Here is a 57,671-nt window from a genome sequence, read left to right on the forward strand (position 1 = left end):
GGAAATATCCATATCTTCTGCGGGATCTGGTCATCAATCGGCCTGACCAGGTCTGGTGTTCCGATATCACATATATTCCCATGAAACGGGGATTTCTCTATCTCGTGGCGATAATGGACTGGTTCACGCGCAAGGTCCTGTCCTGGCGTCTGTCGAACACGATGGACGTGGAGTTCTGTATCGAGGCGCTACAGGATGCCCTCATGCGCTATGGCGCCCCGGACATTTTCAATACTGACCAGGGGTCGCAATTTACGACACCCCGTTTCACCGGGATACTGGAAGAGCGTCAGATCCGCATCAGTATGGACGGGCGTGGGCGATGGCTGGATAACGTGTTCATCGAGCGTCTGTGGCGGTCGCTGAAATATGAATGCGTCTACCTGCACGCGTTCGAGACCGGATCGGAGCTGAGGGCCGGGCTTGGCAGATGGATCGCCCACTATAACGAAAGGCGTCCGCATACGGCGCTGGCTGGACGTACGCCCGATGAGGCGTATCATGACGTGCCGACGCCATCTGGTCCGGGGTTAACCCCGGACCAGATAGCCAACAGCAACGCCGTCAGAAGGGCGGCATAACAACAACCGGGTATAGCTTATCAAGCCCACAAAGCTGTCCGAACGGACGGGACCACCTCAAGGTGCTGCCACACGTGGAGCCTCGACCATCGGATAAACAATTGTGCGGCGGTTAACCAGGGACCCAACAGTAGCTGGCAGGGCACTCCACTTTGCGCCGTTTGTATGCCATCAGAAGGTCACGGAAATCTTCCGCCGAAGGTTCTTCGGCGGGGTCTTGCCCCTCGGATGGACTTTCTCGATTAAAGAGATCCAGACAGACTGCATCATGCTAATAATAAACAGCTGTACGTTTCATTCCGAAGTTAAAGTACTAAATGGTTGTATCATAATATAATTAAATTAAAAATCTTCAACCATTAGTTGCTATCAAGGGGGGTGATTTTCATATGCCTGAATTCTGTCATGCCGTTTTCGGAAAAGGCTATGACACGATCAGCCCTGGCAGGTGGGAAGATAAGGTCTGTTATGACGACAGAACCGTTTCGGGAAAGAATTTCAATAGAATTGCGGTCAACAATAACATGTAAAGAAATGTCCCCTGTCTGCGAAGGCATATTGACGATATGTTCATGACTGAATTTTGGTGAGAAATCAGTCAGGCCCGAACGTGACCGGTCGACGGTCAACACATGCTTTTTCATATCGTAAGCAATATTTGTGCCGGTATGGCCATCGGGTGTGGCCCGCACGACTATTCCGGCACGATCCGCGTTTTGTATGTGCATGCTCATGTCAATATCCAGAACCTGACCATGCACACGGTCAGGTAGCAGATGGCGTCCCGAGAATACCTGCAACCCGTCGAAAGATAGCGTCGGTCGGGCCGCGACCAACGCAGTGTAATGGCTTTCGGGGGTCAGGCAAAGCTGGGGGGTGCCATCAATTGTTCGCAGGGCCATGGTCATGGGGAGAGTCATCTGACCTTTCCATGGCGATGTCGGTACCTGGGAGGCATAGTCCCAGTTATTCATCCAGCCGATGGTAACAGGTGTGTTTTCAGGCAGGCCAGCAAACGGGATTGCGGCATAATGGTCCGCCCCGTGATCGAGCCAGTCATATGCTGCCGGGTCTGATCCATCGGGCGGCAGTCTGTCCGGGTGGAATGCCGTGCCATCGAAGGACCCAACGAAATAGATGCTGCCCGATCCGCCCGCGATGCTCCATGGATTGATCCCCAGCATCAGGACCCATTTCTGCTGTGCCGGATTCCCGTCCAGGGGCAGGGGAAATAGCGATGGCATTTCCCATAACATTCCCGGGCGAATAAAGCCGGCCGGACCGAAATCGCTGAGGAATGTCCAGTCCGTCAGGTTGACCGATTTGTATAGTTTGACGACCGGTGCATTTGCAACGACCGTTGCCATGATCCAGTAACCACCGGGCGCGTACCAGAACACGCCGGGGTCACGAAAGTGAAGTGAATCCGGTGATAACGTCAGGACAGGGTCCTTCTGGTAGGGTTTCCATGTCTGGCCATTGTCAAGACTGTATGCAAGGGACTGCGCCTGCACGCCGGGTTCTCTGGACGCGTTTTTCTTGAAAACACTGGTGTACAGTGCCACCAGCGGCGGATTGTTTGTCGTGCCCAGCCCGGATGTATTGTGGGTGTCCGCCACGACTGTTCCGGAAAAAATGTCTTTTGTCTCATTGGACGGAAGGGCGACATCATGTTCATGCCAATGCAGCAGGTCCGTGCTGGTCGCATATCCCCAGGACATATTCCCCCATTCGGAGGCTACAGGATTGTACTGATAGAAAAGATGATAGACTCCCTTGTAAAAAAATGGGCCATTGGGATCATTCATCCAGTTACGTTGGGGCGTATAATGCAACAGCGGGCGCCACTGTGGGGTGGCGCCCTGTAATGGCGCGGTCTGTTGCATGTCGGCTGCCTGCGCTGTCACCAGCGCAGGCAGGTTGGTCGATAATGCCATCAATACAGTCCACCGTATCATTTCTGCCCGCATGTTATTGATGGCTCCCCCTCAGGAATGTGGGCATCATATGAACAACTGCCGCATTATTGCTGCTGTACGAACGAGGCAAGTGATATACTGGCATTGGGCGATCTTCCGGACTGCAGCAGGTCACGCACAAACCCCTGCCAGTCCAGATCATACCGGTTTGCCGGGATATTGCCATATCCACCCAGCCCGTTCTGACCATATGACAGGTCGATCTGGGTCGTTGCATCACTGATCTGGATCTTCACGGTGGGCGCCAGTGCCCCGCCCCGCCGGCCTTCTACCGTGTCGATAAACGATTCAACCAGACCATTGGGCATCACATAATGCGAATACGCCTGAAAGGCACGTGGGTTCTGCTGTGGATCGGGATCAAAATCCGAACCCGCTGCGGTATTGAGGTCGGTGGGGTTGCCCAGCGCCAGACCGCTGCCCCAGTTCAGCGGTTCGAAATCGCTTCTCAGGCCATTGCCGACAAAACCATAAACCCCATCTGGTCCATCAATGCCTGCTGCGAAGGTTGAGCGATGACTGATGGTGAACAGATAGTATTTCCCATCCTTGATATAGACCTGAGGCCGTTCCGTCTGGTCGTTGACACAGTTCGCGGAAATAAGGGGCGGCAGGAAACGCCATTGCGTCAGTGAACTGTCGGTGGATACCGCCAGGCCGATATTGGCTTTCTGGTATGTCGCTCCCGAATTCTGTACGGTATCCAGATCTTCGGCATTGGGGTCACCCGCCTGATAACCCAGGTCGGCTGCCGTGCAGTCCTTTGCGCCGCGTTCGCCCGCCGTGTTGCCTTCGAATACCATGAATGTCTGCCCGGGGTTCTGCGGATCCTCGAACGTGAAGGGATCACGGAAAGAGTAGAATTCATTCTGCTGCCCGGTCTGGTAATAGGTTCCATCAGGCTGCAGCAGCCCGGTATGGTTATTGAACCCGGTAAACCAGACATGGTTCAGGTCTGCATGGATCCTGCCGTTCGTCTTGGAAATGATCGCAACGGGGGGCGCGATGTTCGCCCCCTCCGCCGTGCGGTTGAAGCCAAGTGCGGTATAAAACACCGCTACTTCGTTTCCGTCCGTTTTCAGCAGGCGCGTCGATCCTGACCATTCGGCATTGTTGGTCAGCGGGGTGGAACCGAACACCTTGACGCTGGCCCCATCGGGGAACAGGTGACCGCCATATATCCACCCCCCGTTACGTGGCCGCGCCGAAGCGGGGATGCCCGCACGACGGTAGAAATAACTGATACGCGCATGCACGTGCCGGTCATCAAAGGTATATCCGGCATTGGGATCAGCCGTCAGCGCGAAAATGACTTCCCATCCATTATAGCTGAACTGGTTGGCGTGGGCATCGATCAATGTCCATGTATCCCATAGCCATACATCCGGGTTCGTCTGGGGAAAGTCGGCAGGAATATCGGGCATTGTCACGCTGGTCGGCATGGAATTCGCCCCTACGGCAACATTCGGGTCGGATCGGGCCTTGATCTGCCGTGCATCCGCACGTGTCCATCGGGAGGTGAACGTGTCGAACGGGCTATAGACCTGTTGTGTATGGGTGGTAGGCGCCGGAAAACCGGGCACCGGGGTGACTGCGGTCTGCGCGTGCGCCGTGACAAGGGGGACACTGCCCGTAATGGCACAGGCAAGGACCAGTCTGATGGCGGTTCCATACACTTTTCGGCCAGAATGACCGTTGCCGATTATTCTGGAGACATCCTGATTGGAAATTTCCATTTCTACGTACTCCGGCATAGGATGATCCCGCACTTCAGACGCCGTGCCGAAGTATACGGGTTATGGACTCGACGTCATTACTTGTTCCGTATCGTTGTCGCTGTCTGTTTCAGGGCATAAACACACGATCATGACTGTCGCGTCTATTTTCGTTGTATTTGAGAATCATGTCGTCATATTTTGATAAATACAGGCATGACATCTCGTGTCTCGAACGGCAGGCTCATGAACAGGTTGCCCGGACAGGAAAATATTTTAACGCATTTTTAATACAGGCCATAAGAACAGCCATACGTTTTTATTTTTCTTCGGGAATGTCCCATTCCAGTACCCGGACGGGGGCTGCAGCGTTATCCGCAGGCGCCTTCATGATGATCGCATGACGGAAGGCACGTGCGCCAGACCCGTCCTGCGCGGCGGATTCAATACTGACCACCTGCTCGGCCCGGGCCATTCCCCCAGTGGGGAAAGTGTGTCCGGCGTTTATCACGACCTGACGCACCACCGGGTCAGCGTGTTCCACGATCGGCCCGTCATCCCAGTATATGCTCAGATGTGGGATGAGCTGGGCCGCGATCACGGGCGTCATGCCCAGCACCAGGCGCAGTTCCCCCACACTCTGGAACGGTGCGCCCGGTGGTCCGTAGGGCAGGCCGGCTGCGGCATAGGCGGCCGGTCCGCCGGGTAGTACGATGCTGTCCGATGATGCAGGGAAGCGCCATGCACGGATATTGAGGGTCAGCGCCTGTGCTTCGTGCATGTCCAACCCTGTTGCCCGTAACAGCGCCAGCAGTAGCCCGGTTGAGGCAATGTTGGGATTGATCTTTCCCGCTTCACTGGTGATCCGTAGATCCAGCCGCGTGTTCCCGTGCCGGATCAGGTGGTCGGTTCCATCCGCCCCCCAGTGCCCGGCCGAGGTATCAAGCAGGTGGAACGCCGCTTCCCATATCCCTCCGTCAGCTTCCTGCTGCAGGCGGGCATGAAGACGCAGCAGATCGGTCGTACGCATTTGCCCCCGCCCTGCGGATGCGATGGCAAATGCCAGGAATGACAGCAGGACCACTGCCCACAATACGATCAGCAGTGCGAAGCCACCATCGGTCGTGGTTCGTATACGTGGTGGCGGTGTCTTCACGGCCCCAGCCCGACGCCACGGCGGATACGGGCCTGCGGGTCGGCACTGCCGGTGGACCGCATGTTCGTCAGTTCATCAGGCACGCCGGCCGCATTGGGCAATGTATCGCGCAGGTCAGCGGTCAGCGCCTGTGCGTCCCGCTGATCATGTATGACGTGGGGGGTAATGAGAACCAGCAGTTCCGTGCGCTGGCGGTTATTGCTCTGGTCGCCTGCCAGTATGCCCAGCACCGGGATATCCTTCAGCCATGGAATGCCGCTGTTGTTGCGCGAAGATGTATCGGTGATCAATCCGGCCAGCCCCAGTGTCTGCCCGTCCTGTATCACTACGCGGGACGTGACGGAGCGGTCATTGAAGGTCGGGTTGACCGTGCTGGATGATGTGGAACTGACCGAGCTGACTTCCTGCGAGATGTCCAGCGTCACCAGTCCGCCGTTATTGACCCGTGGCGTCACCTGCATGATGACCCCGGTGGGCTGGTACGTGAACTGGTTGTAGATCGAGGTCCCGATCGTGCTGGACTGTGATCCCGTCTGGATCGGAACAAGCTGCCCCACCTGCAGGCGCGCAGGCTGGTTGTCCAGAACCATGATCTGGGGCGAGGACAGGACATGCACCTTCGTCACATTCTGCAGCGCATCCAGGGCGATGGGCGCCCCGCCGCTGCCACTTGCGCTGCCGATGATGAAACCGGGCAGGGTATGACTGAACGCGGCGGAAGCCAGCTTGCCGGTGGTAATGGTCTGGCTGTTGCTGCTCAGCACGCCGTTGATGCCACCTGACTTGAAAAAGAACTGTGTGCCGTAGCGCAGGGCGTCATTCAGTTGCACTTCGGCAATCACGGCATCGATGCGTACCTGCACGGGAAGGATGTCCACCTTGCGCAGCATGTCTTCAATCGTGTCGTTTTCCTGATCGGTGGCATAGATCAGCAGCGCGTTATGCTGGGGGCTGGGGATGATCCGCATGCCCCGGGCCCGACCGTTTCCCCCGGCGGTATTGTCAAGACCGCCCAGCAACGGATTGGCGTTCGCAGGCTGCGTGCCGCCTGCCGCACCGACCTGTGTTCCGGGCTGCGTGATACCAGACATCATGCCCGTGCCGCCGGCCAGTCCGGTCCCGCCTCCCAGCGTACTGCCGGACTGCATGCCCCCCAGTCCGGACAGGCCCCCACCACCCGTCATGCCTGTGGTGGCCTGCTGGCCCGCACCGGGAATATTTGCCTGTGGTGGCTGGGTGGGCTGGGCCGTCACGTCATCAGGGGTGAAGGCCTGCTGCAGGATATAGGCCGCGTCATTGGCATTGGTATTCTGGATATAATAGACGTGCCACGTACGCATTGTCGTCCGCCGGGTGCGTTCCAGCAGATCGAATAGCCGGCGCGTATCGGCAATGTACCGGGCGGAACTGGCGACAACCAGCACGGCATCCACGCGCGACATCGCAATGACCCGAACCACCTGCGCCAGTGCGCCGCCATGTCCGCGCAGGGCTTCCTGCAACGCCGTGGCCATGTCGCGCGCTGCCCCGGAAGAGACGGGCAGAAGGGCATAGGACTGCCCCGCCAGCATATCGACATCGAAGGCATGGATCAGATCCACGATCGTATTGCGCGTGACGGGATCACCGGCGACAAGCAGCGCATTCGCCCCGCTGGCCGCGGTGACATGGCCGCTGCCCTGCACGAAGGGCTGCAGCGCCTTGGCAAGGTCTTCCGCCCCGGCATAGCGCAGTGGCACCATGATGCTGCCCGCCATTGCCGGATCTTCCGCCAGCCCCACCGGGCTGCCGCCTGCGGCACCCGCACCGGCAGCCGTGCCCGCAGGCCTGGCGGCACCGGGCGTTACCCGGTACAGATCGCCCACCCGGTCCAGGGTCGCCCCCACTTCCGACAGGAGCATCTGCAGGACAGGCAGCATTTCCCTGCTCAGCAGCGGTGTTGCGGTATGAAGTGTCACCGTGCCTGTTACCGCTGGATCGATCGTGTAATTGACGTGCAGCACATTGCCCAATATCTGCGCCACGACATCACGGATATCCGTATCGGCAAAATCCAGCGTCACGGTTCCTGATGGAGTTGTCTGCACCCCGTGGCCCAGATGGGGAACGGTATCACGGCCATAGCTGACCTGTGCGGTCATGGGGTGATCGGTCGATCCGACCGGCCCGTTTACCGGGGGCTCGGCCCCGCCATGCAGCAACTGGGGACCGGGCAATGGCGATACCCTGGGTGGCGCGCCCGTATCGCATCCTGTCATGGACATGCACGCCAGCAGGGCGGCACACCACCTGGACAGGGTGGCGAAGCGGGCAGGGGTAACGGAAAATGGATTCATGGATGCGACCGGGCCGGAGGGGGCGGGGGAACGGGAAAGCGTGCTTCAGGGATTGTAATGGCATCATCCGGACCGGCAGACGCATCGTCGCCCTGCTGGCTGCCCGGTGGGGCGCGTTTGCCGCCACCCCGTTCCCGATCGGGGCGCAGTTCCGTCATGCCGTTACTGCCGTCCACCCCCACGGTTTCTGGTCCGATCCGGCGTATGTGCCATGGTCCGATCACGTCCCCCTCGCGCGCCAGTATGCCGCGACTGCCTGCAACCCGGGGGCTGCCGGGGGCGTGCAGGATGCCCGGTGGCAGCGCGCCGCGGGGCAGGGAAAAGATGGCGGTCCTGATGCCGCCCGGTCCGATCACGATGCCACTCAACCGCATGCCCGCCGTGGCCGTGGTGCCGTCATTCGCCGCACGACGGGAGGGGACGAACAGGGGACGCTGGAGGATGGGCGGCAGCCCGCCTTCCAGCCGGTCCGTCCCATTCTGCGCAGTTTGCTGCGCCGTGGGCAGTCCCCTGAGGATATCAGGTTGCGCGGGTGGATGGGGGGCGGGGCTGTGGCATTCTTCAACCACAATGCCCGCCAGCACCACACCACAGCAGACCAGCGCCAGCAGTCCGGCCGGAACCGGCAGCCGGGGTGGCAGGGAAAGGCGGATCATCGCGCCCCCTTGCGCGGCGTGTCGCCTTCCGGCCTGTAGGCAATGACGGTCATGGCCGTATCCAGCATGGGATTGTCACGCCGCGCCCCCGCGGCAAGGTGCAGTTGCAGTTCATCAACCACCATTGCCGGTGTTGCCCGTGCGATGGCATCCAGCAGCCGGACATCCGTTTCAAAGGAAACCGTGGTGGCAATCCGCACGCTGATGCGGTGATAGGCCCCGGACTGCACGACGGGCAGGGTTTCCACACTCGACAGCGTGGCTCCCAGCGCTGTTGCCATGGCCTGCACCCGGTCCTGCAACGCGGCGGCAGTGACCGTGTCGTTGGCCCCGTTGAGGAAAAACGACGGGCCGGGCCGGGATGTCGCAGCCCGCTGGCGCAGGGCAGGCAGGGCGGCCGCCAGTTCGGTCATGCGCGCAGTCATTGCGGCACGCATGTTTAGTGCTTCGGCCCGTTGATGGTACCAGCCCATCAGTGGCAGCGCGATGCCATTCCACATTACCAGAACGACAATCCCCGCCATGGCGCATGCCAGTATCCTGCCAGACCGCCCTTCGGGCAGGATGCCCTGTGTCATGGTGGGAGGGGGCTGGGACACCATCAGCGCTTTCCCACCGTGGCCTGTATGGAAAACTGGCTGTAGCCCCGGTCACTGGACCGGGTGACGGGGGCTGCGAAGGAAGGCGCCATAAAAACCGGGTCGGCGTTCATCGCCTGTATGACCGCAGTCGTTGCATGTGACTGGCCGCTTATCAGCAGTCGCCCCTGCTGCAGGGACAGGTCGGTCAGGTAGGTATCATCGGACAGCGCAGTGGTCAGGGCGCCAAGTATGACAAGGGGATTGCCCAGTCGCTGCTGTTCGGTGCGTATAAGGTTTCGTCCCGCAGCCTCGCCCTGTATGTCCTGTCTGATCCGGGTTGCGGCCAGTGCGGGGGCACGCACACTGGCCATGCGGCGGTCCAGCCGCGCGTAAGCCACGGACTGCAATGCAAAGGGCAGGACCAGGGCCACGACCGCCAGCCCCCCGCATATCGCTGCCACCCCGGTAAGCAGGTGCCGGGCACGACGCTGCGCCATTGACCTCCGCTGTGTCAGTGAAAGGTGCAGCGGGCCTGGCCCGGGCCGGAGAATTTCCAGCGCCAGTGGCTCCATGCCGGCACTGCGCAGGACAGGCAGCAGCCCGCCCAGTGCTGCGGTCGGCACAAGGGAAAGACATACATGCAGCCGTCCCGCCGCCATGTCCCGCCGCATGATCCGCGCACCGAAGACAACATCCGCAGCGGCAAAGGGCGTCAGGCGGTCCATTTCGTAAACCAGAACGTGGTCAAGTGAGTGTTCCGCGGCTGTCGGCAGGATTACTTCACGTTCCAGCAGCATTGTGGGATTGGGCCGCAGGATGACTTCCCTGCGGCCATAGGTGGCCACGATCGCCGTCAGCGCGTCGTGCAGGGTGAACTGATCGGCCGCAGGTATGCCCCCGCCATCCACCTGCGGCGCAGGGCCAGGCAGGGACACGGCCGTTCCATCCGGCAGGCGCAGCATGACCCCATCGGGCAGGTAGTCGATCATGTAGCCATCGAATGCACGGCTTTCACGTATAAACCACGCAGGAAGCAGATCGTGCATCTGTCGTAACCACCAGTCCCGGACGTCGCGTATTTTCATGGTCAGGGAAACTCTCGCATCCATGGTGTGTTCCGGGTGTCGGGGAACGTATCGGCCAGTATGGCGAGGACGTTTCATCGCCCCGTCTGTGCCGCGGCAAACAGGCGGGCTGCCGATTGCATGACCTGCAACTGATAGGCCCGGTTCAGGTCGGGAGTATGGGAATGGTAATTGCCGACAGCCCGAAGCAGACCGTCATGCGTGGCATCCATCTGGGTGCGCATGATCGCCCCCGCCGCCGCAATGTTGTAGCAGGCGTCATCACGCAACCGGCGATAGACCGTGGCCATGGGTGTGCCGGTATAACGGACCAGTGGACCAAGCCACGCCGTATTGACCTGCATGACCCCCAGATCACGGGTGCCGTTGGTATTGGGGTGTTCCAGACCGGGATAACCGCCCTCCACCGCCTGGATTGCGGGCAGTACGCGCGGCGGAAGATGATAGAGCGATGCGACAAGCGCCATGCAGGCCAGATACGGAATTCCCATCGTTCTCCCACACCTTCTGACCGTGGCGCCGTGCCATGCGGCGGGACAGCCCCGCGCGATCATTTGCAAAACGCAAGAAAAGAACGGCGGTTTATTTCAGGGAAAAGAAAAAAATCTGCCCGTTTCATAGGGTTCCACAAAAAACGCGACGAAAAAGGATTCACGTTAATCGAACTGCTGGTCGTTATCGCAATCCTTGGCCTGCTGATCGGACTGGTCGCCCCGGCGGCCCTGCGCCAGCTGGGTGGGGCGCGTACCTCCGTCGCCCGGCAGTCAATCGAACGGATGGGGCAGATCCTTGACCTGTATAAACTTGATGTCGGATCCTATCCCTCCACCGATGAAGGGCTGCAGGCCCTTGTGACCCGCCCCGCTGATGCCGAGACGTGGAATGGTCCCTATGTAAAGGACAGTCACCCGTTACTCGATCCGTGGAACCATCCCTATATCTATCGCAATCCTTCCGATCGTCCCGACCATGATTATGATCTGTGCTCGGCCGGACCGGCTGGCCATGGGGATGATTCCGCCCACCAGATATGCAACCCCTAGAAGGGAAATGCGCGGATGGATGGAACGCTTCTCATCGCGCTGCTGGCCGCCCCTTTTGCGGGATCATTCCTTGGTGTCCTGATCCGGCGCCTGCCGGTCGGTCAGCCGGTTGTATTGTCCCGCTCCGCCTGTGAGCACTGCGGATCGCGGCTGATGGCCCGCGATCTGGTGCCGTTACTGAGTTATGCCGGGACACGTGGGCGGTGCCGGTACTGCCGTGCGGCCATCGGCCGGTTCCATCCCCTTGTCGAACTGCTGGCGCTGGGGGCGGCTGTTATCGTGGCCTGTGCTGGATACATGCGTTTTTCCACACCGGACCCGGTATGGATATGGAGCGGATGCGCGCTGGGCTGGACCCTTCTTGCGCTGGGCTGGATTGACCTGAAAACCCAGCGTCTGCCCGATGCGTTGACCCTGCCGTTGCTGCTGGGGGGATTGCTGTCGTGTCGCCTGCTGTCGCCTGCGGCCGTGCCCGAACATACGGTTGCAGCGGCAGCGGGGTACGGCGGTTTTCGTCTGATCGCGCTGACTTACCGCCGCCTGCGTGGGTATGAGGGGCTGGGCATGGGGGATGCAAAGCTGCTGGCGGCGGCCGGGGCGTGGACGGGTCTGGGCTCCCTGCCTTTCGTTGTCACGGGGGCCGCCATCGTGACGTTGGTTGCAACGGGTGTGGCATATACCGGCCTGTCCCTGCGCAGGCAGATGGAGGTTGCGCCAGCGCACAGCGAACGCGGGCATGTAACAGCCATCCGCATCCCGTTCGGGCCGGGACTGGGTCTGATGATGTGGCTTGTGTTCCTTTCGGGTGTGGGGGGCGGCGCGTCATGATGATGGAACCGCACGGGGATGCCGGTCCCGCACCGGTGATGGTGACGGAGGGGCCACCTGCACCCGGGACAGTGGACGCACGCCTGCTGCAGCTTCTGGTCCGGACGGGGCGGTGTGATTCGCGCACGCTCGATCGCGCACGCCGGGCGGCGGCGGATATGGGGGGGCGGGTTGATATCGCGCTTCTGCGGCTTGGGCTGATTTCGGAACGGGGGCTGGCGGAAGCCTATGCCGAACTGCTGGGAATACCCGTTGTCGGCCCTGACCGGTTTCCTGCTGAACCCATCCTGGCCGACAGGTTGCAGCCTCGTTTCCTGCGTGATGTCCACGCGCTGCCGATCGCCCGCACGGAGCATACGCTTGTCGTTGCGCTGACTGATCCGCTGGACCATTTTGCCGCGGCCGCCATCACCGCCGCCACGGGGCTTGCGGTGACACCCGCCATTGCAATTCCTGTCGAGATCGAGGCGGCCTTCGAACGTCTCTATCCCCCGTCCGATGCGGCGGAGGGGGAAGAAAAATCAGATACGCCGTTTGAGGAAGATACGGAACGCCTGCGCGACATGGCATCCGAAGCGCCGGTTATCCGGCTTGTCAACCAGATCATCTTCCGCGCGGTCGAAAACCGGGCATCCGATATTCATATCGAACCCTTCGAGGATCGCCTGCGCATACGCTATCGCTATGTTGGCATATTGCATGAAGTCGAAAGCCCGCCAGTGTCACTGACCGCGGCTGTCATCTCACGTATCAAGATCATGGCGCGGCTGGATATTGCCGAACGCCGCCTGCCGCAGGACGGCCGCATCCGGCTGCCCATCCGGGGGCATGAGGTCGATTTCCGTGTCTCCACCATTCCTTCCCTGCATGGTGAGACGGTGGTGCTCCGCGTTCTGGACCGCTCGGCTGTCACTTTTGATTATGCTGCCCTGGGCATTGCGCCCGCCGTCGTCGCCTGCCTGACCCGGACGCTGACGCTGCCCAATGGCATGGTGCTGGTGACGGGGCCGACCGGATCGGGAAAAACCACGACCCTTTATTCCGGTCTGCTGACCCTGAATACGGTTGATCGCAATGTGGTCACCGTCGAAGACCCGATTGAATTCCAGTTGCCCGGCATCAGCCAGATTCAGGTCAAGCCACAGATCGGCCTGAATTTTGCGACATTGCTGCGTGCCATCCTGCGACAGGATCCGGATGTGGTGATGGTGGGTGAAATCCGGGACGTGGAAACTGCCCAGATTGCGGTTCAGGCCGCCTTGACCGGACATCTGGTCCTGTCCACGCTGCATACGAACTCTGCTGCTGCCGCCATTGTGCGCCTGCGCGACATGGGGGTGGAAGATTATCTGCTGACAGCCGTGCTGCGTGGGGTCATGGCGCAACGGCTGGTGCGGCGGCTGTGCGGGGCATGCCGCCAGCCCCGGCCGGCATCGTCCGAACTGATTGCCCGTTTCGGACTGGCGGAACGCAGCGGCGGGCAGGCCGTCACCCTGTTTCAACCCGTGGGCTGCCCCCGTTGCCGTCACACCGGGTACGCCGGGCGTCTGGCCATTACGGAATTCCTGATGCCTGATGAGGCGGTTACGCATCTGGTCTTCACCGGTGGCGACCACGCAGCCATTGAACGTGCGGCGATTGCGGGCGGCATGGTGCCAATGTTCGAAGCGGGGCTGAACGCCGCCCTTGCAGGCCAGACCACAATCGAGGAAGTCACCCGCAGCATACGGGCGGAACAGCCATGAGCCAGCCTTCACCCGCCAGCCATACATTCCGCTTTTCGGCCCTTACGCCCGATGGGCAGACCATACGGGGCATGGTCAGTGCCGGTAGCGAGGCCGAAGCCGTCGCATGGATACGACGGCAGGGCAATCTCCCGCTTCGGGCTGAACCGGGGGGTATGGGGATAACCCGGTTTCTGCTGGGGTGGCTACCGTCGGGAAAACTCCGTTTTGCCGGTCGCCGTCATGGCCTGCGGCGGGCGGAGGTCACGCACATGACGCGGGAGCTTTCCGTCATGCTGGCGGCTGGACAGGATCTGGACCGGGCGATGCGGTTTCTGGTCGAAACGGCGGGCGGGTCACGTATGCGCGCGGTGCTGGAGCGTATCCGCGTTGCGCTGCGTGACGGGCGCAGCCTGCATGTGGCGCTGGCTTCATGCCCCGACAGCTTTCCGCCGCTGTATGTCGGGCTGGTGCGTGCGGCCGAAGCGGGGGGCAGCCTGCCTGCCACGCTTGAACATCTGGCGGGCATGATGGAGCGTGAACGCGCGCTGGTTGCAACCATCCAGTCCGCCATGATCTATCCCGCCCTGCTGTCGGTCGCAGCCGTTGGGTCCGTCGTTCTGCTTCTGACGCAGGTGCTGCCGCAGTTCGTGCCGTTATTCATGGAAAACGGGGCGACACTGCCGCCTTCCACCCGTCTGTTGATCGGGGCGGGTCACTGGCTGGGGCAATACGGGATCATCATGCTGTTCGGCCTGTTTCTGATCGGCATGGGGGGCAGGTGGATGCTCCGCCAGCCCGGTCCCCGCCTGCGCGCCGACCGGTTATGGCTGCATCTGCCTGTGATTGGCATGTTGTTGCGCGAGACGATTGCCGCGCGCTTTACACGTACGCTGGGTACCCTGCTGACCAACGGCGTGCCCCTGCTGGCGGCGCTGGGCATTGTTCGTGACGTGATTGGCAACCGGGCCGTGCTGGGGGCAGTGGAGCAGGCAACGGATACCGCCCGGAGCGGTGGCGTGCTGTCACGTTCGCTGGGCGCATCGGGGCTGTTTCCATCGCGCACCATCCATCTGATCCGGCTGGGGGAAGATACGGCGCAGCTTGGTCCGCTGGCGTTACGGGCCGCTGGCATTCACGAAGAACAGGTGCGCCTGCGGGTACAGCGTCTGGTTGCCCTGCTGGTACCTTTGATTACCATCATCATGGGGGCCATGATTGCCGGTATCGTATCGTCGTTGATGCTGGCCATGCTTGGGCTGAACGACCTTGCGCAGCACTAGCGAAAAACGTGCGGAGGGGTTCACCCTTATTGAAATGATCGTGGTGCTGGCGGTGCTGGGGCTGGTCGGTATGGTGGTCCTGTCCCGTGGGCCCATGCATTCACCCACGCTGGAATTGCGCGTTGCGGCACAGGGCATGACTGCCGCCATGCGTGATGGACGGATGACCGCGATTGTCATGGCCCGTCCGGTCATCTTCATGACCAATGCCTCACAGAGATGGTATGGTATTGAGGGCAGACCTGACCATACCCTGCCATATGGCGTCATGCTGGCGGATAATGTCACCCTTGTATTCCATCCCGACGGGAGTGTGACGGGCCGCACGATCACGTTGTTCCGGGGCGCGCGGCGGATCACGCTTGCTGCCAATGCCCTGACGGGGAGCGTGACGGTGCGTGAGAACGTTCCATGACGGGGAGGGCGGGGCATGACGCGGGTTTTACCCTGCTGGAGGTCATGGTGGCGTTTGTCATTGCCGCCCTTGCGCTGGGTGTCCTGTTTGATACGGGCACGGGCGGATGGCGCAATGCATGGATCGCCGATCGCGCATCCGAGGCCCTGTCGCGCGCCGAGTCCCATCTGGCGGTTGTGGGGCATGGGCTGGCTGTGGCGGCTACGGTGCAGGAAGGCGATGACGGCCATGGCTTCCGCTGGCAGCTACGCATCGCCCCGGTCCAGAGCGCGGGGCATCTTACACTTTATTCCGTCGAGGTCAGGGAAACGTGGTCGCGTGGCGAAAGCAGCACGATGCAGGCAGATGAGGATAATCCACGCGTGGTCCTGCTGCGCACGATGCGTATTGGCGGGCCGGCAGGAGGCGGACCATGATCCGTTGCGGCCGATATGAGGGGCCTGTCGCCGATGCTGGCTTTACCCTGCTGGAACTGCTGGTGGTTCTGGTCATATTCGGCGTTCTGCTGGCCACGCTGACGCAGGGAACGTATTTTGGCGTAACGGTGTTCGAACGGCAGCGCCGGTCGATTGAGGAAAGCGAGCGCCTGATCAATCTTGACGGGTTGTTGAGGTCGATGATCGAACAGGCTGATCCCGGCAGCAGTCTGGATACGCGCACGTTGACGGGCACCCATCATGGCATGGTTTTTCGTACCCGCCTGCCTGAGGGAGCTGCGATGACGGCTGCCGATCGTCTGGCGGATGTCCGTCTGAACCGTGAAGGGGACGTTCTGCTATTATCCTGGCTGCCCCATCAACATGTCCTGCCACGTGGATTGCCAGGTGCGCCGCAAAGGGCCGTTCTGCTGTCTCCGGTTTCAGATATGGAAATCAGTTATTTTGCCCATGGGCAGTGGCTGGCGGAATGGGCAACGGATGGACTTCCTGATCTGGTCCGCATCCGTATCGTATTGCCGGATCAGGAAAAGCGGGTATGGCCTGATATCGTTGTTGCGTTGATTCGGTATCCACGAAATTAATTCAATATACTCAGTATGATCCGTACGTCCTGAGGGTTGACCTGATTGTGGGATAATGAACTGTCCCGAGTTTACTGGAGAGCGGCTTGCAGATCTGAACGGTAATTGATGATTCGTATGTTTGTGGATGTAGGGTGAATTTGTGAATGATGTGTTCTCGCTGCCTCAAGGCCAGCCGGAGCGGATTGCGCCGTATTTGTCGCTGGCGCTGAGGGGCGGAGATGGATGACCGTCGGATTGTCGCGGTGCTTACTGAGTTGGGCGGGGGGCTTAAAACGTCGCATGATCGACGCGATACACTTCAAAGCGCACAGGATGGTGGCCTTCCTCTCCAAAATGGGGCTTTTCCCCGTCATATAAGCCGAATAAGAGGTGGCTGGGACTGCAAAGCTGCGAGGGCGTATGTATGTTGATGGCCAGGGTCGATCTGGCCGCCTTCAGATGACCGCAGGGCAGGTCAGCAATTTTAAGGGCGCAGATGGTCTTCTGGCTGATACACGCATCGTTGGCCTGTAAATTTATACCAGAGATGCTTCATGGATCATAAATGTCGTTGCGCCTGGGTCAGTTCGCGCCCCCTGATGCAGGATTACCATGATACCGAATGGGGCGTGCCTGAGCGTGATTCGCGCAGGCTGTGGGAAACACTGATGCTCGAAGGCTTTCAGGCGGGCCTCTCGTGGGAGATCGTGTTGCGGAAACGTGTGGCGTTCCGGGAGGCCTTTGCCGGGTTCGATCCCCGGAAAGTCGCGGCATTCACGGCAGAGGATATTGAGCGACTGATGGGCAATGCCGGCATTATCCGCTCACGTGCCAAAATCGAGGCGACCATTCGCGGCGCACGGATTTTCAATGCGATGCAGGATGCGGGCGACGATTTTTCTGCCTTCTGCTGGTCGTTTACGGACGGCAGGCCATTGGAAGGTTCCGGATACAATACGGAAACCGAGTTATCCCGAACCATCTCGAAAACACTGAAAAAGCGGGGTTTCAAGTTCGTTGGCCCAACCATTGTCTATGCCTGGATGCAGGCGGTCGGCATCGTCAACGATCATGCCCCATCCTGCTTCCGTAAAAGCGAGGTCGAGAACATGTCTGGAGGACCGAGGCACGGCACGTAGTGAATGCGTTCATCATGGCAAGCAGCAGCGAAGATGGAAAGTGTATCATTTCGTGCATGAAGATGGGAATGTGCACGTTATCAATCTGCTCCGGACCGGGGCAGTCGATTGTCCGGTGAAAGTGCGCTGAAGAGGGGGTGGAGGCAGAAATCTCCGGTGTCAGGAGCGCTTTTCCGATACCTTGACAATGAAGGCCCGCAAGTCGGCCAATAGCAGGTCTGGCTCTTCCAGAGCAGCGAAATGGCCGCCTCTGTCCATGTCGGTCCAGTGCACGATATTGTAGGTTTTTTCGGCAAACGAGCGTGGTGTCGACAGGAATACGGGATCGGGAAACGCTGCGACCCCGGTCGGCACATCTATGCGCGTGCCGACGGGAAACCGGTCCGAACCTTCCAGACGTCGGCCGAGATAGATCCACGTCGCCGTCACGACTGCCGAGGGTGCGATATAGAGCATGATATTGGTGATCAGTTCCTCCTCCGAGAACCGGCTCCAGATATCCGGACTGCCATCGGCGGATGTCGGGAGGTCGGCCCATCTGCCAAATTTTTCGAGTATCCAGCCGGCCGCACCGACTACGCTATCGGCCATCGCAACGCCCAGTGTCTGCGGGCGTGTTGATTGCTCGTGACTGTAGCCGGTCTCTCGATCAAGGATCGTGGCACGACGGGAAAACAGATCTTTTTCCTCAGGAGTCGTTGGGGCTGTGTCGTCGGCGAAGACGCTCATCGTGTTGACGTGGATGCCGAGCAGTGCCTCGGGGCGTGTACAGGCCACCCAGCTTGCAATATGCGCCCCCCAGTCGCCGCCCTGAACGACATAACGGGCCTGACCGAACAGACGAACCATCAGCCCGTGCATCAACTCGGCCACCCGACGTGGCCCTGTGACACCGGTGATCGGATTGGAAAAGGCAAAGCCGGGGAGCGAGGGCACGACAATATCATGCCCGTCTGCGGCCAGTGGCTTTAACAGCTGCTTAAACTCAAGATACGAGCCCGGCCAGCCGTGGAGGAGGAGGACGGGTGGTCCGGAGCCGTCACCTCTCACATGAATGAAGTGGAGATGCTCACCCTCAATATCGGTTATAAAGTTGGGCAACGCGTTAAGACGCCGTTCGACCGCGCGCCAGTCATAGTGCTCTCTCCAGTATGTGATGAGACGCTTCAGGTCATTGATCCCGACGCCCGCTGACCAGCCGCCCGCATCAGGAAGCTGGCTCCAGTCATAGGTTTCGATACTGGCCCTGATTGAGGTGAGCCGTTTGGCAGGTATGTCGATCGTGTAGGGCGAGATCATGATCTTCTCCGCGCAGGGGCATCATTTCATGACGTTTCACATTGGCTCTGTTGATGAAGCGCTACACTTTTAAACCATGCGGGTTCGTCATAGTTCAGTGGTCCGCTAATGCCATTTGTGGTCCAGAAGCAGGCCGGGACCCCACCCTGCCCATAGCAGCCGCCAGCCCGGGGCCATGAAGGACTCCTGATCTGGCAATTTTATTTTTCCGTCAGCTTACGGTTATGACGCTGCGGTTGTCGGCGTCTTATCGTGCCACGTGGATTGAAGCCGATTTTTCTGGCAGCCAGGCAATTCGCGGACCGGCGTACGCCAACCATCGTGCAGGAAGCCCTCACATCGCTTCTGGAAGGCGGGCTGTATGAATGGCATATCCGGCGCGTTCGTCGGCACAATGGAGAACTGCGTCGCTGCCTGCTCGGTGTTTCGGATCAGGCTTTTGGCGCACGGGTCGCGATCAAGGGCGCGGACGACGGACTGCAGACCGTAGTTTGAATATCTGTCCTGTTTACCATGGTGGAAGCCGGTCTGGTGGTACGCGGCCGTCAAAAGCGGATCGGCCTCTCAGGATTTGCACGAGCACGTCACTGCATGATGCTCGGACACTATAATTAATATAACATATACATTATATATTAAAATAAATAATTGTAATTATGCCCTCAAGGGCACCCTCTTAGGTGCGGGTTGCATGTGCAATCGCGCCTCAAGGCGACCATCCTGACCGGTTGTGTTTTGTATTGATGTTCATGGTTTGATTTTGATGTCTGAGCATACCTGCTCATTGGTAATGCGCAAGCGCCTGAAGGAGGCTGCTGCTTTTCTGTTCAGTTGGTTTTGTGCCTGTCTACATGAATAAAATCGCTGAATTATGCGGAAAAATGGCTTTTTTACTGCGCGCTGATGCGTGTGTTGGTCGGCTGTTGGCTGAGGATTCATCTGCAGGATTGCATTGTCGGATGGGTGGCTCCCCGCCTTGTCGGGTTCGGTTGTTCCGGCCTGCCTGAAGGTTGCCCTCATCTGGGCCTCGTCCGCTTCCCTTGGTGAGGTTCGTTGCCCGATGTGGTTTTTAAAGAAGACCGGGCTGCTCCTTCTTGACATCCAATATTTACATAATTAACTAAACTACACATACATAAAGTGTGTAACTCTCTGCCCGGATAGGGGCGGATGAATGGTGTGAAAGTGGTTATGGACTATCCCGGTAATAGAGCGCTCATTGGGTTTACGCGGCGCATCGGCCTCTGGCTGGGTGCGGCTGTCGTGCTTGGTGGGGCGGCGGCGGTCATGCTGGTGCTGCAACTGGCTGTGCTGGCGCGTATCGTCTCGGACCTCGCATTCCATAATCACGCCATTTCCGATGAACGCGCCGGATTGACGCTGCTGCTGGCCCTGCTGGCCGGGCGCGCGCTGCTGCAATGGGCTGCCGATATGGTGGCGAATGAAGGCAGTCTGCGGCTGACTGCAGCCATACGTGGCGAACTGCTGCGCCACCTGTTCAATGTCGGCCCGGTTGGCCTGACCGGGCAGGCGACCGGCCATATGGTCACGGTAATGGGCGACGGCATTGCAGCGCTGGAACCCTATTTTGCGCAGTACGTGCCGCGCGCCGCCATGATGGTGGTCCTGCCGCTGCTGGTGCTGGGCATGGTCGCGCATCTGGATGCATGGAGCTTTGTCATCCTTGCCTGCACGGGGCCGCTTATTCCTGTCTTCATGGCGCTGGTGGGGTATCGTGCCCAGGCGATCATGGACCGGCAGTGGACGCAGCTTCTGCTTCTGGGCTCGGCCTTTCTCGATACACTGCAGGGGTTGACCACGCTGCGGCTGTTCGGTCGCGCGCGGGACGCGGTGGCTGCCGTGGCGGGCATGGCCGATGAATACCGCGCCACCACCATGTCGGTCATGAAGGTGGCATTCCTGACATCCGCCGTGCTGGAATTCTTCGCCAGCCTGTCCATTGCGCTGGTAGCCGTCGTGTTCGGTGCACGCCTGCTGGACGGAAAGGCGGATTTCCAGTCCGCTTTTATGGTCCTGCTGCTTGCGCCGGAATATTTCATGCCGCTCCGTGCATTCTCGGCCAGTTATCATGCCCGCCAGAATGCAACGGCGGCCATGGCGGGCATCAGCCAGCTTTTCGCCCTGCCTGAAACAGCCACCCGGCATGCGACACGGGACAGTGCAGCCGGTGCCCCGCTGGTCGCCATCCGCTGTGAAGATGTTACGGCCGGGTATCAGGCCGATGCACCGGTGCTGTCGCACGCAGGCTGCACCTTCAGGCGGAATGCCCTGACGGTTATAACGGGCGAAAGTGGCGTGGGTAAAACCACCCTGATCCGGCTGCTGTTGGGGCTGTTGCAGCCCATGCAGGGGCATGTCACGGCCGTGGACGAATGTGGCATGCCGCATGCCAGGTGGCAGGACAGGGTTGGCTGGGTGCCCCAGCAGCCACGGCTGATTCATGGCACCGTTGCCGAAAACCTGCGCCTGGCCGACCCGATGGCGGATATGGACACCCTGCGTGCCGTCGCGGCCCAGGCCGATGCCCTGTCCTTTATCGAGGCCCTGCCGCAGGGGTTTGATACCCCGGTGGGGGAGCGTGGGGCATGTCTGTCGGGTGGGCAGGTGCAGCGTCTGGCATTGGCCCGCGTGCTGCTGCGCAACCCGCAGGTGCTGATTCTGGATGAACCCACCGCCAGCCTTGATCTGCAGAGTGAACAGCGTGTCGCCGCGGCCATTGCGCGCGCAGCGGTGGGGCGGATCGGGATTGTGGTGGCCCATCGGCCTGCCATGATCGCACAGGCGGCACAGGTTGTGCGCCTGCGTGACGGGCGGCTCTTTTCTGGCCCGAGCACCGTGGAGTGCGCGGCATGAGCACGCTGGCACGCATCATCGGCCTTATGCGGCCCCTGCGGGGGCGGATGGCGCTGGGGCTTGCGCTATCGGTTGCGGCGTCGCTGGCCAATTTCGGGCTGCTGTTTCTGTCGGGCTGGCTGCTGGCGGCTGCTGCCGTGGCCGGGCTGAGTGGGATTGCTGCACGTAATGCTTTCAACCTGTTCCTGCCTGCGGTCGGGGTGCGGTTTTTTGCCACCATGCGTATTCTGGCCCGTTATCTGGAACGGCTGGTCACGCATGATGCGACGTTGCGCCTGATCGGGCGGGTGCGGGCGTGGAGTTTTGAACGCCTTGCCCCGCAGGCGCCCGCCGTACTGGCGCGACAGCGCAGTGGGGACATGCTGTTCCGCTTCGTGGCGGATACGGACCGGATGGGGCAGTTCTATCTGGAAGTGCTGCTGCCCATCGCCAGCGCCGCCATCTGCTGCGTGGTGTTTGTGACGGTTACGGGGGTGTTTTCCCTTTCTGCCGCTGTCGTGCTGGCTGTGGGGCTGGTGGTGTGTGGCGGCGTGTTGCCGAGCGTGGCCGGTGCATTGTCCGCACACGGCATGCGGCGCATCAGCCACCAGCAGGACGTCATGCATGCTGACCTGACCGAAGTGCTGCAGGGCATGGGTGAGTTCATGTTCCTCGGCGCAGCACGGACCGTGCAGGCGCGGATTGCCGACCGCGATGCTGATATTCGTAATGAACGCCGGCGTGTGGCCCTGATTGAAGGGGGCGCGCGGAGTGCGATGACCGTCATTGCCATGATGAGTGCGGCAGGTGTTCTGGTCATGGCCGATATGGCCTATGGCGCCGGTGCGCTGTCTGCGGCCTGCCTGCCCATGCTGGCGCTTGGCGGTCTGGCGGCGTTTGATGTGCTCATCCCCCTGCCTGCGGCCTGGCAGTTGCTGTGGCAGGTGCGTGTGGCGGCAGGGCGGGTGTTTGCCCTGTGCGATACGCCGCCCTGCGTGCCCGCACCCGCAAGGCCCGGCAGTCCCCGGGCACCGTTCGACCTGTCGCTGTCCGGTGTCGGTCTGCGTTACCCCGGGGCGACGCACTGGGCCTTGCGCCATGCCGACCTGTCGGTGGCACAGGGTGCGCATGTGGCGCTGGTCGGTCCCTCTGGCGCGGGCAAGAGCACGCTGGTCAACCTGCTGTTCCGTTTCCATGACTATCAGGAAGGACAGGTCCGCTTTGGCGGTGTGGACCTGCGTGATGTCGATGCGGATGTCATGGCCCGGCATATTGGCGTGGTGGCGCAGGACTTTCACCTGTTTCAGGGCAGCATACGACGCAACCTGACCATTGCCTGTCCCACCGCCACGGAAGAGGCGATGTGGCAGGCCCTGCAGGTCGCGCAACTGCATGCGTTCGTGCAGTCGGAACCCGCAGGTCTGGATACTCTGATCGGGGAGGGGGGCATGCGCCTTTCCGGCGGGCAGGCACGGCGGCTGGCCGTGGCCCAGGTTGTGCTGCGTAGTCCGGACTGGATCATCCTTGATGAACCGACCGAAGGGCTGGATGCACGGACCGAGCGCGACCTGATGGACGCGCTCCTGCAGGCCCTGCCACTACGGACAACCATCATATGCATTACCCATAATCCTGCCGTGGCGGCACGGATGGGCCGGGTGGTGCGTGTCGAGGGCGGCCGGTTTCATGAGGCCGGGAGAACGTAATGACCCGACGATGACCTGAATGAATCCCGGAAAATTCCCTCACGCTCATACCGAAATCAGGAGACCTGACGGTGGAATTCATTAACCCCGATGTCGTCGATCTGTCGCGCTTCCAGTTTGCGCTGACGGCATTGTACCACTTCATGTTCGTGCCGCTGACACTCGGCCTGACATTCATGCTGGCGGCCATGGAGACGGTGTACGTCGTCACCGGCCGGCAGATATACAGGGACATGGCCCAGTTCTGGGGCAAGCTGTTCGGCATCAACTTCGCCATTGGTGTGGCCACCGGCATCACCATGGAATTCGAGTTCGGCACCAACTGGTCCATGTATTCCCACTTCTTTGGGGATATGTTCGGAACTCCGCTGGCTATTGAGGGGCTGATGGCCTTCTTCATGGAGTCCACGTTCGTCGGCCTCATGTTCTTTGGCTGGGACCGGCTGAGCAAACAGGCGCATCTGGCCATTACCTATCTGGTGGCCCTTGGCTCCAACCTGTCGGCGCTGTGGATCCTGATTGCCAATGCCGGAATGAACATGCCCGAAGGCGCGCATTTCGATCCCGAAACCATGCGCATGCAGTTCGAAAGCTTTGTCGATCTGGTCTTCAACCCCGATGCGCAGGCCAAATTCGTGCATACTTCGGTGGCGGGCTATGTGTCGGCGGCCATGTTTGTCATGGGTATCAGCGCCTTTTACCTGCTGCGTGGTCAGCACCGGCAGTTTGCCGCGCGTTCGTTCCGCATGGCTGCGCTGTTTGGCATCATTTCCACCGTGGCGGTCATTACGCTGGGAGACGTGCTGGGACGGCTGGATTATGAAAAGCAGCCGACCAAGATCGCTGCGATCGAAGGGCTGTGGCACACCAGCAACCCGCCGTTCGAACCGTGGATCGTCGCTGCCCTGCCGGATGATGCAAAGCAGGAAAATCGCTACGAGATTGGCGTGCGGCTGGTCCTGACCCCGCTGATCACCCACACGTTTGACCAGCCCATTACCGGCATGCATGAACTGGAGGAGGAAGCTGGCCCCCGCATACGTTCAGGGATCGATGCGGTTGCGGCACTCCGCCGTTATGGTGTCACCCACAGCAGCATGGACCTTGCCCAGTTTACCGCGCATGAGCAGGACATGGGCTATGGCCTGCTGGCCACCCGCCATGCCCCGGGTCAGGATATCACGGCCATTCCCGCGGACCAGATCGATGATGTGGTCAGGGCAACGCAGCCCGACATCCTGCCCAACGTGTTCGTCACGTTCTGGTCGTTCCGGCTGATGGTGTTCCTGTCGCTGTGGTTCTTCGCGCTGTTCGCCATTTCGGCCTATCTCAGCCTGAAGCGTCGGCTTGAACGCAGCCGCCTGCTGCTGAAGCTGTGCATGTGGTCGATCCCGTTGCCAATCCTGGCGACCGAGTTCGGCTGGATCACGGCGGAAGCAGGCCGCCAGCCCTGGACGGTGTTCGGCTGGCTGCCTACCTTTCTTTCCGCCTCCAGCCATGGCGTGTCCTACATGGTGTTCTCGCTGATCGGCTTCGTGCTGCTCTACAGCGTGTTCATCGCGGCTGAACTCTACCTCATGTTCAAGTTTGCCCGTCTTGGCCCCGAACATGACAGCATGGAACCGCACGCGCCTGCCGCATCCAGGGCATCCGCCTTTGACATGCGTCCCATGGCATCCTGACAGGAAACGGAGAAATGGAACTTTACGCGATACTGAAAATAGTCTGGGCAGCACTGCTGGGTGTGCTGTTCATCGGACTGGGTACCATGGTGGGCATGGATATGGGCGTCGGCACGCTGCTGCGCTTTGTTGGCCGTAATGATGGGGAGCGGCGCACGGCGCTGAATATCATCGGTCCCCACTGGGATGGTAACCAGGTGTGGTTCATCCTGGGGGGCGGCGCGATTTTCGCGGCTTTTCCCACGCTGTACGGCACGTCGTTTTCCGCCTTCTATGTGGTCATGATCACGCTGCTGTTCAGCATGATCCTGCGGCCGGTGGCGTTTGAATACCGCTCCAAGGCGGACAGCCGGCTGTGGCGGGCAGGCTGGGACTGGGTCTTTCTGGTGTCGGGTTTTGTACCGATGTTCATCTACGGCGCGGCGTTCGGTAACGTGCTGGAAGGGGTGGGCTACCACTTCGGCTGGACAGGGCAGTACTATCAGGATGAATCCTTCCTGTCCTACCTGCTCAACCCGTTTGCCATCCTGTGCGGCCTTATGTCCGTGGGGCTGAGCGTCTATCAGGGTGGGGCGATGCTGATGCTGCGGGCGGATGACCCGATCTGGTCGCGCGCCCGGCGTTATGCCATGGGTGGCGGTCTGGTTGCGGCTATCCTGTCTGTCATCGGTGGCATATGGGTGCAGTTCCTGCCCGGTTTTGTCATGACCGCGCCCGTCAACCCCGCCATGCCGGCCAATCCGCTGCATGGGCAGTCCGTGGCAGTGGTTGCAGGGGGCTGGATGCATAATTTCCATGCGCATCCCGCTTTGTGGCTGCTGCCGCTTGTGGGGCTGGGTTGTATGCTGCTCGGGGTTGGCATGCTGGCTAGGGGCCACACGGTTGTGTCCTGGTGGCTGGGGCTGGGTGCATGGGTAGGTACCATCATGACGGTAGGGTGTGCCATGTTCCCGTTCCTCATGCCGTCTTCCACCACGCCCGACCAGAGCCTGACGGTATGGAACAGTACCGCCAGTGAATATGGTCTTGGCTGCATGCTGGTGGTGGCGGGGATCTTTGTCCCGATCATCCTGTCCTATACTTCATGGTGTTATTACGTCATGCGCGGGAAGGTTCATACCGCCGATGTCGTGAACGATACCCATAGCTACTGATTACGAGGTCGTGATGACAAAGCTTCTGCGTCTGGCCGGTCTGGCCGTTATTCTGGTTGTTTCCCTGCTGTTCGCCGTATTCGTGGGGGATCAGGGGCCGTGGTATTTCGCATGGGTGATCGGCACGGTCATGATCATCCTGATTTCCGGGGCTGGCGCGATCATGCTTGATGCCCAGTCCAGTCTTTCATCCGATGGAGAGATCTGACCATGATGGGAGATCTTGAACGGATCATTTTCTTTATTCCGATGATTTACATGGGGCTTTACCTGATTGCCTACCGCTGCGGGCGGCGCTGGTTCCCATGATACGGATGGCGGTGGGTCTTTCTTCATCTCATGCCTGCCGCCATATCACGGCATCACCCTGCCGATGATACGAAGCGCGCCACCCGGGCACCGACGGGTGGCGCGTTCTTTATTCCTGGCGCATTATCGGAACGTATCGCCGGTTGGCAGATGGCTTCCATTAGACGTGTATTACCAGGGTTGTCCATAATCGGTCCGGCGATCGCAGGGCCGGTTACGGAAACTGTTGTCATCGAAGGTGAGGGACGGGAAGGAATATCCCATGCCCGATGGCAGCCGCTGCCATCTGGCAATCCTGAACCTGACCTTCCGTTATCCCTGTTCAAAGGGGACTGGTATCTGCGCAGTCATCAACCTCAGTTTATATGAAAAAACGGGTAATCAGCCGAACCTGCGGATCATCCAGCTGAAGAAAGTGGCGTGCCAGAGGGTCTGGGCACCAAGCTGGCAGTGTTCAGCGCCCCCGGAGAGGGTATCGAAGGTAACGGTTTCGACGGATCTTGCTGCGGTGCATGCTTTTTCGAAATCTTTGGCCTGGGCTGCCGGGACGAAGTGGTCATGTTCACCGACAAGGATCAGTACGTCGGCAGTGATTTTTCCAGCTACGTCCTTGAGTGTGTAAGGGCGGATAGCCGCGACCGCTTCGGGCATGGTGCTGACGCCAAGGGTCCAGCAGGCGTTATCGACGGCCCAGACAAGATCGGGATTTTTCGCAGCAGCGGGGTTCTGTGCAAGGGCGGCGTAGCGATCGGCGATGCTGCCCATATCGAACAGGACATCATAGGCGACAACGCCAGTAATGCGGGAATCGAACGCGGCGGCGCGGGGGGCAAGGTAACCGCCCATGCTCATGCCGATGAGGATGGTGTTTTCCGGCCGGAACTGCGTGGTCTCGAAGTAATCCAGAATGGCAGACGTGGGTTTTTCCCATTCCGGGGTGAAGGGAAGGCCATATTCGCGCAGGACACCGCCCTGACCGGGACCTTCATAGGTCAGGACGCCGTAACCCCGGTCATGTGCGGCTTTGACAAGGACGAAATACAGTTCTTCAAGTGTGGAATCATAACCGCCGACGAGAACGATAAGCGGTTTTTTCTGCCAGCCATCCGGACCGGGATAGAAAATGCCCCGGAGGCGGCCATCACCATACGGAATGGTGAAACGTTCATGGGCGATTCCAGCCAGTTTCAGCCCGTTATCAAATGCGGCGATTTCCCGCGTCCAGGTGGTCTTGCGGCGCGCATCGTCGGGACGAAGAAGAAATTCGGCGGTGCGCCAGTAATTATGGGCACGGAGCCACGCGTAACCTTTGCTGAGCGGGTCGGCACATGCGGCAATGCGGTCTTCGGTACGTATGGCCAACCCGGAAAAGGCGTCGAACCAGGCATCCGTGTCGCCATCAGGGATGGCGCTGATCGCTGTCAGCACCTCGTTAAGATCAGCACCGTTCGCCGCTATGTCATTCAGGGCGCGAAGGGTCTGAAAATGGAAGGTCTGGTTACGGAAGAACCGGGAAAGGCCGTGATCAGCCATTTCGGTGGGAGCAGGGCCATCGGGCATGTCTGTCATTGGTTACAGGGCTTTCTATATGAATGGTATCTGGTTTTTACAGGGGGCTGTAGGCGGACATATTTTGTGCTTACGCCGTGGTTACGCTATGTACGTAGCCATCCGGGCGAATTAATACGGATGCAATGCCAGTAAAGGACGGGCTGTTACCGACGCAGCGTGCCCTTATGTATTTCACGATATCTGGCTTGAGCCATTCGGGAAACGCCGGATCATCCCGTTTTTCCGGTGCGAGCGCTATATGCACCCATTCACCTTTTTTCATGCAGTCATAAAGCGTCGCCGGCTGGGTATCGATCATCAGATCAACATCCGGAAAAGACAGGACATCATTCATTGTATTGCGCAATGACAGATTGGGCGGTGTAAAATCTGTCGCCAGCGCAACCTGCGCCAATGTATTGTCAAACAACATCTGGCCGACGGGCCTGCGCTCGGAATGATAGGTATCCAGCAGGCTTTCAGGCGCCTGCTTTCTGACGACCATGGCAAGTTTCCAGCCAAGATTCATCGCGTCCTGCAGACCGACATTCAGCCCCTGGCCACCCATGGGGGCATGAATATGGGCCGCATCCCCCGCCAGCAGGATACGCCCCTTTCGGTAGGCGGACGCAAGGCGCGTCGCATCGGTAAAGCGGGACAGCCAGGACGCTTCGCCCATTTCATAATTTTTACCGGAAATTTTCAGTGCGGCAGAGGCCAGCTCCGTAACGGTTAGAGGTGTGTCCTTTTCCACTGACGGTCGTGCCGCATCAATAGCGATCACACGATGATGCACGTCATCACCCAGCGGAGACATCATGAGTGCACCACGGGCGTTGACCATCGACAGGATACCGCCGCCTTCGGGCGGTTTTGCTAGAACCACATCTCCAAGCATGGCGGTCACACGGCCATCAAAACCGTCAAAACCGATCCCGGCCTGATGCCGCACCAGACTGCGTGCCCCGTCGGCTCCGACCAGCCACGGGGCAGAAAATGGCCCGCGAGATGTGGTGACATGCACTCCTGCCTCATTTTCTGCCACCTGGGTAACCTCGGTTTCACGCAGCAGGGGAACGCCGAGAGCCAGGGCGCGCTTTTCCAGAAATTCCTCCGTTCTGGTCTGGCGGAGGAACAGGGTGAAAGGAAAGCGACTTTCAAATGAGGAAAATACCAGTCGCGTATTCAGCGCCCCATATTCCATCATGGGAATTTTGCGGCCAGCACCAAGAAAATCCCCAGCACAACCGCGCAGCCCGAACATTTCCAATGTCCGCCCATGTATGGCCAGCGCACGGGATTCAGTTGTCCGGACAGGGCGCCGGTCAAGCACAGCGACATCAATCCGGGCAAGTTTCAGCTCACACGCGAGCCATAAGCCAACAGGACCTGCACCACAGACCAGGACGTCGTACGAAGTTTTCATGGACGATTCCGTAAAATCTAACATTGTTAGATTAAAAATCTAACGGCATTAGATTTCGAGAGCAAGGAGGAAACAGGAAAGCTGTGAGTGCAAAAATCGTAAAGGAACAGGTCGTCAGTTCGGCACTGCAATTGCTGGACAGGCTGGGTATGGAAGGGCTGACAATGCGCAAGGTGGCGGATGCGCTGAATGTGCAGGTACCTTCGCTTTACTGGCATTTTGCGAATAAGGATGCGTTGTTCGAAGCCGTGGCCGATACACTGCTGGAACATGTCGCCACGACGACAGTCGCTGGCGAAACGTGGCAGGATATGTTTTTCAGAATTTCCTGCGAGGTGAGACAGGCATTACTGTCCCACCGCGACGGCGCCCGCTTTCTGGCGCGGACCTATCCTCTTTCCGATAATGTGGCCCGGATCAGTTCACAAATGATCTCCAGCCTTAAAGACGTCGGCGCGGACGATCGCACAGCCGCCTGGGGCACTTTCTCCACCCTCTATTTTGTCATCGGTTTTACAATCGAAGAGCAGGCATTTGCCGAAAAACGCCCGGATCATAACCAGGGCCCGGATATTAAGTCGCTTCTGTTACGGTATCCTGTAGCGGCCCAGGCATGGCAGCAGATACTGGAGAGCGATACTGATGAAGGTTTCCATTTTGGCCTGAATATGTCGCTTCAGGGGCTGGTACACCATCTTTATACCCCTGAAAAATAGTGTTGCGAGATGTTGATATCATGACCATCGACCGAAAGACGGTTCCGTAACGCAATGTTTTTGAATGAGGGTCCCCAGTTCATGTCGGCAGATTGGAAAAGGCTGGACTGGAAACCCTTTCGGCCTACGTTGGTGACATCGTATTTATAATTTTATTTTCAATGTACACTTCTATTTTGACCTGCGTAATTGAACCGAAATATTAATCGGCTTGTAATGAAAAATATATCTTCCCGGACGGGACGCAGTTTGGACTTTCAGCCGATCAGTGTGTTTTTATCTATGCTGGCGGCACGGAAATCTTCTAACCGGACACGTCCTTTGCGCAGGCATCATGCCCGACTGACCAGTTCATCTGGTATCCGGACAATCCGGTCCTGATCATGTTCTGTCACAAGGCAGACCATTTCACAGGGCCTGACAGCAGGAACAGTCACGCGGTCGAAGAAACCGGTGCAAAACATCTTTTCTATCTATAGTAAAATGTGATGTCATCGCAGTCCGGGGCAGGACAACGACTGTTTGCACGACCATGCGCCAGGCAAAGGACAGTCGGGACGTTGTAGACTGCCTGCGCAAATACCTTGCCTGTCGTGACCTGAACTGGCAGGCACACGCAGTAGACACCTGGGCGCAAGGGCCCGAAGCTTCTTGGCCCGAGCGGCTTTCTGACGATTTAATCCCGCTACTTCGCAATTCGCAATATGCACGAACGTGGAGGCTCTTCACGATAGGGCAATTAAAGTCATGGATCTTGCCGCCAGCATGGTATTACAGCCCCGCATGGGGTAAACCCGTCATTAACCGTGATCTGCAGGAGCAAGCCGCCATTCGTGCTGTTACGTCCATTGATGTCGCCCGGCTGGCTGGCGTATCCCAATCGGCTGTATCGCGCGCGTTTTCTCCTGATGCCAGCATTTCGCCACGCACAAAGCAGAAGGTACTGGCCGCGGCCGCCAGCCTTGGTTACCGGCCCAACCGTATTCCGGCCATCATGCTTTCGGGTCGGTCATATATGGTGGGCGTGGTGATCGGTGGGCTGGAAAACCCATTCTATGCCACGGCGCTTGAGCGTCTGGCGACTGCATTGCGTGAACGCGGCCTTCAGGTATTGCTTATGTATGTGGATGATGCCCTGACGCTTGATAGCGCGCTTGATCAGTTGTTGAGCTACCGTATTGATGCCGTCGTCACCTCGCTTGCAATCGGGTCGAAAACGGTAGCGCGGGCATTGTCCCAACTTCAAATACCGGTTGTCTGCTTCAATTCTTCACTGGTGGGCCCCTGGATCTCGACGGTCAATTCCAACAATCACGGGGCAGGGGTCGCTGCTGCGCGCCTGATGGTGGAACGGTGCGTGGCGCGACCGGTCTGGCTGGCTGGTCCCGGCAAGAATGCAGCATCCCGCGCACGTGGCGAAGGGTTCTGCCAGGGGTTGCGGGAGGCAGGAATGTGCATGACCGGACTGACCCGGTTGCGGGGTGACGATACCTACGACAGTGGCTACGACGCCATCACCCGCCTGTGGAAACGGGGTATCCGGCCGAACGGTATTTTTTCCAGCAATGATATGATGGCCTGCGGTGCGATTGATGCCCTGCGGGAACGCATGGGCCTGATCTGTCCACGGGATGTCATTATTCTGGGATATGATAATATTCCTCAGGCCGGTTGGCGCAGTTACGACCTGACATCTTTCGACCAGCATACGGACCGGATGGTTACAGGCGCCATGGAACTGCTGGATGAGGCCCTTTTGGCGAAAGACAGCCCCCTTTCGCGCACCCATGTTGTTGACGCTCAGTTGATCGAACGCGGCAGCACAACCCTGCCTGACTGATGGATTAGGGCTTGCGTCCGGGCGTAAAAGGCGTCTTGTCTTGCATAGCTATGCAATTTACCTTTCACCCGTCAGGAACGTCGTATGAGCAACCAGAATTTCCGCAGCATTCTTACCGGCTCGTTTTCCACACCCTGCGCCGACAATCCGACCGTCGCGATGATCGAAGCGGCGTACCGCCATACCGGGATCGATGCGCGCTATATCAATTGTGACGTCAAGGCTGTGCATCTGAAGGCGGCGGTAAGGGGTGCGGTTGCCATGGAATGGGCAGGATTCAACTGCTCCCTGCCCCATAAGGTGGCCGTGATCGAATATCTGGATGAGCTGGCTGAAGCCGCGCGGATTATTGGTGCCGTAAACTGTGTCGCCATTCGCGATGGCAGGCTGGTGGGCAACAATACCGATGGCAAGGGCTTTCTTGCCTCGCTCAGGGATGTGGTTGATCCGGCTGGCAAGAAAATCTTTATGCTTGGCGCGGGTGGGGCGGCGCGCGCCATTGCGGTGGAACTGGGACTGGCGGGAGCTGAACAGATAACGGTAATCAACCGCGACGCGGCAAAAGCCGAAACCATTGCGGCGCTGGTGCGCGACAATACCGGGAGTGATGCAGTCGGCCGCCCATGGTCCGGAAAGGCCTGCGTTCCAGACGGCACCGATATTGTCATCAACGCCACATCGGTCGGTCTTGGTGACGCGCAGGCCATGCCTGAAATCGATCTCGATACGCTGGCAAAGGGGCAGATCGTGGCGGATGTCATTCCCAATCCGCCCATGACCCGCTTCCTGCGTGAAGCCCGTGAACGTGGCTGCACATCGCTCGATGGTCTGGGAATGCTGGTCAATCAAGGCGTGATTGGCGTGGAGCTGTGGCTTGGAAAGACACTTGATGCAGGTGTGATGAAACAGACCCTGCGCGATATTTTCAGCGCATCAGACGCAGGCTGACCACCGGTTTGTCTTGACCACAGGGAAAAGGAAAGCCCGGAATGCCCACCACCCCGAACATCCAGGACATATCCCGCTATCATACCCATAAACGTGCCCTGTCCGCCCTTGCGGCCATGGTGCATCGGGGGGACCAGACCCTTTCCGCGCGGCGGTATGTGTCCGTTGCTGCTGCTGTTGCTGCGGTGGGTGGCCTGCTGTTCGGATATGATACCGGGATCATTGCTTCCGCCCTGATTTTTGTTACCCAGACGTTCTCGCTTTCTACGGCGGGGCAGGAATGGGTGGCTGCGGCGCTGAATATCGGGGCGATTTTTGGTGCCTTGCTGAGTGGCCCCGTATCGGATCAATGGGGACGTCGGCCTGCCATCATGGTGGCAGCCGGTATATTCATCGTGGCATCGCTGGGGTGTGGGCTTGCTCCTGATGTCAGCACGCTGATTTTTGCGCGCCTGTGGCTGGGGGCGGCGATAGGTGCCACCACGCAGATCGTTCCGGTCTATGTTGCCGAACTGGCCCCGGCATCCCGGCGCGGGGGGCTGGTATCGCTATTCCAGCTGGTTTTTTCACTTGGTCTGCTTCTGGCGTTTTTCGTGGGGTATGAACTGTCTGGCGGTGTCGAGTCATGGCGCGCAATGTTCATGCTTGGAGCCCTTCCGGCAATTCTTCTTGCTCTTGGTATGATCTTCCTGCCGGAAAGTCCGCGTTGGCTGCTGCATCATGAACATGAACACCGTGCCGTCTCGATCCTGTATAAACTGCGGGGGCATAAGGATATCGTGCGGCAGGAACTGGATGATGTCCTGACAGTCGACGCGGGGGTGGCTGACGAAGCCAATGGAGCCAGCCTGAAACAGCGCTGGATACGGCCTGCTCTTCTGGCGGCATTGGGGGTTGCTGCTTTCTCCCAGCTATCCGGCCCCAATGTCATTGTCTATTACGCGCCCATCATCCTGTCGCAGGCCGGGTTGGGTCATTCGGCGGCATTGCTGACGTCTGTGTCCGTCGGGGTTACATCCACCATTACGACGGCAATGGGGATCGCGTTTATAGACCGCATCGGCCGTCGGCGCATGATGCTGTGCATGTTGCCAGTAGCCGCCCTGTCCCTGTTTGTGCTAGGGGCTGTATTCCTCAGCTCCGCGCCGCTTACGGGGGTGCGGATGGTTCTTATGGTCGTATCACTTCTGGGCTATATCTTCTTTAATTTCGGTTCTCTATCCGTTGCGGTATGGCTGATCGCTGCCGAAGTCTTTCCCCTGTTTGTCCGCAGCAAGGCCATGGGAATGGCCAGTGCGACGGTGTGGGTGTCCGATACACTTGTTTCTCTTGTCACGTTATCTCTGGTGCAGGCGCTGGGCACGACGGGGACTTTCTGGCTGTTCGGGTTCATAAATCTCGCGGCCTTTGTATTCGTGTGGAAATATGTGCCTGAGACCGCGGGAACCACGCTGGAGGAGATTGAAAGCGCGCTTCGATCTGGAACGTTCTATACAAACATTGGCAGGCAGGCTGGCACGCGTCGGAATTTCTGACAGGAGGGAACGGGAACTGTCCCTTCTGTCGAACGCACATGATTATGGAACCTGTGGGCCACATCGGGCGGAAAATGTGCCTTTGAAGATCGCGTCGCGCGCTGTGCCGCATGATCGTCAATAGCTTTGCCCATTCAGCATTTTGACCATAGTGCACGGGCTGACCCGCCGCCTGGATCAAACAGCGCAGGCGGATGTCAAAAAGCTGGGGCTGGCATAGGTAAGCCGACAAACGCTTGATATGTCATGTGAAAGCATGTCGCCGTAGCCGTCTGGCACTTGCCGTCCAAAGACGCCTTCGCAGCACTTCGTTGCGGGCACGCCCGTACGTAGTGCTGCGGAGATTGGTGGCATCATGGCACGGCAACCGAAGCCCGGAAAGACAGGGATGACCCAGCCTGCTGGAACAGATCAGGCTGGTGTGACCCTTGCTTGTGACATCGCAAGGCCGGACTATGATGGTACGGTGCCTTCAGCCGGGGAAAGGGGCAGGTATCAGGATAATATCTGGGGTCAGGAGTGAACGTCCGGCCGTGCCATATAACGCTTCCGCATGGGACGGAGTACAGCAAAGGCCAGCGTTGCAGTCAGGATATCGCCCCCGATGGCGCAGGCAAAAACCGGCCCCCAGTTTCCACCTGTCGCCTCGTGCAGCCACGCCGCCAGTGGCCCCCCCAGTATCGCCCCGACCCCCTGTGCCATATAGAGGATGCCGTAATTGCGTGATGCATCCCGCGTGCCGAACGTGTCAGTCAATGTGGCGGGAAACAGGGAAAATATCTCTCCCCATCCCAGGAAGACCACCCCGGACAGCAGCACGAACAGCACCGGGTGACTGGATAGCCCAATCCAGCATGCCAGCGCCACGGCTTCCAGCATGAACGCAATGGTCATGGTCAGTTCACGGCCGATCCGGTCCGAAATCCAGCCGAACATGGGCCGTGTCAGGCCATTGGCAATACGGTCCAGCGTCATGGCCAGCGGCAGGGCCGCCATGCCCCATACCATAAGATGGGCGACCCCCTTATCCGCTGCGATCTGTGCAAGCTGCGACGTGACCATCAGGCCGGATGTCGCCATGGTGGCCATCATGAAGAACATCAGCCAGAAAATGGGGCTGCGTACCACCTGTGCGGTATTTGCCCCCCAGAGCACCTGCTGCCGGGTGGACAGGGCATGAGCATCCGGGCGGTAGAGGAAACACGCTGCCACCGTTCCGGTCACCGCAATCAGCAGGCCAAAGACAACCATGGTGCTGCGCCAGCCTGATGCCGCCATCATGTGCGCGATGGGAAAGGTGGTCAGCATGGCCCCCATGCCGTACCCCGCAGCCCCCATGCCCGCCGCCATGCCCCGGTTTTCGGGGAACCATTCCATCAGGAGCGAGACGACACCGACATAGACAATACCGGTGCCAATGCCCCCCAGCAATCCATAGGTCATGTACAGCATGGTCAGCGAATGCACCTGTGCGGCAGCGACCCAGCTCAGTCCCGTCACGATCACTCCTGCACCGATCAGCACGCGGGGGACGACATGGCGCGCGATCCACCCCTGAACGGGAGAAAACAGGGTCTGCACGACGATCAGGATGGAGAACGTCACCTGAAGCGCCGGCGCCCCGACGGAAAGTTCGGTGCGCAGATGGGGCGTAAACAGCGTCCAGACATATTGCGGGGAAGAAATGGATAGCATGCAGATCAGGCCTGCAGCCATCTGGCCCCATTTTTTGGCGGTCATGACAGATTTCCTAAAATATATGATGCATCGGGTACGAAGGGTTATTCACGGCGGTCCTGTCAGTTACGCACGCGGTGCAGCATTGGCAGGCCAAAGGCTGGATTGAACTGGATGTTGAGCAGCAGCCCCGACTGTACGGCGTAATGCACATCAGGCTGGGGTCTGGACATGGCCAGTTCATCGGGGTTCCAGATGTACTGGAAATAGGGGGTCAGGGTTATGCCGGGGGCAATATTGGCGCCGTAATTGATTTCCAGCATGGTTTCCTGGCCGTTCCACTGGTTATGGTGGCCCTGCTTCTGCATGGTATCATTCATGTCCTGAACCAGACGCCGGTCCCAGCGCAGGGTCTGGACCACCAGACCAACCGAATCACGTGGACGGGCCCTGAAGGGGCCCCAGTCAAACACGCCCAGTACGAACCCGTCCTTTACCGGGGCATCGCCCGATGTCATGATATTGGCCGCACCGAACAGGATCAGGCCACGGGTATCGCGGGCATCGGGCTTCCAGATCATCTGCTGGGCCTGGATATAGAACTGCGTCCGGCCCCGACGGCTTTGTGCATTGCCGCCAAAAAGGGCCTTGGGCTGACCCGCCGTATTGTACAGCGGGTCGCTGTATTTGGCATCATCGTAGATGAAACCGATATCATAGGCGCGGGGGAACCGGTCATTCGAAAAATTTGTCCGATACCCGCCTTCAACCGGAATGAACTCACCTTCCGACTTGTCAAAACCCCAGTCAGGGCCGGGCCAGCTGTTGTGGTTCGTGGCTTTCAGCCATGGTTCCGCTTCCCATATGCCTCCCTTGATATACGATTTCTCGGTGGGCTTGATCAGCAGCCGCACACCCCAGGAAGATGTGACAAAGGACGGCATGGATCCGTTGATGGTCATTGTGGTTGGCACGGAACACATGAAGGTGGGGAATTTGCAGTACAGGTCGGACCCGTCAAATTCACCACCCTTTGGCATGGAACGGCCAGCCAGCAGGAAAACCTTGTTCTTGAACAGCGCCTGGTCCCATGTGAATTCACGGATCTGGAAACCGTCGTGATTCCCCCAGTAGGACACATACCCCCAGTTGGAACCCGTAAATTCCCCTGCATGGCCCTGTCCCGCCACGTCATCCGCCAGAAAGTGGATCTTGGCGCCCGGAATGTGGGCCAGCTTCTGCATGTCGAGATCCAGTCCGATCCCGGCAAAGTTGTTGAAGAACGATCCGTGGTTGATGCCGCCTGCCGGTACGCCGGAATATTCCGATGCATCCCACCCGGTCAGGTAGACACCCGCGCGCGCCATGGTCTTGCCCACGTTGTCCCCGCCTTTCGTATCCAGGCTGAACAGGTAGGGCTGTGGCGCAATGGAATGGGCGGAATTGGCTGTGGGCTTCGACGGAATACCTCCCGGTGTAAAGAGTGACGGGACCAGACCGGGCATGGAGGGATCGGTTACGGCGCGTTCTTTCTGCAGCACTGTGTGCTGGCGGCTCTGCCATACCGTCACGTTGACAGGCTGCGTTGTGCCTGTAGCTGCGGGCTGTTGTCCCGTAGTGGGCACGGCCTGCGCCTGAACCGCCATTGCAGCCAGGAGCGGACCGAGAAAAGAAACAGCCCCGGCGAGGCTGGTCTTCATGTCATGTCGTATTGCTGGAATCATGAAAGTATAACCCAGTAAGGAGGGGAGGGTGAAAGCACTGTATTGTGGATAATTACAGGGAAAACATTTTCTGTTTTTTGTTCAGTCTTGTTTTCATTTTTTTTATGAAAGCATTCGCCGGGCCGTCGGAATTCGATGACTGGACGGATGCAATGAATTCGACCCGGGGCATCGGGCTCAGGGTGCTGGCATCCACAGGAACGATCCCTTCGGCAGACAGGAAGGCCGGTTGGGGCGTGATGCCATACCCGGCTCTGACGGCAGCCAGGATTGCACTCAGGTTTGTACTGCTGAAGGCGATATGCCAGGGGCGTCCGATGCGATTGAGGGTTTCGATCGCCAGTTTCCGGGTGATGCTCCGATCCGGGAAAGTAACGAGTGGGAAAGATTCATCCGGCGCAAGGGAGCAGGTGGATGCGTGGGAAAACCAGACCAGTTCATCTTCCCACAGCAGCTGTCCATGTGTATCGCTGGACTGTCGCATGCCGCAGACAATATCCAGCCGGTCATCGGCCAGAAGCTGGTGCAGGTGGTGGCTCAGCCCCACGGTCAGGTCAATCTGCAGCTGCGGATAATCCTGCCGGAACATGCGCAGGTCTTCGGGGAAGCGCGACAGGACCAGATCTTCCGTAATGCCAAGACGCAGGGTTGCGTGCAGTTGTTCCTTGTGGAAATGCGCCAGCACACGCTCCTGCTGGCGCAGGATGTTCTGTGCCATGCCGATCAGGGCCTGTCCGTCATCTGTCAGTTCCACCTGTTTCGTACTGCGTTTGAGCAATACGCAGTCAAGTTGCGCCTCCAGCCGGTGGATATGCTGGCTGATGGTGGACTGGCTGGTGGAGCATATATACGCCGCGGATGTGAAATGCAGCGTATCCGCAACCGCAAGGAAGGAACGCAGGTGGGCGATATCAAGATTGTCTTTATTTGACATTACGATATGTCAACATTCATTTATCGCCAAGTCAATTCGATATGACAACAATATGAAATATTTTTAAAAAATCCAATTATAACAGTTTGTTATAAGGTATTTCTGCATATGTAATAACGCAATACAGAAGAATATTTATATTGAATGTTTCTTTGTTTATTTCTTTCCCATGGTGCCGTTGCTGTTTTGGAAACGGAACGGCGCCCTGTTTCCCATGGTCAGTCGCCATGCGGCTTCAGGCACAGGCTTCTTTACGGCATCCGGAAGATGACGCGCCGGTCGTAATATTATGGCCAAGAATATGCCCATGGTTTCCTGGAACAATGTTTCATGGAGCAGGGTCCGCCAGGTACACCCCGCCGGGCTTGTCGCCATAATTCTGGAAGCGGCAGTTTATGTTCTGGCAGCGCAAGGTGCCGCGTGTTTTACGACGGCGCGTGTGGCGGAACGGGCGGATGTAAGTATCGGCTCGCTTTATCAGTATTTTCCCAACAAGGCCGTGATCCTGTTCCGGCTCCAGACGGATGAATGGAGACAGACAAGCGACATGATGCGCGACATCCATGAAGATACCTGCGATCCCGCACCGAACCGTCTGTGCAGATTTATCTGTTCGGAATGCGGAGAGGCGGCGGTCTGTGTGGCGCATCAATGATGCAGCACCGTTTTATCGTCATGCGCCGGAAGCTGTTGAGGCACGACAGGCGGCGGACAGCCTCATCGCGCGTTTCATGCATGAAATTCTGCCTGACGCCTCGGACATGACGCGCGATCCTGCCGGTGGCCTGATTACGACGACATGCAGCGCGGTCGGCAAGGTATTTCCGAAACACCGCGAACTGATGCGGACATCGCGGCTTATGCCTGCGGCATGGCCGACATGTTTGCAGCCTATCTGACGCATCCTGCAGGACGGACACGATAAGGCAAGCTCCGGTACGAACAGAAGGAAGGGGCAGCGTATTCAATTTCATATGAACAGGGCTGTGGATATGACAGATATTCCATAGAAGCCTTCCGTCCGGTCTTTATGTGCAAAATGAAAGACCGGCCCTCCCGGGAGTATAGAAATATATATCAAATATTCTATGGTTATTGAGTGGTATTTTTCTGTTGTATGTATTTTAGTATAAACAGACATGCATTGAATATGTCTCGTTCATAAGCGCTGTTTATAATCTTATGTATGATCTGTCTTGGACGTCCTGCTTCTGATTGATCTATTCCATCTTCCAGGACACCGCAGCATGCATCCGTCTTTCAGGACGGAACATCGTTGACGGAACCACTATGCCGGGAAGCTATTTATGAATTCCAAGTCTTCCGGCATGAGTTTTGGAAAGTATCGATGCAGTACGCACATGACCCGGCGCTTCTTCTGGCGCGTTTTCAGTTCGCCTTCACCGTAGGCGTCCATATCATTTTTCCGGCCTTTTCAATCGGGCTGGCGGCCTATCTGGCAGTTCTGGAGGGACTGTGGCTCAGGACCGGACGGCCGGTATTCCTTGACCTGTACCGCTACTGGATCAGGGTATTTTCCATCGTCTTCGGCATGGGGGTCGTCTCGGGACTGGTCATGTCGTATGAATTCGGCACCAACTGGTCGATCTTTTCCAAAAAGGCCGGACCGATTACGGGCGTGCTCCTGTCCTATGAAGTCATGACCGCCTTTTTCCTTGAGGCAGGTTTTCTCGGTGTCATGCTGTTCGGCATGAACAAGGTGGGACGCAAACTGCATTTCGCCGCCACGTGCTGCGTATCGCTCGGCACCCTGATTTCCATGACATGGATACTGTCATCCAATTCATGGATGCAGACACCGCGCGGGTATTCCATTGATCCGGCCACCGGGCGGTTCATGCCTGCCGACTGGCTGGCGATCATTTTCAATCCGTCCTTTCCGTTCCGTCTGGTGCATATGGGGCTGGCGGCCTTCCTCTCCGTTGCGTTCATCGTGGGCGCAACGGGGGCATGGCACATGCTCAGGGCACGGAAAGAAGGAAAGGCGGCCAGCGAACCGGTGCGGGTCATGTTTTCCATGGCCATGTGGATGGCGGCACTCGTCGCCCCCCTCCAGATACTGGCTGGCGATGCCCATGGCCTGAACACCCTGAAACACCAGCCGGTAAAAATCGCGGCGATGGAAGGGGACTGGGTTTCGGAAGATCATGCGCCTGAACTGCTGTTCGGCATTCCCAACATGAAGACCGAACATACGGATTATGCCCTAAGGCTGCCGCTGGCCGGATCGCTGATCCTGACACACAGCCTGAATGGCAGGGTGCCGGGCATGAAGGACTTTCCCCGCGACCAGCGGCCGCCTTCACCGGTCATCTTCTTCTCCTTCCGCATCATGGTGGCGCTTGGCATGCTCATGATGCTGGTGGGGTTGTGGTCCCTGTGGCTCCGGCGGAACCATACCCTGTTTACCAACCCGGTTTTCCACCGCGTCGCGCTGTGCATGGCGCCTGCAGGCTTCCTGGCGCTGTTGTGTGGCTGGGTCACGACGGAGGTCGGCCGTCAGCCCTGGACGGTCTATGGCCTGCTGCGCACGTCCGACAGCGTATCGCCGGTTGCGCTTTCCTCCATGGCCTTTTCGATGACGGCGTTCGTGGTGGTCTATGTGCTCGTATTTGGCTCCGGGCTGGGCATTCTGGTGCGGCTGCTGGCGCGCGCGCCGCATGAAGGCGAGCATGATACAAGTCCCGTCCACGCTTCCGATATACTGGGCGCCCGCATGCATCCGGGCGTGATTGATCCCTCTTCCGGCAAAGGAGCCTGAGGCATGATGGATTTCGCATACTGGCTCCCCATCGTGTGGGCCGTCATTCTGGTGGCCGCCATTTCGATCTATGTCGTTCTTGACGGCTTTGATCTTGGCATCGGGATGCTGTTTGCATTCGAACGCCATCCGGACCGTCGGGACGTGATGGTCAACACCATCGCCCCCGTATGGGATGGGAACGAGACATGGATGGTACTGGGTGGGGCCGTGCTGTACGGTGTTTTTCCCGGCGCTTACTCAACTTTGCTGCCCGCTTTCTACCTGCCGATCGTATTGATGCTGCTGGCGCTGATCTTTCGCGGCGTGGCGTTTGAATTCCGCGTCATGACACGCGGGACAGGGCGCGAAGGCATGTGGAATGCAGGTTTCATGGCAGGCTCCGGCATTGCCGCCTTCTGCCAGGGCGCGATCCTGGGTGGAGTTGTGCAGGGGATCAGGGTTGTCGATGGGGCTTTTGCCGGTGGGCCGCTCGATTTTCTGACGCCGTTCAGCGTCCTGTGTGGTCTGGCGGTCATGTGCGGCTATGCCCTGCTGGGGGCGACGTGGCTGATCTGGCGCACCACCGGTGTGCTGGAGGCATCCTGCCGTCGCTGGGCCGCACGGCTGGCCGTGGGCCTGTTCCTCGGCATCGTGGCGGTCAGCCTGTGGACGCCGCTGCTGCATGCGCCTTACCTGCGGCGCTGGACCGATTGGCCGAACATCGTATTTGTCGCCCCGGTGCCGGTTCTGGTGGTCGTGCTGGGGGGCCTGTTTGTCATGGGGCTGCGCAGGGGACACTCAAAGGGGCCGTTCCTGTGTGCGCTGGGCTGGTTCTTTCTGTGCCTGTCCGGTCTCGGGATCACGGTGTGGCCCTATGCCGTGCCGCCGGGGCTGACATTGTGGGATGTGTCTTCCCCGCCATCCAGTCAGTTTTTCCAGCTGGTCGGCACGGCCATCCTGCTGCCAATCATCCTGACCTACACGATCTATTCCTATCATGTCTTTCGCGGAAAGGTGACGGAAACCGATGGCTATCACTGAGATTGTCCGGGGCAACGGCGACGATGCGCCACCCCGCACCGGTGTGCGGATTGCATGGTTCGTTGCGATCTGGTCGCTGAGCACCTGCGTGTTTTTCGGGGCGGCATCCCTGCTGCACCTGATCGTGCCCAGGTAGAACGGACGGCATGTCCGGCTTTCTGCAGCAGGACACGGGACGTCCATGAAATGCGGAGGGTGCGCGAAATCCGCAGCCGTATCGCGCGCCTGCATGTCTGATGAAACCGGGGGCAGGCATCATTGGGTAGCGAAAAAAGCCCGAATGCTGACCCTGCCATCATCCACAGGGCGCGCCGGGACACCGGTGAAGATGCACGGTCTCCCGGTCATGCCGACGTAATATGATGCTGAAGTGACCGGAATGACCCAGTGGCTGTCTTATTCTGGCAACACCTAACAGCTATATATACCTAAATACAGGTCTGGATACGAATATATATAGACAGCGGCATGTCGGGAATGGAAGGAAGGGCCCAACGTCATTTGTTCATATCACGGACGAACTGCCTTATGCTTCGTTGCTATAGTACTTTTTTCATAACCGGAACGTCGGGAATGTTCCTGCTGGCCAGCACCGCGCTGGCTGCACCGGTAACATCCACGTCGCAGGATAAGACTGGCAGGCCTGTCGCCGTAAAGGCGGCGTCCCCCGCGACGTCCGTCGCAAAAAACCAGACCACCGGGACGCCTGCGGGCCAGGCATCGGGCACGGCTGCCCCCATCGCCGGGATACTGGATGGTTCAAACGGGGAAACAATTACCGTTCATGGCCACCATGCGGCGGATGGCACCAGCGCCAAATATATGAACAAGAACATCTATCTGGGGCCGCTGGGCAACCGCGATACGCTGGATACGCCCTATTCTGTCATGGGTGTGCCGCATGACGTCGTGGTCAACCAGCAGCTGCGTAACATCAATGACATGGCGCAGTACCTGCCTTCAGTGCAGCTGGAAATCCGTGGTGATCCCAACACATCGCGCCCGCAGTCGCGCGGGTTCGAGGCCGATGTGGTGGCCAACTCTCGTCTTGATGGCCTGAACGTGGTCTCCACCACGCCCTATCCGGCGGAATGGGTTGATAACCTGCAGGTCCTCAATGGTCTGGCCGGGGCGATGTACGGACCGGAAAACCCGTCTGGCGTGTTTGAATATACCCTCAAGCGTCCGACCAACCGCCGCACCGAGCGGCTTTCGGTTGGCGTGGATTCCATCGGCACGCCTACGGTCAATGGCGATATTTCTGGCCGGGTCGGTCGTAACGGCTGGTTTGGCTACCGCCTGAACATGCTGCATGCCAATGGTTCGGCCTATGCGCCGGGCAGCTGGATCCGGCGTGAGATGGTCAGCGCCGATTTCGATATCCATTTCGATTCCAAGACTGTCCTCGAACTTGATGCCAGCCACTATACCTATGATGAACGCGGCATGGCGCCCGGCTTTGGCATTGCCGCCGGCACAGCCGCCAATCCCACGGGCATTGGCGGGCAACTGCCCGAAGCGCCGGATCTGGGCAGACGTCTCGCCCCGGACTGGAGTGGGTACAACATGGAAACCAATACCTTCCTGGCCAAGATCAAGCACCAGATCAACAAGGACTGGAGCTTCACGCTGGGCGGGCTGTACCAGGATGCCATGCGCCAGTCCTTCGGCATAAGCGATACGTTAAGTGCAACTCAGGGGTATGAGGGCTTTTACAGTTCAAAAGCCACGGCCACGACAACGGCAGATGACTTCCGCGTTGGCAGTAACATGGCGTATTTCAACGGCCGTGTTCATACCGGCCCCCTTACACATGACCTGGTCATTGGCACCAATGGCTACATGATGGGGAATTACAACCCGACAACCGCGCTTACATCGGCGCAGAGTCTTGGTACATACAACATGTATGGTGCCGCCCCGACCAATGGCACGCAGCCCTATTATAGCGGGCGTTACAAATCCAGCAGCATCATGAGCCAGTCCTTCATTATTGGCGATACGATGCGGATCAACAAGCACTGGTCGGTCATGGGTACGCTTGCATGGAGCTGGATTGACCAGAAGGGTGCGCTCAATGCCACAAGTCCGCTCAAGAATACCTTTGAGGCCAATGCGACCTTCAGCCCGACGGCCAGCCTGATTTACAAGCCAACCCAGAACCAGACCCTGTATTTCACCTATGGCCGTTCTGCTGAAGCAGGGCCGGTTACGCCCAACAGCAAATATTATACCAATACCAATATTGCCCTGCCTGTTGCACATTCGGAAGAATATGAAGTCGGCTACAAGCTGCGATACCAGAAAATGCAGTTCAACGTTGCCGGTTTCCGTATGACGTCACCTTATGCAATGTATATTCCCGCAGCGGACGGCTCCTGTTCGGGTGGCACGACCTGCCAGACTTATGAATATGGCGGCACACAGCGCAATTACGGTGTGGAAGCCCAGATTTCAGGTGAAGTCCTGCCCAATCTGTCGGTTCTGGCCGGCATGACGTGGCTGGATGCGGAACTGGTCAACAGCAAGACCGCTGCCTATAACAACAAGGAAATCGTGGGTGCGGCCCCGCTGCAGGCCAACCTGCTGCTGGATTACCGCCTGCCGGCGTCGCTGGGTTCCTTCGCTTCGGGCTGGGCCTTCAACGCCAGCGTCCATTACATGGGCAACCGTGCCGCCAACATTACCAACACGCTGCATACCGGTTCCTATACCACGCTGGACCTTGGCACACGTTACGCCTTCCATGTTTCCAAATTCCCATGGGTTGCGCGTTTTGGTGTCAGCAATGCCACGAACGAGCGGTACTGGGCCTCGGTCTATACAGGTTCGCCCAGTGGCACATCCGGCGCCGCATCAACCCTGTATGCGGGGCTGCCGCGCGTCTATCATTTCACACTTTCGATGGAGTTCTGATCCACGTTTCATGAAGGTGGGGCATGTGGGTCGCATGCCCCCTTTTTTGTGTGATACGGATCGCCTGTAGCTGCCAGTAAAGCAGACGGTCAGGTAGGCAGGCATCCTTACCCGCATCCTGATCCGCTGGCTTCGATCATGACCTCCCCCGGTTTAGCCATTGCCCGCAGGTACGCCACCGTGACGGTGCAGGCTACACACGCAAAAACCACGTTGATTGGCAGCATCGATCCCCGGCCATTCATGGCGCACATTCCGTGCAACCTGAAAAATGAAACGCCCGGCGGGCACCACCATCGTATCCTGCGCGCATCGCTTAGGATGTAAATACAATCGTCTTGTGGCCGGTTATGATGGTACGGCGTTCAATATGGTACCTGACGGCACGGGCCAGAACGCGGCGTTCTATGTCACGTCCCTTGCGCACAAGGTCATCGGGCGTATCGGCATGGGAAATACGCTCGACATCCTGTTCAATGATCGGGCCTTCATCAAGATCGCTCGTCACATAATGCGCTGTTGCGCCGATCAGTTTGACCCCCCGGGCAAAGGCCTGATGATAGGGGCGCGCGCCCTTGAAACCGGGCAGAAATGAATGGTGGATATTGATGCAGCGCCCCGACAGCCGGTGCGACATGTCATTGGACAGGATCTGCATATATCGCGCCAGCACGACCAACTCGGCCCGGCTGTCGTCCATGATCTGCAGGATCCGTGCTTCCTGCGCCGGTTTGGTGTCCGGTGTTATGGGCAGGTAATGAAAGGGAATACCACCAAAATCGAGGTTTTTATATACGTCACGCGGGTGGTTTGAAATAATGCCGACCGGATCAATCGCCAGTTCCCCGATCCGCCAGCGATAGAGCAGGTCCACCAGGCAGTGATCAAAACGGGACACCAGTATGAGAACCCGCGGGCGCCGGGCCGTGGTGGTCAGGGACCATGTCATGTCGAATTCATGGGCCAGACGCATGAATTCCTCTTCCAGCACCGATCTGTCCGTTGTGCCATCCTGTATTTCAAAGACGACACGCATGAAGAACTGTCTGCTTTCCGTTTCGTCAAACTGCTGGGCTTCGGTAATATTTGCGCCCAGTTCAGCCAGACCATGGCTTATGCCCGCCACAATACCGGGACGGTTGGGGCATTTTATCGTAACGATATAGATTGTTTTGACACCCTCGGTCATGGGCAAACTTCCGATACAGGTACGCCGCCACGCGCCGCGTGGCAAAGGTCGTGGTAAAGACTGTGAGCAAGACTGCGAAAAACGAACAGGTCGTATGTCGGCGTCATGTCATGCTGTAAGATCTGGACAGGTATATGTCCCGCCAGCGTCAGGGCCGTGCTATCGGGGGCGAATGCACGGGGATGCAGGTCAATCGGGACAAGTTTTGACAAGATCGCGCGTGAATCCGGGCCGCGGACCCGTATGACGCTGCGTCCATCCCCCTGTGCCGTAATGGCCGCATGGGGCTGCGTTACCCGTCGCAGCCCGTCCAGGAGGTCAGCCTGCCCCTGCGGTGCACAGACCAGCCATTGGTCCGGTCCCGCCCAGATGAAACGCACGGCATCACGGCCATCACGGGCATGGGATGTCACGGGTGCCTCCACGCCATATGCCGCCATCAGTGCGGTCTGGACGGCGGCATGGGACGCAGGGGAAAACTGCATGCTGGCAAGCTGCAGATCCGGCCCGGGGCCGATCGTGACGCGTGCGGCCTGTTCGCCCCCGGGCGGGATGAAGGGGGCTGACGGAATGGGTGACGTGGCGGCCAGTGTCTCAGGCATGCAGGCGGTCTCCGGCAGGATCGAAGAAGGTGGGAGGGCAGACGACTGCGGCAACCTGGCTGTCGGCCAGCGGGTTATGGACCATGACCATCTCGCCATGACGGGCAGGACCGCCAGACAGGAAGCCCAGTGCGATCCATCCATCCAGTGTCGGGGACCATGCGGCAGACGAGATCCATCCCTGATCATGCGCGCCCGTGGCCTCGGCGCCATGGGGCAGCAGGTGGCTGCCCGCGACCAGTTCATCGTGCGCATGAACCGGACGCAGGCCAACCAGCGTGGGGCGCACGGGGTCGGTCAGGGCAGGGCGGGCAGCCATGGCGCGGCCAATGAAGTCCTTTCGGGTGGACAGCATCCGCCCCATGTTCAGGTCATGCGCCGTTGTCTGGCCATTGAGTTCCGGTCCGGCGGGGTGACCCTTTTCAATGCGCATCACCCCCAGCGCTTCAGTGCCATAGGGCGCGATGCCGTACGGGGCGCCAACCTTCATGAGCAGCCGTGCCAGCGCATCGCCATACCGTGCGGGAACCGCCAGTTCGTACGCAAGCTCCCCGGAGAAGGAAAGGCGGAACAGGCGCGCGGCCTGTCCGCCGCATATGGTGATTTCGGCAGCATGCATGTAACCGAAAGCGTCATTGGACAGGTCCGTATCCGGATCGACGACATGACGCAGCACATCGCGTGAGCGCGGGCCGGCAATGGCCATCTGCGCCCATTCATCGGTTACGGATATGAAGTGGACATCCAGTTCCGGCCACAGCCACTGGTGGCACAGTTCCATATGCTGCATGACCGCACCAGCATGTGCGGTGGTCGTGGTCATGACATAATGCTGTTCACCCAGTCGCGCCGTGGTGCCGTCATCAAAGGCAAAGCCGTCCTCCCGCAGCATCAGGCCGTAGCGGACCCGCCCCACGGGCAGTTTTTGCCATCCATTGATATACAGGCGGTCAAGGAAGGTAGCGGCGTCAGGACCCTGAATATCGATCTTGCCCAGTGTGGTGACATCACAGAACCCGACGGCCGTACGGACGGTTCTCACCTCGCGGTTGACGGTATCGCGCCAGTGGGTTTCTCCGTCCTGCGGGAACCACTGTGCCCGGTGCCAGATTCCATTGGCCGTAAATACGGCGCCCTGCTGGCGCGCCCATTCATGGGTGGGGGTCAGTCGGTCCGGCTTGAAATACCTGCCGCGATGCGCGCCCGCAAGCGCGCCGATGGCCACGGGCTGCACGGGCGGGCGGAACATGGTCGTGCCCGTCCGGGCAATGTCCTGACCGGTCTGCTGCGCCAGTGCAGCCAGACCATTGATGTTGGATGTCTTGCCCTGATCTGTTGCCATACCCAGCGTGGTGTAGCGCTTGACATGTTCAACGCAGCGAAAGCCCTCCATCGCGGCCAGGCGCACGTCCTTTGCCGTGACGTCATTCTGGAAATCGATGAACGCCTTGCTATCTCTGCCTGCCTGATCCTGCAGCACGGGCTGGATGGCCTGAATGCCGTAGCTTTCCCGCGGTGCGGCCGGCAGGGGGGGCAGTTCGGTGTCAAAGCCACACGCGGCAGCGGCTTCCTGCCCGCGCGCAGCCCCTTCGTGCAGGCAGTCGGCAGTCATGAAGGTGCCATTGGCCACGCCAGCCGCCAGCATGCCGGGCGGGAAAGACCCGGCTGTGAAAGCGCATAGTTCCGGGTCATAAACCGGTTTTGCGCCCAGATGTGTCGTCAGGCTCAGTTCCGGGTTCCAGCCGCCCGACATGGCGATCAGGTCGCAGGCCACATGCCTGACCCTGCCCGACCGGTCCCGTATGGCCGCAGTATGAACCCCGAGGCGGCCATAGGTATTGGAAATCGCGCCGCCAGTGAAAAGGCGCGCACCAGTGTCATGGGCGACCTGCTGTGCCATATCGCTGGCCTGCGTGCGCGTATCCACAATGGCGGTGACCGCCGCACCGGCATGCTTCAGGTCCACGGCCGTGCGCAGGCCATCGTCATTATTGGTGAAGACGATGGCGCGCTGTCCCGCCACGACGCCGAAACGGTTGATATAGGTGCGCACGGCCCCGGCAAGCATGATGCCCGGACGGTCGTTGTTGGGAAAGACCAGGGGACGTTCGATCCCGCCGCCTGCAACAATGCAGCGACGGGCGACAATGCGCCACAGACGCTGGCGGGGCTGGTCAGAGGCAGGACAGGACACATGATCCGCCACACGTTCCAGCGCGCCATAGGTGCCGCCATCATATGTCCCGAAAACGCAGGTGCGCGTCATTATGCGCACCTCGGGCATCTGACGCAGGGCGGCCACGGTCCGGTCCGCCCACTGCCAGCCGGGAACGCCATCAATATCGGTCCGCTCCGCCCGCAGGCGTCCACCTGTCACGCTGTCCTGTTCACACAGGATGACCCGCGCGCCCGAACGTCCCGCCACCAGGGCCGCGGCAAGCCCCGCCGGGCCACTACCCACCACCAGCACATCACAGAACGTGGTGGTTTTTTCATACAGGTCGGGATCCGCCTCGTCCGCTGCCCGGCCGAGGCCCGCGGCACGGCGGATGAGGGGTTCATATACCTTTTCCCAGAACGCGGCAGGCCACATGAAAGTCTTGTAGTAGAACCCGGCCGTAAACAGGGGGGAAAACAGCCCGTTAACGCCAAGTGCGTCCATGCGGAGGGATGGCCAGCGGTTCTGGCTGCATGCGTCCAGCCCGTCGAACACTTCGGTGACAGTCGCGCGGCTGTTGGGTTCGCGCCATGCGCCCGTGCGCAGTTCCAACAGGGCGTTGGGTTCTTCCGGGCCGGCCGTCAGGATGCCGCGCGGGCGGTGATACTTGAACGAACGCCCTGCAAGATGCTGCCCATTGGCCAGCAGGGCCGACGCCAGCGTATCACCCGGATGTGCGTCATAGCTTATCCCGTCAAAGGTAAAACGGATGATCGTATCCGGATCGATCCCGTTGGCGGGGATACGACGTCCGGCCTGTCCCGACAGGCGGTGGGAGCAGGCATCTTTCTTCCACGGCAGTTTCATGATCCGGCGTTTTCCCTGGCCTGGCGTGCGACATCCACCGCGCGGACGACATCGGCAATTTCATGAGTGCGCATGTTGCGCGTCACGACCAGCCATGCATGGCAGCCCGCGCCATGGTACCACAGTTCCCGGTGCCATCCGTCGGGATTGTCACGCAGGTAGACATAATCCACCCAGGCATGCGCCGGTGCATCCATACCGGGACGGTGCACCGTGGCATCCCCCCGATAGGTGAATTCTTCAATGCCGCGTGGCCCGCAGCAGGGACAGTTCAGACGCATTGGAACCTCAGTGCAGATTGGGCTGTGCGCCCATGCCTTTTTCGTCGATCACGGCCCCACGGCCAAAGCGGTCCAGACGGTATGCGGTCGCGACCGGATGGGGTTCGTTACGTGCGATCAGGTGCGCGAAACACAGGCCTGATGCAGGTGTCGCCTTGAACCCGCCATAACACCATCCGGCGTTGAGATAGAGGTTGTCCACCGGTGTCCTGTCGATGATGGGGCTGCCATCCATGCTCATGTCCATAAGGCCGGCCCAGTGACGCAGCAGCCGGACACGGCCGATCCGGGGCATGAGCGCCATGCCGCCTTCGCACACATCCTCGATGACCGGCATGTTCCCACGCTGGGCATATGAATTATAGCCGTCGATATCGCCACCAAACACCAGGCCGCCCTTGTCGGACTGGCTGATATAGAAATGACCCGCGCCAAACGTCACCACGCAGTCGATGAATGGTTTCAGCCCTTCACTGACGAAGGCCTGCAGCACATGGCTTTCAATCGGCAGGCGCAGACCCGCCATGGCCGCGACCCGCGACGAATTGCCCGCACATGACAGTCCCACGTGCCCCGCGCCAATGAACCCGCGCGTGGTTTCCACCCCGACCGCCCGGCCCGCATGCATGCGGATGCCGGTGACCTCGCAGTTCTGGATGATATCCACGCCCAGCCGGTCGGCTGCACGGGCGAACCCCCACGCCACGGCGTCATGCCGCACCGTGCCGCCGCGTTTTTGCAGCAGGCCGCCCAGTATGGGGAAACGGGCCGCGTCGTAATTCAGGAACGGCAGCTTCTGGCGTACCGCTTCCGTATCCAGCAACTGCGCATCCACCCCGTGCAGCCGCATGGCGTTGCCCCGGCGGGTGTAGGCGTTGCGCTGGGCATCGTTATGGAACAGGTTGAGCACGCCGCGCTGGCTGACCATGGCGTTGTAATTGATGTCCTGCTCCAGCCCTTCCCATAATTTCATGGAACATTCGTAGAAGGGGATATTGCCCGACAGCAGGTAGTTCGAACGGATGATGGTCGTGTTGCGGCCGATATTTCCGTTGCCGATCCAGCCCTTCTCCACAACCGCCACGCGGTGGATGCCGTACCGCCGGGCAAGGTAATAGGCAGTGGCCAGACCATGGCCGCCGCCACCCACGATCACGACGTCATAAGCGGGCTGTGGCTGTGCGTTCCGCCATACGGGGCGCCAGCCCGTCTGCCCGCGCAGAGCTTCCCTCAGAAGGGTAAAAATGGAATAATGATTGCTTTTCATTACGAAATCTTCGCTCTGCCACCGTAGTCCATGCTAACGGCTTTCATAATGGAGACATTATAAATTTTTCTTATGGTATGGGATGATGTCATTGAACGCTCCCCCGTTTGACCTGTCCGCGCTGAACGTCTTCCTTGCCGTATGCGACAACGGCAGCATGGCGGCGGCGGGACGTATGCTGGGCATAACCCAGCCCGCCGTGTCACAGACGATAGCCGAGCTGGAAAAGCGCGTGGGAACGCAACTGTTTGACCGTGGAGTGCGCCCCATGGTGCTGACGGCGGCGGGCACGGTGCTGCGCCAGTATGCGGCCGGGCTGATGGTCGAGATGCGGCAGATCGTCGGACGCCTGCATGAAATGCGCTCCGGCCGGGTCGATCTGCTGCGTATCGGCATAGTCGATTCCCTGTCGCGTGCCGTAATGGGCGACGTATCGCATTTCATGCGCGACCGCGTGGACCGGCTGGTGGTGCATGCCGGCCTGACCGAGTCCCATGTCACTGCCCTGCTGACCCGGCAGATCGATTTTGTCCTCAGTGTCGATAATCTGGAAGATGTCGCTGATCTGGAACGCTGGCCGCTGTTCGAGGAACCATACATGCTGCTGTGCCCCGCCGGGCTGCAGCCACCTTCACGGCTGCCAGACCTGCCGGGATTTTTCGCAGCCCATCCTTTCGTGCGGTTTTCCCTGCGTTCACGCACGGGCATGGAGGTGGAACGATACCTGCGGCGACTGAACCTGGACATTCCCTATGGCCAGGAATTTGACCGTCCGGAGGGGGTGCTGGCCGCGTGCAGGCTGGGGGGTGTCGCCATTACCACGCCGCTATGCATGTACGAGGCTGGCTTCGACGGTAGTGACGGGCTGGTATGTCACGCACTGCCGGCCGGCATGCTGCGCCGCAGGCTGACGCTGGTGGCGCGGCGGCGTGAATTCGGGCGCCTGCCGCTGGAGTTTGCCAGATCGCTCCGGGCTGTCCTCACGGACCGGACGCTGGGTGAACTGACCGCCCGTTTTCCTGCCTTTGCCGAGCAGATGGACGTCCTGTCCTGATTTTTGCCTTTCCGGGAGAAGAGACATGAGTACCGTGCGCAAGCCCCGTTCTGAAAAAAAGACCACCGAACTGATTACCGGCTCATCCGCCGGTCCGGTCCGTGAACTGACGCTTGAAGAGTCGCTGGGCGCGCAGATCCGCCATCTGCGGCGAAAAGGCGAACTGACTGGCGCTGATCTGGCCAGTGGCGCGGGCATATCGCTGGGTATGCTGTCGAAAATAGAAAACGGGCAGATTTCGCCCTCATTATCCACCCTGCAGTCCGTATGCCGTGCGCTGAATGTGCCGCTCAGCCAGTTGTTCGCTACGTTTGAGGAGCAGCGTGACTGTTCCTTCGTCAAGGCGGGACAGGGTGTTGTCATTGAACGCCGGGGTACGAAAGCCGGACATGAATACCAGTTGCTGGGACATCTGCTGGATGGCACCCTGGTGGTCGAACCCTACCTGATCACCCTGCATGAAGATGCAAAGCCGTATACCAGTTTTCGCCATCAGGGGGTGGAAATCATCTACATGCTTAGTGGTCGCGTGTTATACCGTCATGGTAACGAGTCATACGAGATGGGGGCGGGGGACACATTGATGTTCGATTGCCAGGCCCCGCACGGGCCGGAGCTATTGATAGAGAAACCAATGAATTATCTGTCGATTATTGTATATATGCGACAGGACGATTAACCGGAGTTTCTCTTAAAGAAAGTTTTGTTCTTTTGCGTTGACAGGGTGGGGAGATGGGGGCTTTATGGTCACATCTTTTCCTCTTTCGGCGGAGAAATGACGATGTGTGGCATCGTTGGGTTGTTTTTGAAAAATCCCGATCTTCAACCTGAACTGGGGCTTCTGACATCCCAGATGCTGAAGGTCATGACGGAGCGCGGGCCCGACAGCGCAGGTTTTGCCGTCTATGGCGGCGCACGGCACGGGCAGACCAAGATTACGGTGCGTGGCGTCGCCCCCGCGCAGACCGCACTCTTTGAAAAAGGGCTGGCGGGTATTGCCGGTCCCGAAATGTCCGTGACCTGCCGCAATGACCATACGGTCATTACTCTGCCGACCGAACATGAACAGACCGTGCGCCGGTTCATCGACGCATTCGGCCACGGGGTTGCATTCGTTTCCAGCGGTGACAGCATCGAACTGTATAAAGGCGTCGGGTTGCCGGAAGATGTTGCAGCCCGCTTCGACCTTGCGGGCATGCGTGGCACCCACGCCATCGGGCATACCCGCATGGCGACGGAATCCGCCGTAACGACGGCTGGCGCGCACCCGTTTTCGACTGGCCCGGACCAGTGTCTTGTGCATAACGGATCACTGTCGAACCATAATACCCTGCGCCGCCAGCTGGTACGTGAAGGACTGAAATTCGCCACCGAGAATGACTCGGAAGTTGCCGCGGGCTATCTGTCGTGGCGTCTGTCACGCGGTGAACGGCTGGATGAGGCGCTGACAGCCTCCCTTGCGGACCTTGACGGTTTCTACACCTTCGTCGTCGGCACGCGTGACGGGTTCGCGGTCCTGCGCGACCCGGTGGCATGCAAGCCCGCCGTCATTGCGGAAACGGATGACTATGTTGCGTTTGCTTCCGAATACCGGGCATTTGCCCGGCTGCCGGGCATCGGGCAGGCAACCGTTTTTGAACCTGAGCCACAGCGCGTCTATCACTGGGAACATGCGGCATGAGTAACATGCAGGAAATCGATCTGGCCCGATGCACGCTCCGTGAAGCCAACAGCCAGCTACAGGGCGAGGATGCGACAGGTGCATGGGTCATTCGCAATCCGCAGGGTCGGCACGCCCTGGCCGTTGGCCTGAACGCGCCGATTGACGTCATGATTGACGGGCAGGCCGGATATTATGCAGGCGGTATGAACAAGCATGCCAATATCACCATTGAAGGCAATGCCGGCCCCGGCGTTGCTGAAAACATGATGAGTGGCAGCACCCGCGTGCGCGGCAATGCCAGCATGGCAGCCGGTGCCACGGGACACGGCGGGCTGCTGGTGATCGATGGGGATGCCGGGGCGCGCTGCGGCATATCGATGAAGGGCATCGAAATCGTGGTGCGCGGTTCGGTCGGGCATATGAGTGCCTTCATGGCGCAGTCCGGCACGCTGGTCGTTTGTGGGGACGCGGGCGAAGCACTGGGGGACAGCCTGTACGAAGCGAAGATTTTCGTGCGTGGCGAAGTCAGAAGCCTGGGTGCGGACTGCGAGGAAAAGGACATGACGGCTGACGACCTGGCCTGCCTGCAGTCCCTGCTGGACCGCGCAGGTGTGACCGAATATCCGGCAGACAGCTTCCGTCTCTATGGATCCGCGCGCCGCCTGTACCATTTCCATGTTGATAACGCCGCGGCGTACTGAGGCCATCATGACAGACAATACAAAGAAGATCCCGCGAACGAAGCCGCGTTTTTCCGCAACATTCGATCCCTTCACCATTTCCGAAATCCAGCGCGCCGCTGCCACCGGGATTTATGACATCCGCGGTGCTGGCACCAAGCGCAAGCTGCCCCATTTCGATGACCTGCTGTTCCTTGGGGCGTCCATTTCCCGCTATCCGCTGGAAGGTTACCGTGAACGCTGTGACACGGATGTCGTGCTGGGCACGCGGTTCGCGAAAAAACCCATTCACCTCAAGACGCCGGTGACCATTGCGGGCATGTCCTTCGGTGCGCTGTCCGCGCAAGCCAAGGAGGCGCTGGGACGCGGGGCCAGCGCTGTCGGGACCTCCACGACCACAGGTGACGGCGGCATGACGCCGGAGGAGCGGGGACATTCCTCGACCCTTGTCTACCAGTACCTGCCTTCGCGCTATGGCATGAACCCTGATGACCTGCGTCGTGCGGACGCGATTGAAGTGGTGGTGGGACAGGGCGCAAAGCCTGGCGGTGGCGGCATGCTGCTGGGGCAGAAGATTTCCAGCCGTGTAGCCAGGATGCGCGACCTGCCCGAAGGCATCGACCAGCGTTCCGCCTGCCGCCACCCGGACTGGACGGGGCCGGACGATCTTGAAATCAAGATCGAGGAACTGCGGGAAATTACGGCGTGGGAAAAGCCCATCTATATCAAGGTGGGGGCAAGCCGTCCCTATTACGACGTGTCGCTGGCGGTAAAGGCCGGGGCGGATGTCGTGGTCCTCGACGGGATGCAGGGCGGCACGGCGGCAACGCAGGAAGTCTTTATTGAACATGTCGGCCTGCCCATTCTCTCGGCCATTCGCCCCGCAGTGCAGGCGCTGCAGGATCTGGGCATGCACCGCAAGGTACAGCTGATCGTGTCCGGTGGCATCCGCAGCGGCGCGGACATGGCCAAGGCCCTGGCGCTGGGTGCGGATGCGGTGGCTATTGGCACTGCCGCCCTGATCGCACTGGGTGACCAGAGTCCGGAGCTGGCGGAAGAATACGCCCGGCTGGGTACGGTTCCCGGCGCGTATGACGACTGGCAGGACGGACGCGACCCCGCCGGTATCACCACGCAGGACCCGGAACTGGCCGCACGCCTTGATCCCATTATGGGGGGGCGGCGGATTGCCAATTACCTGTCTGTCATGACGATGGAAGCGCAGGCGATTGCCCGTGCATGCGGAAAGAGCCACCTGCACAATCTTGAACCTGAAGACCTTGTCGCCCTGACGATGGAAGCGGCTGCCATGACCCGCATCCCGCTGGCCGGGACGGAATGGTACCCGGGTAAGCAGGGCTTCTGAAAACATGGCGGGGCACCTTTGCACAGGTGCTTCCTTTTCGGGTTTCTCGACGATACTGAACACGGATATCCTGCTTATGGTTCAAGATACTATCCCGCAGCGGCCGCCTGTCGATCTTGCAGCCGTAGCTGAAGAGCGGGGAATAAAATACTTTCTCATTTCCTATACCGACCTGTCGGGTGCACAGCGGGCGAAACTGGTGCCGGCTGTTGCCATAAGGGACATGCAGAAGAACGGGGCCGGATTTGCGGGGTTTGCGGCTGCGTTCCAGCTTTCCCCTGCTGATCCCGATCTGGTTGCTGTGCCCGACCCCACGACACTGATCCAGCTTCCATGGAAGCCTGAAGTCGGCTGGCTGGCATCCGACCTGAAAATGCATGGGCAGTGGATCGAGCAGGGGCCACGCAACACATTACGCCGGATGATCGACCGGGCGGCGCAGGCCGGACTGACGGTCAAGACCGGGGTGGAGTGCGAATTCTTCCTGCTGACACCGGATGGGCAGACCATTGGTGACGCGCACGATAATGCTGCCAAATCATGTTATGATGCATCGGCATTGATGCGGCAGTATGATGTGATTACCGAAATATGCGACGCGATGCTGGAACTGGGCTGGCAGCCCTACCAGAACGACCATGAGGACGCAAATGGCCAGTTCGAAATGAACTGGATATTTGATGAGGCCATGGTCACCGCAGACCGCCATGTATTTTTCAAATTCATGACACGATCCATTGCCGAGAAGCATGGATTGCGGGCGACATTCATGCCCAAACCCTTCGTCAACCTGACGGGCAGCGGCTGTCATGCGCATATCTCGCTGTGGAACAACGGCAGGAATGTCTGTCATGCGGACGGCGATCCGCTCGGGCTGTCCGCGCAGGGGTATCATTTTGTCGGTGGCCTGATCGAAAATGCGGATGCGCTGTGCGCCTTCCTCAA

At 59.3% G+C, this 57,671-nt stretch carries 50 protein-coding genes (1 of these 50 running past the window's edge); 31 read left to right on the forward strand and 19 right to left on the reverse strand.

From position 1 onward, the window contains the following. The coding region (locus tag CFR80_RS07850; RefSeq protein ID WP_110507207.1) for an IS3 family transposase at positions 1-581 on the forward strand (581 nt) is incomplete at its 5' end. 359 nt (positions 582-940) lie between these two features. Here the strand turns inward: CFR80_RS07850 and CFR80_RS07855 are convergent. From CFR80_RS07855 to CFR80_RS07890, 8 genes are all read right to left on the reverse strand, one after another. Then, positions 941-2,551, reverse strand: a complete 1,611-nt coding sequence (locus CFR80_RS07855) for a glycoside hydrolase family 32 protein (protein WP_258367745.1) — start codon at positions 2,549-2,551, stop codon at positions 941-943. A gap of 53 nt (positions 2,552-2,604) precedes the next feature. Continuing rightward, entirely contained in the window at positions 2,605-4,296 is a 1,692-nt protein-coding gene (locus tag CFR80_RS07860) for a glycoside hydrolase family 68 protein (RefSeq protein ID WP_082071134.1), read from the reverse strand. Positions 4,297-4,594: 298 nt separating this feature from the next. Next, positions 4,595-5,431 carry a type II secretion system minor pseudopilin gene (locus CFR80_RS07865; protein WP_110507209.1) on the reverse strand — a complete coding sequence of 279 codons (837 nt, stop codon included), beginning with the start codon at positions 5,429-5,431 and terminating at the stop codon, positions 4,595-4,597. Further along, positions 5,428-7,767: a type II secretion system secretin GspD gene (gene gspD, locus CFR80_RS07870; protein ID WP_110507210.1), complete on the reverse strand. Its 2,340-nt coding sequence runs from the start codon at positions 7,765-7,767 to the stop codon at positions 5,428-5,430. Before gspD ends, CFR80_RS07865 begins: the two co-directional genes overlap by 4 nt. Beyond that, the gene (locus CFR80_RS07875) at positions 7,764-8,423 is read right to left on the reverse strand and encodes a hypothetical protein (RefSeq protein ID WP_110507211.1); all 660 of its coding nucleotides are present in this window, start codon (positions 8,421-8,423) and stop codon (positions 7,764-7,766) included. Before CFR80_RS07875 ends, gspD begins: the two co-directional genes overlap by 4 nt. After that, positions 8,420-9,025, reverse strand: coding sequence for a type II secretion system protein GspM (gspM, locus tag CFR80_RS07880; RefSeq protein ID WP_110507212.1), 606 nt, complete (start codon positions 9,023-9,025; stop codon positions 8,420-8,422). Before gspM ends, CFR80_RS07875 begins: the two co-directional genes overlap by 4 nt. After that, entirely contained in the window at positions 9,025-10,050 is a 1,026-nt protein-coding gene (locus tag CFR80_RS07885) for a PilN domain-containing protein (RefSeq protein ID WP_110507213.1), read from the reverse strand. Before CFR80_RS07885 ends, gspM begins: the two co-directional genes overlap by 1 nt. Positions 10,051-10,163: 113 nt before the next feature. Beyond that, on the reverse strand, positions 10,164-10,580 hold the full coding sequence (locus tag CFR80_RS07890; protein WP_110507214.1) for a lytic transglycosylase domain-containing protein: 417 nt from the start codon (positions 10,578-10,580) through the stop codon (positions 10,164-10,166). A 126-nt stretch (positions 10,581-10,706) separates the two neighbouring features. Between CFR80_RS07890 and gspG the strand changes: the two genes are divergently transcribed. The 8 genes from gspG (at position 10,707) to CFR80_RS07930 (ending at position 17,524) form a co-directional block, all read left to right on the forward strand. Next, positions 10,707-11,132, forward strand: coding sequence for a type II secretion system major pseudopilin GspG (gene gspG, locus CFR80_RS07895; RefSeq protein WP_258367748.1), 426 nt, complete (start codon positions 10,707-10,709; stop codon positions 11,130-11,132). Positions 11,133-11,147: 15 nt separating this feature from the next. Continuing rightward, a complete protein-coding gene (locus tag CFR80_RS07900; RefSeq protein ID WP_110507215.1) occupies positions 11,148-11,960 on the forward strand; it encodes a prepilin peptidase in 813 nt (270 codons plus the stop codon). Continuing rightward, a complete protein-coding gene (locus tag CFR80_RS07905; protein ID WP_258367746.1) occupies positions 11,957-13,705 on the forward strand; it encodes a GspE/PulE family protein in 1,749 nt (582 codons plus the stop codon). Before CFR80_RS07900 ends, CFR80_RS07905 begins: the two co-directional genes overlap by 4 nt. Further along, positions 13,702-14,967, forward strand: a complete 1,266-nt coding sequence (locus tag CFR80_RS07910; protein WP_258367747.1) for a type II secretion system F family protein — start codon at positions 13,702-13,704, stop codon at positions 14,965-14,967. The genes CFR80_RS07905 and CFR80_RS07910 overlap by 4 nt, the downstream gene beginning before the upstream one ends. Then, positions 14,954-15,382 (forward strand): prepilin-type N-terminal cleavage/methylation domain-containing protein, encoded by a 429-nt coding sequence (locus tag CFR80_RS07915; protein WP_029329608.1) that lies wholly within the window; start codon positions 14,954-14,956, stop codon positions 15,380-15,382. Before CFR80_RS07910 ends, CFR80_RS07915 begins: the two co-directional genes overlap by 14 nt. Next, a complete protein-coding gene (locus CFR80_RS07920; RefSeq protein WP_010515406.1) occupies positions 15,379-15,798 on the forward strand; it encodes a PulJ/GspJ family protein in 420 nt (139 codons plus the stop codon). The genes CFR80_RS07915 and CFR80_RS07920 overlap by 4 nt, the downstream gene beginning before the upstream one ends. Next, positions 15,795-16,403, forward strand: a complete 609-nt coding sequence (locus tag CFR80_RS07925; protein WP_010515405.1) for a prepilin-type N-terminal cleavage/methylation domain-containing protein — start codon at positions 15,795-15,797, stop codon at positions 16,401-16,403. The genes CFR80_RS07920 and CFR80_RS07925 overlap by 4 nt, the downstream gene beginning before the upstream one ends. Before the next feature lie 581 nt (positions 16,404-16,984). After that, positions 16,985-17,524, forward strand: coding sequence for a DNA-3-methyladenine glycosylase I (locus tag CFR80_RS07930; RefSeq protein WP_010515402.1), 540 nt, complete (start codon positions 16,985-16,987; stop codon positions 17,522-17,524). Between the two features lie 159 nt (positions 17,525-17,683). Here CFR80_RS07930 and CFR80_RS07935 read toward each other — a convergent pair whose 3' ends face one another. Beyond that, positions 17,684-18,823, reverse strand: a complete 1,140-nt coding sequence (locus CFR80_RS07935) for an epoxide hydrolase family protein (protein ID WP_010515401.1) — start codon at positions 18,821-18,823, stop codon at positions 17,684-17,686. A gap of 252 nt (positions 18,824-19,075) precedes the next feature. Here CFR80_RS07935 and CFR80_RS07940 point away from each other — a divergent pair, with 252 nt between their 5' ends. From CFR80_RS07940 to CFR80_RS07965, 6 genes are all read left to right on the forward strand, one after another. Continuing rightward, positions 19,076-19,318 (forward strand): hypothetical protein, encoded by a 243-nt coding sequence (locus CFR80_RS07940; protein WP_146221617.1) that lies wholly within the window; start codon positions 19,076-19,078, stop codon positions 19,316-19,318. 675 nt (positions 19,319-19,993) lie between these two features. After that, positions 19,994-21,697, forward strand: a complete 1,704-nt coding sequence (gene cydD / locus CFR80_RS07945) for a thiol reductant ABC exporter subunit CydD (protein ID WP_010515399.1) — start codon at positions 19,994-19,996, stop codon at positions 21,695-21,697. Next, on the forward strand, positions 21,694-23,382 hold the full coding sequence (cydC, locus tag CFR80_RS07950) for a thiol reductant ABC exporter subunit CydC (RefSeq protein WP_010515398.1): 1,689 nt from the start codon (positions 21,694-21,696) through the stop codon (positions 23,380-23,382). Before cydD ends, cydC begins: the two co-directional genes overlap by 4 nt. Positions 23,383-23,453: 71 nt before the next feature. Further along, positions 23,454-25,064 carry a cytochrome ubiquinol oxidase subunit I gene (locus tag CFR80_RS07955; RefSeq protein ID WP_110507216.1) on the forward strand — a complete coding sequence of 537 codons (1,611 nt, stop codon included), beginning with the start codon at positions 23,454-23,456 and terminating at the stop codon, positions 25,062-25,064. A gap of 14 nt (positions 25,065-25,078) precedes the next feature. After that, a complete protein-coding gene (gene cydB / locus CFR80_RS07960; protein ID WP_010515395.1) occupies positions 25,079-26,218 on the forward strand; it encodes a cytochrome d ubiquinol oxidase subunit II in 1,140 nt (379 codons plus the stop codon). Between the two features lie 13 nt (positions 26,219-26,231). Further along, the gene (locus CFR80_RS07965) at positions 26,232-26,426 is read left to right on the forward strand and encodes a hypothetical protein (protein WP_010515393.1); all 195 of its coding nucleotides are present in this window, start codon (positions 26,232-26,234) and stop codon (positions 26,424-26,426) included. Positions 26,427-26,908: 482 nt separating this feature from the next. Here the strand turns inward: CFR80_RS07965 and CFR80_RS07970 are convergent, their stop codons facing one another. Together CFR80_RS07970 and CFR80_RS07975 are read right to left on the reverse strand one after the other, a co-directional pair. Beyond that, complete coding sequence (locus tag CFR80_RS07970; protein WP_010515391.1) at positions 26,909-28,096, reverse strand: alpha/beta hydrolase family protein; 1,188 nt, start codon at positions 28,094-28,096, stop codon at positions 26,909-26,911. Between the two features lie 70 nt (positions 28,097-28,166). After that, positions 28,167-29,528: an FAD-dependent monooxygenase gene (locus tag CFR80_RS07975; protein ID WP_309146437.1), complete on the reverse strand. Its 1,362-nt coding sequence runs from the start codon at positions 29,526-29,528 to the stop codon at positions 28,167-28,169. A 59-nt stretch (positions 29,529-29,587) separates the two neighbouring features. Here CFR80_RS07975 and CFR80_RS07980 point away from each other — a divergent pair, with 59 nt between their 5' ends. From CFR80_RS07980 to CFR80_RS07995, 4 genes are all read left to right on the forward strand, one after another. Continuing rightward, positions 29,588-30,220: a TetR/AcrR family transcriptional regulator C-terminal domain-containing protein gene (locus tag CFR80_RS07980; RefSeq protein WP_010515389.1), complete on the forward strand. Its 633-nt coding sequence runs from the start codon at positions 29,588-29,590 to the stop codon at positions 30,218-30,220. 754 nt (positions 30,221-30,974) lie between these two features. Further along, on the forward strand, positions 30,975-32,060 hold the full coding sequence (locus CFR80_RS07985) for a LacI family DNA-binding transcriptional regulator (RefSeq protein ID WP_181418178.1): 1,086 nt from the start codon (positions 30,975-30,977) through the stop codon (positions 32,058-32,060). A gap of 84 nt (positions 32,061-32,144) precedes the next feature. Beyond that, positions 32,145-33,008: a shikimate dehydrogenase gene (gene aroE / locus CFR80_RS07990; protein ID WP_010515386.1), complete on the forward strand. Its 864-nt coding sequence runs from the start codon at positions 32,145-32,147 to the stop codon at positions 33,006-33,008. Positions 33,009-33,049: 41 nt separating this feature from the next. Further along, positions 33,050-34,543 (forward strand): sugar porter family MFS transporter, encoded by a 1,494-nt coding sequence (locus tag CFR80_RS07995; protein WP_010515385.1) that lies wholly within the window; start codon positions 33,050-33,052, stop codon positions 34,541-34,543. Positions 34,544-35,056: 513 nt separating this feature from the next. Here CFR80_RS07995 and oxlT read toward each other — a convergent pair. From oxlT to CFR80_RS08010, 3 genes are all read right to left on the reverse strand, one after another. Then, complete coding sequence (oxlT, locus tag CFR80_RS08000; protein WP_110507217.1) at positions 35,057-36,283, reverse strand: oxalate/formate MFS antiporter; 1,227 nt, start codon at positions 36,281-36,283, stop codon at positions 35,057-35,059. A gap of 59 nt (positions 36,284-36,342) precedes the next feature. Then, on the reverse strand, positions 36,343-37,920 hold the full coding sequence (locus tag CFR80_RS08005) for a carbohydrate porin (RefSeq protein WP_110507218.1): 1,578 nt from the start codon (positions 37,918-37,920) through the stop codon (positions 36,343-36,345). Between the two features lie 76 nt (positions 37,921-37,996). Further along, on the reverse strand, positions 37,997-38,878 hold the full coding sequence (locus tag CFR80_RS08010; RefSeq protein WP_110507219.1) for a LysR family transcriptional regulator: 882 nt from the start codon (positions 38,876-38,878) through the stop codon (positions 37,997-37,999). 307 nt (positions 38,879-39,185) lie between these two features. On the opposite strand from CFR80_RS08010, the gene CFR80_RS19770 reads away from it, so the two are divergent. The 6 genes from CFR80_RS19770 (at position 39,186) to CFR80_RS08035 (ending at position 45,599) form a co-directional block, all read left to right on the forward strand. Further along, positions 39,186-39,533 (forward strand): helix-turn-helix domain-containing protein, encoded by a 348-nt coding sequence (locus CFR80_RS19770; protein WP_232275807.1) that lies wholly within the window; start codon positions 39,186-39,188, stop codon positions 39,531-39,533. Beyond that, a complete protein-coding gene (locus CFR80_RS19775) occupies positions 39,442-39,777 on the forward strand; it encodes a hypothetical protein (protein WP_232275805.1) in 336 nt (111 codons plus the stop codon). Before CFR80_RS19770 ends, CFR80_RS19775 begins: the two co-directional genes overlap by 92 nt. A gap of 449 nt (positions 39,778-40,226) precedes the next feature. Then, on the forward strand, positions 40,227-41,660 hold the full coding sequence (locus tag CFR80_RS08020; RefSeq protein WP_010515378.1) for a cytochrome ubiquinol oxidase subunit I: 1,434 nt from the start codon (positions 40,227-40,229) through the stop codon (positions 41,658-41,660). 3 nt (positions 41,661-41,663) lie between these two features. Then, the gene (gene cydB / locus CFR80_RS08025) at positions 41,664-42,683 is read left to right on the forward strand and encodes a cytochrome d ubiquinol oxidase subunit II (RefSeq protein WP_010515376.1); all 1,020 of its coding nucleotides are present in this window, start codon (positions 41,664-41,666) and stop codon (positions 42,681-42,683) included. Then, on the forward strand, positions 42,670-42,819 hold the full coding sequence (locus tag CFR80_RS08030) for a hypothetical protein (protein WP_010515375.1): 150 nt from the start codon (positions 42,670-42,672) through the stop codon (positions 42,817-42,819). Before cydB (CFR80_RS08025) ends, CFR80_RS08030 begins: the two co-directional genes overlap by 14 nt. Before the next feature lie 437 nt (positions 42,820-43,256). Next, positions 43,257-45,599 carry a TonB-dependent siderophore receptor gene (locus CFR80_RS08035; RefSeq protein WP_010515373.1) on the forward strand — a complete coding sequence of 781 codons (2,343 nt, stop codon included), beginning with the start codon at positions 43,257-43,259 and terminating at the stop codon, positions 45,597-45,599. A gap of 316 nt (positions 45,600-45,915) precedes the next feature. Here CFR80_RS08035 and purU read toward each other — a convergent pair whose 3' ends face one another. The 5 genes from purU to CFR80_RS08060 are packed head-to-tail and all read right to left on the reverse strand — an operon-like array spanning position 45,916 to position 51,963. Then, the gene (gene purU / locus CFR80_RS08040; RefSeq protein ID WP_010515371.1) at positions 45,916-46,788 is read right to left on the reverse strand and encodes a formyltetrahydrofolate deformylase; all 873 of its coding nucleotides are present in this window, start codon (positions 46,786-46,788) and stop codon (positions 45,916-45,918) included. After that, positions 46,785-47,390 carry a sarcosine oxidase subunit gamma gene (locus tag CFR80_RS08045; RefSeq protein ID WP_181418179.1) on the reverse strand — a complete coding sequence of 202 codons (606 nt, stop codon included), beginning with the start codon at positions 47,388-47,390 and terminating at the stop codon, positions 46,785-46,787. Before CFR80_RS08045 ends, purU begins: the two co-directional genes overlap by 4 nt. Beyond that, positions 47,383-50,415 carry a sarcosine oxidase subunit alpha family protein gene (locus tag CFR80_RS08050; protein ID WP_010515369.1) on the reverse strand — a complete coding sequence of 1,011 codons (3,033 nt, stop codon included), beginning with the start codon at positions 50,413-50,415 and terminating at the stop codon, positions 47,383-47,385. The genes CFR80_RS08045 and CFR80_RS08050 overlap by 8 nt, the downstream gene beginning before the upstream one ends. Beyond that, complete coding sequence (locus CFR80_RS08055; RefSeq protein WP_010515368.1) at positions 50,412-50,696, reverse strand: sarcosine oxidase subunit delta; 285 nt, start codon at positions 50,694-50,696, stop codon at positions 50,412-50,414. Before CFR80_RS08055 ends, CFR80_RS08050 begins: the two co-directional genes overlap by 4 nt. 7 nt (positions 50,697-50,703) lie before the next feature. Then, positions 50,704-51,963: a sarcosine oxidase subunit beta family protein gene (locus CFR80_RS08060; protein ID WP_010515367.1), complete on the reverse strand. Its 1,260-nt coding sequence runs from the start codon at positions 51,961-51,963 to the stop codon at positions 50,704-50,706. 85 nt (positions 51,964-52,048) lie between these two features. Here CFR80_RS08060 and CFR80_RS08065 point away from each other — a divergent pair, with 85 nt between their 5' ends. The 6 genes from CFR80_RS08065 to glnT all read left to right on the forward strand — a co-directional run. After that, entirely contained in the window at positions 52,049-53,017 is a 969-nt protein-coding gene (locus CFR80_RS08065) for a LysR family transcriptional regulator (RefSeq protein ID WP_029329602.1), read from the forward strand. A 25-nt stretch (positions 53,018-53,042) separates the two neighbouring features. Continuing rightward, positions 53,043-53,696 carry a helix-turn-helix domain-containing protein gene (locus tag CFR80_RS08070; RefSeq protein WP_010515365.1) on the forward strand — a complete coding sequence of 218 codons (654 nt, stop codon included), beginning with the start codon at positions 53,043-53,045 and terminating at the stop codon, positions 53,694-53,696. A gap of 102 nt (positions 53,697-53,798) precedes the next feature. Next, positions 53,799-54,698, forward strand: a complete 900-nt coding sequence (locus CFR80_RS08075) for a class II glutamine amidotransferase (protein WP_010515364.1) — start codon at positions 53,799-53,801, stop codon at positions 54,696-54,698. Then, positions 54,695-55,381: a GltB/FmdC/FwdC-like GXGXG domain-containing protein gene (locus tag CFR80_RS08080; protein ID WP_232275802.1), complete on the forward strand. Its 687-nt coding sequence runs from the start codon at positions 54,695-54,697 to the stop codon at positions 55,379-55,381. Before CFR80_RS08075 ends, CFR80_RS08080 begins: the two co-directional genes overlap by 4 nt. Before the next feature lie 7 nt (positions 55,382-55,388). Beyond that, the gene (locus CFR80_RS08085) at positions 55,389-56,726 is read left to right on the forward strand and encodes an FMN-binding glutamate synthase family protein (RefSeq protein WP_010515362.1); all 1,338 of its coding nucleotides are present in this window, start codon (positions 55,389-55,391) and stop codon (positions 56,724-56,726) included. Between the two features lie 76 nt (positions 56,727-56,802). Continuing rightward, a protein-coding gene (glnT, locus tag CFR80_RS08090) for a type III glutamate--ammonia ligase (RefSeq protein WP_110507229.1) crosses the window boundary here: on the forward strand, positions 56,803-57,671 show its 5' portion. Its footprint extends 460 nt past the window's final position; 869 of the gene's 1,329 nt are visible here — the first part of the coding sequence; the start codon lies at positions 56,803-56,805; its stop codon lies off the right edge, out of view.

Origin of the sequence: Komagataeibacter oboediens (genome assembly GCF_003207815.1) — a bacterium.
Lineage (GTDB): Bacteria > Pseudomonadota > Alphaproteobacteria > Acetobacterales > Acetobacteraceae > Komagataeibacter > Komagataeibacter oboediens.

Coding starts and splice junctions, on each gene's coding strand:
- CFR80_RS07855 (WP_258367745.1), bottom strand. CDS start 2,551: ATGCGGGCAGAAATGATACGGTGGACTGTATTGATGGCATTATCGACC.
- CFR80_RS07860 (WP_082071134.1), bottom strand. CDS start 4,296: ATGGAAATTTCCAATCAGGATGTCTCCAGAATAATCGGCAACGGTCAT.
- gspD (WP_110507210.1), bottom strand. CDS start 7,767: ATGAATCCATTTTCCGTTACCCCTGCCCGCTTCGCCACCCTGTCCAGG.
- CFR80_RS07875 (WP_110507211.1), bottom strand. CDS start 8,423: ATGATCCGCCTTTCCCTGCCACCCCGGCTGCCGGTTCCGGCCGGACTG.
- gspM (WP_110507212.1), bottom strand. CDS start 9,025: ATGGTGTCCCAGCCCCCTCCCACCATGACACAGGGCATCCTGCCCGAA.
- CFR80_RS07885 (WP_110507213.1), bottom strand. CDS start 10,050: ATGCACGATCTGCTTCCTGCGTGGTTTATACGTGAAAGCCGTGCATTC.
- CFR80_RS07890 (WP_110507214.1), bottom strand. CDS start 10,580: ATGGGAATTCCGTATCTGGCCTGCATGGCGCTTGTCGCATCGCTCTAT.
- CFR80_RS07900 (WP_110507215.1), top strand. CDS start 11,148: ATGGATGGAACGCTTCTCATCGCGCTGCTGGCCGCCCCTTTTGCGGGA.
- CFR80_RS07905 (WP_258367746.1), top strand. CDS start 11,957: ATGATGATGGAACCGCACGGGGATGCCGGTCCCGCACCGGTGATGGTG.
- CFR80_RS07910 (WP_258367747.1), top strand. CDS start 13,702: ATGAGCCAGCCTTCACCCGCCAGCCATACATTCCGCTTTTCGGCCCTT.
- CFR80_RS07920 (WP_010515406.1), top strand. CDS start 15,379: ATGACGGGGAGGGCGGGGCATGACGCGGGTTTTACCCTGCTGGAGGTC.
- CFR80_RS07925 (WP_010515405.1), top strand. CDS start 15,795: ATGATCCGTTGCGGCCGATATGAGGGGCCTGTCGCCGATGCTGGCTTT.
- CFR80_RS07930 (WP_010515402.1), top strand. CDS start 16,985: ATGCAGGATTACCATGATACCGAATGGGGCGTGCCTGAGCGTGATTCG.
- CFR80_RS07935 (WP_010515401.1), bottom strand. CDS start 18,823: ATGATCTCGCCCTACACGATCGACATACCTGCCAAACGGCTCACCTCA.
- cydD (WP_010515399.1), top strand. CDS start 19,994: ATGAATGGTGTGAAAGTGGTTATGGACTATCCCGGTAATAGAGCGCTC.
- cydC (WP_010515398.1), top strand. CDS start 21,694: ATGAGCACGCTGGCACGCATCATCGGCCTTATGCGGCCCCTGCGGGGG.
- cydB (WP_010515395.1), top strand. CDS start 25,079: ATGGAACTTTACGCGATACTGAAAATAGTCTGGGCAGCACTGCTGGGT.
- CFR80_RS07965 (WP_010515393.1), top strand. CDS start 26,232: ATGACAAAGCTTCTGCGTCTGGCCGGTCTGGCCGTTATTCTGGTTGTT.
- CFR80_RS07970 (WP_010515391.1), bottom strand. CDS start 28,096: ATGACAGACATGCCCGATGGCCCTGCTCCCACCGAAATGGCTGATCAC.
- CFR80_RS07975 (WP_309146437.1), bottom strand. CDS start 29,528: ATGTTAGATTTTACGGAATCGTCCATGAAAACTTCGTACGACGTCCTG.
- aroE (WP_010515386.1), top strand. CDS start 32,145: ATGAGCAACCAGAATTTCCGCAGCATTCTTACCGGCTCGTTTTCCACA.
- CFR80_RS07995 (WP_010515385.1), top strand. CDS start 33,050: ATGCCCACCACCCCGAACATCCAGGACATATCCCGCTATCATACCCAT.
- oxlT (WP_110507217.1), bottom strand. CDS start 36,283: ATGACCGCCAAAAAATGGGGCCAGATGGCTGCAGGCCTGATCTGCATG.
- CFR80_RS08005 (WP_110507218.1), bottom strand. CDS start 37,920: ATGAAGACCAGCCTCGCCGGGGCTGTTTCTTTTCTCGGTCCGCTCCTG.
- CFR80_RS08010 (WP_110507219.1), bottom strand. CDS start 38,878: ATGTCAAATAAAGACAATCTTGATATCGCCCACCTGCGTTCCTTCCTT.
- CFR80_RS19770 (WP_232275807.1), top strand. CDS start 39,186: ATGGTTTCCTGGAACAATGTTTCATGGAGCAGGGTCCGCCAGGTACAC.
- CFR80_RS19775 (WP_232275805.1), top strand. CDS start 39,442: ATGAAGATACCTGCGATCCCGCACCGAACCGTCTGTGCAGATTTATCT.
- CFR80_RS08020 (WP_010515378.1), top strand. CDS start 40,227: ATGCAGTACGCACATGACCCGGCGCTTCTTCTGGCGCGTTTTCAGTTC.
- cydB (WP_010515376.1), top strand. CDS start 41,664: ATGATGGATTTCGCATACTGGCTCCCCATCGTGTGGGCCGTCATTCTG.
- CFR80_RS08030 (WP_010515375.1), top strand. CDS start 42,670: ATGGCTATCACTGAGATTGTCCGGGGCAACGGCGACGATGCGCCACCC.
- CFR80_RS08035 (WP_010515373.1), top strand. CDS start 43,257: ATGTTCCTGCTGGCCAGCACCGCGCTGGCTGCACCGGTAACATCCACG.
- purU (WP_010515371.1), bottom strand. CDS start 46,788: ATGACCGAGGGTGTCAAAACAATCTATATCGTTACGATAAAATGCCCC.
- CFR80_RS08045 (WP_181418179.1), bottom strand. CDS start 47,390: ATGCCTGAGACACTGGCCGCCACGTCACCCATTCCGTCAGCCCCCTTC.
- CFR80_RS08050 (WP_010515369.1), bottom strand. CDS start 50,415: ATGAAACTGCCGTGGAAGAAAGATGCCTGCTCCCACCGCCTGTCGGGA.
- CFR80_RS08055 (WP_010515368.1), bottom strand. CDS start 50,696: ATGCGTCTGAACTGTCCCTGCTGCGGGCCACGCGGCATTGAAGAATTC.
- CFR80_RS08060 (WP_010515367.1), bottom strand. CDS start 51,963: ATGAAAAGCAATCATTATTCCATTTTTACCCTTCTGAGGGAAGCTCTG.
- CFR80_RS08065 (WP_029329602.1), top strand. CDS start 52,049: ATGTCATTGAACGCTCCCCCGTTTGACCTGTCCGCGCTGAACGTCTTC.
- CFR80_RS08070 (WP_010515365.1), top strand. CDS start 53,043: ATGAGTACCGTGCGCAAGCCCCGTTCTGAAAAAAAGACCACCGAACTG.
- CFR80_RS08075 (WP_010515364.1), top strand. CDS start 53,799: ATGTGTGGCATCGTTGGGTTGTTTTTGAAAAATCCCGATCTTCAACCT.
- CFR80_RS08080 (WP_232275802.1), top strand. CDS start 54,695: ATGAGTAACATGCAGGAAATCGATCTGGCCCGATGCACGCTCCGTGAA.
- CFR80_RS08085 (WP_010515362.1), top strand. CDS start 55,389: ATGACAGACAATACAAAGAAGATCCCGCGAACGAAGCCGCGTTTTTCC.